The sequence below is a fragment of the Faecalicatena sp. genome (genome assembly GCF_058819085.1).
The window spans coordinates 288,358-346,028 of the sequence record NZ_JBZUUL010000004.1 but is presented as its reverse complement, the minus strand read 5'-3'; the positions used below and the strand labels follow the sequence as shown (position 1 = coordinate 346,028).

Sequence of the window (57,671 nt, the reverse complement as noted above, 5' to 3'; positions counted from 1 at the left end):
CGGATACTGGTGGGAAGTGAGACATCCCCAAGGGAAATTGCAGATAACTGGGAAGAAATCATGAAATATCCGCAGGCGATCGGGGACTTTACCTGGACAGGATGGGATTATCTTGGGGAAGCCGGAGCAGGAAAAACGAAATATGCAGAGGATATCGCTTTGGAGGGAGATGCAGGATTTGCCGGGGAGTATCCCTGGATGATGGGGTATTGTGCCGATCTGGATCTTATGGGAAATCGCAGACCAATCAGTTATTACAGAGAAATTGTGTTTGGCCTGACAGATGTTCCTTATCTCGGAGTGGAGTACCCGGAGAATTTTGATAAAACGTTACAGCCTGGTATGTGGGATTTCATCGATGGCATCGGCAGCTGGAGCTTTAGAGGCTATGAAGGAAAACCAATCCGTGTACATGTGTTTGGAAACGGGGACAGCTATAAATTGTTCCTGAATGGGGAAGAAGCCGGCAGTGGAGAACTGGTAAAAAAACGTGGATGTGCAGAGCTTACATATGAACCTGGGGAGTTGAAGGTAATTACCTATAAAGGGGGTGCAGAGCTTGGCACTTACAGCCTGCATTCTGCGAAGCCTGAACTCCACATTCGGGCAATACCGGACCGGACTGAAATTACAGCATCAGAAACAGATTTGTGCTATGTGGACATTTCTATCTGTGATGAAGACGGAATCGTGGATAATATGGCAGACTGCATGCTCTCTGCATCAGTATCTGGAAATGGAGAACTTATAGCCTTTGGCTCGGCAAATCCAAAAACAGAAGAGACCTTCCATTGTGGCAGGTATACCAGTTTTGATGGGAAGGCTATGGCTATTCTCAGACCAACCTCAGCCGGAAGGATGACGTTAAAAGTTGAGGCAGATGGTTATGAGCCTGTGGAGATAACGATTACGGCAAAGTAAAAAGGAGATAAAAATCAATGAAAAAATATGGAGATGGAAGACATGGGGTGTTACCGATAGCTTTAGGTGGTGCATCCTCAGGAATGAGTTTAGTAGTACTTGGAATGCTGACATACTTTCTCACAACGCAGACAGGACTTTCAGGAACAGTAGTCGGTACAATTTTACTGTGCAGCAGGATATTTGACGGGATCTCAGATCTATTGGTAGGTTATCTGATAGACAGATGTCATTTTAAGCTGGGAAAGGCACGTCCGTTTGATCTGTTTGCAATTCCCATGTGGATTGCATTGGTTCTTTGTTTTGCAGTTCCAGGATTACATACTGCAGGAAAAATCATATATGTTTTTGTCATGTATAACCTGTGTCAGACTGTGTGTTATACGTTTACATCAGTTGCGGGTACTGTACGTCTGAAAAGAACATTTATAGAGGAAAAAAGATCAGGGGCTGTTGCAGCAACTGGTTTACTAACAGCCGTGTTTGCGACCGCTGCGGGTATTATACTGCCCATACTAATTGATAATCTTGAGAATGAACCAAATGGCTGGATTATAATAACGGGAGTATTTGCGATCCCGGGAATCCTTATGTCATTGTGTATGTTCTTTTTTGCGCCGGAAATGAAACCGACAGAAGAACAAGAAAAAGCTGGGAAAGTCTCTTTTAAAGAATTTATTAGTGAATTAGTGAAAAATAAATATCTGCTGATGATTATCATTATTGTTCTGGCCGGCACACTGACAAGTGGGATTAATGGAAATGTAAGTACATTTTTCTTTAAATATGTATTCGGTGACCTGACAATAGCTTCGATGCTTGGAGTAGTATCAATGATTGCATATGTCTTTCTGGCATTGATTCCGGTTATGACTAAAAGGCTGGGCAACAGAGCTGTGATGATGGTTTCTTTTGCATTTATTATTGCCGGGAATCTTGCAAAGTATTTGAACCCGAAAAGCGTCGGATGGCTTGCCTTGTGTACAGTTTTAGCCATGGCCGGGACTACGTTATGCGTAAGTGTCAGCAGTCTTGTTCTTATAGATACCATGAATTACGGAAAATTAAAGACTGGAAGAGAGAATGAAGGAGTATACTCAGCAATTCGGGGATTCGCTGATAAAGTAGCCAATGGCATTGCACCATTTATCGTGGGAAGAGTTCTGGATATGGGTGGCTTTGACGGAACACTGGAAGTGCAGAGTGCAGGAGCCAATGCTGCTATTTTTACAGTATATGCCCTGGTTCCGGCTTTGATTGGTGCGATAGGTTTCATAACCATGTTCTTGTGCAGGATGGAAAAAGAAATGAAACAACTGGAGGGTTAGAAAGATGAAAAGAGAAGAAATAAAAGAAAAAATCAAAGAATTAATGGCGGAAATGACAACAGAAGAAAAGGTTTTACAGCTGACATGTTTGATGCCGGCAGATATGAAACAGCCAGAAACTCTTGGTATAGAAAATGGCATTGGCGCGATGCCGATCCTTGGCGGTGCACCAGATCAGATTGCTGAAGATATTAACAGAATACAGAAATATGTACTGGAACATTCCAGACACAAGATACCGGTTATGTTCCACTGTGAATCACTGACAGGCCCGTTGATCGCAGGCGGTGTTCAGTTTCCGCTGTCGATTGGATTAGGTGCGGCCTTTGAACCAGAAATCGTGGAAGAGATGGCATCAATATGCAGAAAGCAAACAAGTGCAGTGGGAATCCATCATGTTCTTTCACCAGTGGTTGATCTGGTGAGAGACCTTCGCTGGGGACGTTTGGGAGAGACTTATGCCGGGGATCCTGTTCTGTGCGGCGCCATGGGAACCGCATATGTAAAGGGGATGCAAAATAATGAGGACGGCTATGGAAATGCGGCAACACTAAAGCATTTTCTTGGATATTCAGCGACCGCGGGTGGTTTGAATATGGCACAGACTGTTGTAAATGAGCGTGATCTCAGGGAAAATTTCGCCCGTCCCTTTGAGATGGCAATTCGTAATGGACATGTAAGAGGGATTATGAACAGCTACAGCGAATACAATGGAAAGCCGGTATGTGCCAGCAAGGAAATTCTAACAGATCTGCTTCGTGATGACTTGGGATTTAAGGGCGTTGTAGTTAGCGATTATGCGTCTGTTGACCGCCTGCGCAATGTATTTCGTGTAACGGACGATATTACGAAGGCAGGTGAGCTGTGTCTGGAAGCCGGGCTGGATATGGAATTCCCAAGCCGGCTGGGCTATAGCAGGGAAATGGCAAAGGATGCTGATAAGGGAACTTTTGATATGGCATACATTGACCGTGCCGTAGAGCGTGTTCTTACAATGAAATATGAACTAGGCCTTTTTGAGAATCCCTATGCACAGCCGGAACAGATGGCAGCTGCCTATGATAATACGGAGAATAATAAGAAAGCTCATGCAGCAGCACAAAAGACCATGACACTTACAAAAAATAATGGAATTTTACCATTAACAGACCGAACAAAAAAAATCGCTGTCATTGGACCGATGGGTGATTCTGTAAGAGCATTTTATGGATGCTATTCCATTTGCGGAGGGTTTGACATGATGTTCACCGGTAAAAGTGCAATGGCCGGAGTGGAAGCAAATAGTGAGGATGTAACCTCTGGCTTTGATACAGAAAAACTCGATCTTCATATTACAGATGATACCATACGTGCAGTGTACCCGGAGATTCAGACCACATACGAAGCTCTGAAGAGCCGGTTTGACCATGTGACATGGACAGAAGGCTGTGATTATGCAGGTGATGAGAAGAATGACTACGTTTCTGCAATGCAGGCTGCAAAGGAGGCAGATATCGTAATTATGACACTCGGAGGAAGAAATGGCTGGGGTATGCATTGTACGAGTGGAGAAGGCATCGATACCACTGATATCGGACTGCCGGGTAATCAGGAAGAACTGCTTCGTAAGGTCTATGATGTGAATCCGAATATGATCCTGGTTCATACAGATGTCAGACCAGTTGTCAGTGAATGGATTTATGAACATGTACCAGCTATATTAGAAGGCTGGATTCCATGTACTTATGGCGGAATTGCCATTGCTGAAACAATTACGGGAGAATATAATCCGGGCGGCCGTCTGCAGATAGATGTGCCCCGCAGTCTGGCACATGGACCGGTGGGACATTATTTTAACCGGGGAACAGAAAATGAATCTTTCAGGAACGGCGCGATTAATAAACAAGGTTACGTCAATGAAGATATGAGGCCGCAGCTCCCATTTGGCCATGGGCTTAGTTATACTACATTTGCGTATCATGATTTTTCATTACATATGGAGGAAAATGAGCAGATTACTGTTTCGGTAAATGTGACAAATACAGGAAGCATAAAGGGAGATGAGGTAGTACAGCTCTACGGCATTGATAAGGTGGCTTCTGTTATAAGGCCGGCAGAGGAGCTGATCGGTTTCAAACGAATCACACTGGAACCGGGAGAAACAAAAACAGTCAGATTTAGTTTCAATATTGATATTCTGGCATTTTATGATAAGCCAAAGCACTGGATCGTTGAAAAAGGTGACTTTGAATTTTACTTAGGAAAGAACAGTAAAGATGTTATATGCTCTGACACAGTTACGGTTGATAAGACTCATGAGATCGATTATACGAAGAGATGTTTAATAGCTGAAGTATTAGATTAGGTGCAGACATGAGGCAGGGCATTATCACCCATCCGGGTGATAGTGCCCTGTCTTGTCGTAAAGTTCTTTCTCTGCCGACACGCTAATACATGTCTGCTTACTTTTGAAACTCCAATATGGCCCGATACCCCTGCATCGGTCCGCTTTCAATGGTCATCGTCCCATTATGGACTTCCGTGATCTGGCGAACCAGCAGAAGCCCCAGCCCGTGGCGCAGATCGAGCCGCTCATCCATGCTTTCCATGTAATGGGGCCGTTCTTTTAGTTCCTTCATTTTTTCAGGGGTGAGCCCCACGCCATTATCTGCCACGATCAGGGAAATGGTGGTGTCGGTGCAGTCGATGGAGAGCTTGATATCGCATCCCTTGGGATTATGCCCGATACTATTCTGGACCAGGTTATTGACTGCCCGGGAGATGAGCCGGGCATCACAGTTAAGCTCTGCCATTTCTGCATCAGGGGGTACTTCGATGTCAACAGTATAACCATCTGGAATTCCCGAATTTAACAATTCCGCCAGATAGGAGCGGAGAAGCCTGGACAAACGGACAGGTTCCCTATGAAGCGGCTGCATCTCATATTCCAGGTTGGATACGAGATTCAGATCCTGGACCAGCTCTTTGATTTTAGTGCTCTGTTTCTGAATGACAGCGGCCTTCTCCCTGACGGTGCTGCCTGCTGTATTGTCCGCAATGATCCGGCCTGCATAGCCCATGATCACGGATAAAGGGGTACGGATGTCGTGGGAGACCCCGCTGATCCAGTTTGCCCGGGCCTCATTTTGACGGCTTAAGATCAGGGAGGCTTTGTTCACACTGTCAGCCACCTCTGATAATTCGCCCTGGGTGGACAAAGAGGCTGGTTTTCCTTCGGCCAGTGTCTGGATGGAGGCAATAATCGGTCCCGTGCTTTTGATGATCCGGTGTTTGGATAAATAAAAGACGGCGAATAAAAGCAGAAAGTCAAAAATCAGTAATACGGTAAAAAAGACCGGCATTTTCTGAATGGCCTCAATGGAAAAATAGTTGCTCATGAGTTTTGTATAGCTGTCTTTTGGATAACCAAGTACCAGCAGTCCATCACCGTCATCCCAGACAAATACAGGATAATCCTCCAGATAGCCTTTGGAAAAAACCGCGACATCCTGAATGGTGTAGTTTGAGGGAAGTTCCCCGGGTGCGTCTACGGACCATGCTGTTTTCCCATCCGGGCTTAAGAAAACCGCCCATATCCCATTCTCACGGAGCAGTGCTTTTATTTCGTCTGTCGTTCCGTTTATTGTGGAAGCAGCGGCAGCCTTCTTTAGCATATTCTGGGGGGAAGTGTCGCCGTAATCCTTTGCGATCGCACTGTAGAATGTCAGGCCAAAAGACAAAAAGTTGGTAAACAGCAGAAGGATCACAAAGGCAGCGAAAGACATTAAGTATTTTGAAATATATTTTGCAAATGACTTCATTGTATTATTTCCTCATGTTTAGTTTATAGCCAAGTCCCTTGATCGTAATCAGGGAAACCGGTTTTGACGGGTCGCTCTCGATTTTTTCACGGATGCGGCGGATATGGGCATTCAGGCTGTTTTCATATCCAAATGGATTGTCACCCCACAGTGCTTCGCATAACGCATCCACTGTGACGATTTTTCCTTCGTTTCGGGCCAGTGTTTCCAGCAGCAGGTGTTCCTTTGCGGTCAGTGTAAAGATTTCTCCGTTTTTGCTGACCTCCGCCCGGCTAAAATCAATCGTGCACCCATCCAGCTTTATGAGATCGCTGTCGTCCCTGTAACAGCGCCGCAGAACTGCATAGACGCGCAGAAGCAGTTCCTGGGCTAAAAAAGGTTTCACGATATAATCATCTGCACCAAGCCCCAGTCCGGCCAGCTTGTCCACAGCCTCATCCTTAGCGGTCAAAAACATGATCGGGATATCTGTGAATTTTCTCATCTGCCTCATCAATGAAAAGCCGTCCCCGTCAGGGAGCATGACATCCAGAACTGCCAGATCAGGCTTCTCTTCCTTAGCAAGAAGTACACCGTCTTTTACCGTGGACGCCGTTACAACATTGGAAAATCCATCGTCTTCCAAAATACCGGATACCAATTCTAACAGATCTGGTTCGTCATCTACGAGCATGATTTTCTTATTGTTCAAAAATGAATGTTCCATAGCAGTCTCCTCCATATGATGATTATAACACAGCGTTTTTCTTTATAAAGCAGCCCATTCAAAAAGTAAGGTAAAAGTAAGGTGGGGATCACTGGAAAGTCATTTAAGAATCACTAAAAAGTAAGGACACGAGAATGGAGATGTCAGGTAGAAGGTGTACCATAAAGATATCGAAAGGAGATGTTCTTATGGATAATATCATTACCACAAATAAGTTAACAAAGAAGTACAAAAGTTTCACTTCCGTGGACAATGTTTCTCTTCATATTAGTAAGGGAAACATTTATGGTTTTCTTGGCCCCAACGGTGCCGGGAAATCGACCACGATGAAAATGCTGCTGGGTTTGACGGCTCCCACAAGAGGCAGTTTTATTATTGACGGGAAGCGATTTCCCGCTGACCGCCTGGCTATTTTGAAAGAGATCGGTTCTTTTATTGAGCAGCCATCCTTTTATGCCAACCTGACCGGGCGTGAGAACTTAGATGTTATCCGGCGTATCCTGGGACTTCCGAAACGTTCCGTGGAGGATGCGCTGGAACTGGTAGGCTTATCCGAGTTTGGTGACCGCCTTGCAAAGAAATATTCGCTGGGCATGAAGCAGCGTCTGGGACTTGCTGCCGCCCTGATCGGAAGGCCGCCGATTTTGATCCTGGATGAACCTACAAACGGCCTGGATCCCTCCGGAATCCATGAGATCCGTAATCTGATAAGATCCCTGCCTGATCTCTACGACTGCACGGTATTGATCTCATCACATATGCTGTCGGAAATCGAGCTCATCGCAGATGATATCGGGATCCTCAATCATGGCCGCCTGCTCTTTGAGGGCAGTATGGAACAGCTTAGACAAAAGGCCATGCAGTCCGGTTTTGCCGCCGATAATCTGGAGGAGATGTTCCTCTCTATGGTGGAGGAGGACAACGCGGTCAGAAGGGAGAGGGCGAGGCTATGAGAACACTGGTGATTGAACTGCAAAAAGAAAAACGCACCGGCGTGATTCCCGTTCTTCTGGCGGTAGGAGTTTTGGGGGCTGCATACGCTTTTGTAAACTTTCTTGTTCGGAAAGACACACTTTTAAATCTGCCGCTGGACCCGATGGATGTTCTGCTTACCCAGCTTTACGGTATGATCATGGTGCTGAATATGTTTGGTATCGTGGTGGCTGCCTGCATGATCTATAACATGGAATTCAAGGGAAACGCGGTCAAGAAGATCTACATGCTTCCCATGAGTGTTCCGGGAATGTATGCCTGCAAGTTTCTGATCCTGACCGTCCTGCTTTTTGCGGCGATAGCGATCCAGCATCTGGCTCTGGCAGCAATTGGAATGACAGATCTGCCGCAGGGGGCCTTTGAACTTGGTACGCTGCTGAAATTTGCCGGCTACTCCTTTGTTACGTCCATGCCGGTTTTGTCCTTTATGCTGCTGATCTCATCCCGGTTTGAAAATATGTGGGTTCCCCTGGGGGTAGGTGTGGCCGGATTTTTAAGCGGGATGGCACTGGCAAATTCGGATAAGGGCCTTATGATGATCCATCCCTTTGTCCTCATGCTGCGGCCTGCCGTTGCTATGAGCGCCCGGCCCGATGTTACCGTTGTGATTGCTGCCGCGGTGGAAACTGTTCTTTTCCTGCTTGCAGGATTGTGGATGGCAAAAAATCTGCGGTATGAGTAAGGAGGGATCATATGTCATTTTTAGAATTATTGGGGATCGAGTTCACAAAAGTAAAACGTTCAAAGATCATACCATTGATTTTTATTGCACCTTTGTTGGTCGTAGCCTCCGGAATCGCGAATCTAAGCAGTTATTTCACACCGGAGTACACCAATGCCTGGCCTGCCATGTTTATTCAAAGTGCGCTGGTCTACGCTTATTATCTGCTTCCATTTAGCATGATCGTGGTCTGTGTGATGATCGCAGGGCGGGAGACCCAGAATAACGGCATATTGAAAATGCTGGCGCTGCCTGTCAGCCGGCAGGCACTTTCTCTTGCAAAGTTCTGCGTGCTGATGTTCTACCTGCTGATGGAGATCGTCATTTTCATTGCAGTGTTCATCGCTGCCGGATGGATCGCCACAAGCACGATGGGGATCAAGGAAACACTTCCCGTCCTCTATCTTTTGAAATGGTGTGCCGGACTGTTCCTGACTATGCTGCCCTGTGTAGCCGCGATGTGGGCGATCACGGTACTGTTTGAAAAGCCGCTGCTTAGCGTGGGACTGAACCTGCTGCTTGTCATACCCGGCGTCCTTGTAGCAAACACGCCCCTTTGGATCGCATATCCGTACTGCTACAGCGGTTATCTGGTGTCCTGCTCGTTACACGATTTTACAGCCGAAAGCTCCGGTACTGCTTTTTCGGTGATACCATTTCTGCCATGCGCAGTATTGGCTTTTGTGCTGCTGCTTGCCGTTAGTGTTACCCGGTTTGGGAAGAAAGAGATGAGGTGATAGTGTGAAAAATAAGAAGCTTCAAAAATTAAGTATTGCTGCATTGATCGTCAGTTTACTGCCATTGGCGACTTATATTCCGATCTTGTTTAAAATTACGGTAGCTGACAGTGTGAACAGCATATGGGCAGGAGGGAATATCGCCTGTGTGATCTTGGGATTGCTGCTTTCGGTTATCTGCGTAAAAAGCAAAGAAAGCCGAAGCGGCGTAAATATTGCCGCTATGGTGATCGCCTTAGTGTGGTTTCTGATGATGGTCGGGATCGTGGCACTGGCAGTGTTTATGAATTTCCTGCAATAGAGGAAGATAATGGAATTACATATATTAGGTTGAAACGCTCGCCTTTGGGAGGGCGTTTTTTCAAATTGTAACAAATTGTTGGATATGCTAAAATAGCGCATAATAAAGTCACCCTGATACCGAGAGTTAATTATGAATTAAAGATAAAACATAAATATATTAATGTTACAAAACTATAACATTAAGCTTGATGCAGCTTTTTTCGTGCTATAATTATAATAATCGAAGGACATTTCTCATTGCATGACCTTCTTATGAGAGCATTTTATTTAAGCTATGAGAATTGCCAGTCGGTAACTGGCAAATTGAGTTGGACTCATTATAGTATCAACAGTTTTAGAAGTACTCAAAGGATGGTGTAAAAAACATGAAGCAGATATTTTTAGTAGAAGATGATAAAGAGATCGCGAAGAACCTTACGCGCCTGCTCTGTTCGGAAGGATTTAAGGTCACCCATGCCTCCACGCAGGCACAAGCCTTATCCAGGCTTGCAGAAGACAGATATGACCTGGCGCTGGTGGACATCTCCTTACCTGACGGGAACGGTTTTGCGGTCTGTACGGAGATCAGGCAGACTCAGAGCATTCCTGTCATCTTCCTGACTGCCTCGGGGGATGAGGCAAGTGTTGTAACCGGCCTGAACATGGGAGCCGACGATTATATCACAAAGCCTTTCAGGCCGCGGGAGCTGGTAGCCAGGATTGCCAATGCGCTGCGCAAATCCGGGGCCGCCCCCTCTTCTTTTGATATCTGCGGGCTTCATGTGGATGTGGCAAACGGAGTGGTAAAAAAGGATGGCAGGGAGGTCTTCCTGTCCGCATTGGAATACCGCCTGCTCTTAGTGTTTGTCAACAACCCGAAAAGTATTATTACGAGGGACAGACTTCTGGATGAAGTGTGGGATGCGTCCGGCGAATTTGTTAATAATAACACGTTGACGGTATATATCAAGCGGCTGAGGGAAAAGATTGAAGATGATCCTGCCAGTCCGCATATCATTCTGACAGTTCATGGAACCGGATACCGGTTGGGAGGAAGTCATGTTTCGGAATAGAGAAGTTCAGAAATTTACGATCTGGTATATCGTGATTACAGTAGTTTTGGCCGCGGCAGGATTTACAGTCCATTCTGCAGCGGGAATTTTTGCGCTTATTTCTGCCGCTGCTTTCGGGGCGGCATTTTTTATATTTACCAGAGAGCGATATAAGAGGATTGCAGATATCTCAGAGCAGATCGATCTGGTGCTGCACGATCAGGATCATGTATTTATCAGTGGAGAGGAGGAAGGGGAGCTCGCAATTCTGGAAAGCGAAATAACGAAAATGACACTCCGCATCCGAGAACAGAATAAGGCATTGATCAAAGAAAAAACGAATCTTGCAGATTCACTCGCAGATATAGCCCATCAGCTCCGCACCCCTCTGACATCGGCAAATCTGACCCTTTCTCTGCTGAAAGATCATCCGGATGAACGGGAACTGCGAACTCTGCTGCGCGAAGCGGAAGGGCTGTTTGCCCAAATGGACTGGCTGCTTACCTCACTGCTGAAATTGTCCCGTCTGGATGCGGGAGTCGTGGTATTCCAGAAAGAGAAGATAGCAGTTGCAAAGCTGATCAATGACGCAGTGCACTCATTCCAGATCGCGCTGGAGCTGCACAACATCTCCATACATACGGACATTCCTAAGGGCGTTGTCCTGTATGGTGATGAACGCTGGCTTTCTGAGGCCCTTAAGAACATCTTGAAGAATTGCATGGAAAGTGCCGGTGACGACGGGAAGATTGAGATTACCTGTGAAGATAACCTTCTGTTTACGGAGATCCAGATTCATGACAGCGGTCCGGGCTTTTCCAAAGAAGATTTAGCCGGCCTTTTTGATAGATTTTATCGTGGGAAAAATACAGATACGGCAGGATATGGAATTGGACTGGCACTTTCAAAGACCATCATAATCAGACAGGGCGGGACGATCAAGGCCAAAAACCATCCACGGGGAGGCGCCGTTTTCTCTATACGCTTTTCAAAGTAAAAGTGACGGATATCTCACAAAAAAGTCACAAAAATGTAAGCTGAAAATTTTATGATATGGGTAAACAAAGAGCTGCGCTCCACAGTCAGAGGAAAAAACGCAGCACATAACAGTTCACTAAAACCCCGGGGGATTTTCAAACAGATCCCGGGCAGTCATAAAAAGGAGGCTCATAGAATGGAATTTTTACAAGTTGAAGATCTATGCAAGGTGTATGGAAAGGATGAGAGCCAGGTTACAGCTCTGGATCATGTTTCTCTATCGATCGATAAGGGGGATTTTACAGCCATCATCGGCTCATCCGGTTCCGGGAAGTCCACACTTTTACACATCATGGCGGGAGTGGATATTCCCACAAGCGGAAAGGTGTACTTAAACGGTCAGGATGTATATGCGCAGAATAATGAAAGGCTGGCCGTTTTCCGCAGACGTCAGGTGGGGCTGATTTATCAGTTCAACAACCTGATCCCTACGCTGAATGTAGTGGAAAATATTACGCTTCCTATTCTGATGGATAAGAGGAAGGTAAATAAAAAGAGGCTGAATGATCTGCTCGAACTGCTGGGGCTGGAAGAACGAAAGACACACCTTCCGAACCAGCTTTCAGGAGGGCAGCAGCAGCGTGTTGCCATCGGCCGGGCGTTGATGAACGCACCACAGGTCATGCTTGCAGATGAGCCGACGGGTGCGCTGGACAGCCGCAACGGACATGAGATCGTCAAGCTGTTAAAAGAGAGTAACCGGAAGTATGGACAGACCCTGGTTCTGGTTACACATGATGAGAATATTGCGCTGCAGGCTGACCGTATCATAACCATTGCAGACGGAAGAGTCGTGCGGGATGAAAGGCAGGTGGCCCGGTCATGAATATTTTCCATAAGGTTGCTCTGCGCGGTCTCATAAAAAACCGTACCCGGACAATTGTAACCATTATCGGTATTATACTGTCTGCCGGACTGATCACGGCGGCAGTCACATTTGGATTTTCCCTGATGGACTATGCCGCAGCCGGCGCCTCAGTGAAATACGGAAGCTGGCATGTGGAGTTTATGGATGTGGACTCGGCCTTTGTACAGGAACGCTCCAGTGATCCGGAGGCAAAGAGTGAGCTGATTACGGGAAATATCGGATACGCCCGGCTTCAGGACGGAAAAAATCCTGACAAACCATATCTTTATATCACCAGTTTTGGACAGGATGCATTTGAGGCTCTTCCTCAGACCCTGCTTTCCGGGAGGCTGCCGGAGAACAGCGGGGAGGTTATGATCCCGTCACATCTTCAATCAAACGGAGGTGTGGAACTGGCAGTGGGGGATACCATTTCCCTTACCGTCGGGAACCGTATGAATGGGGAGCAGAAACTCAGCCAGCATGATCCTTTTATGGCAGAGGAAACATTTCAGCCTGCAAAAGAACAGGTCTATCAGATCGTTGGTATGTATTCGAGACCGGCATTTGAGGAACAGACAGCACCGGGGTATACTTTGATCACAAAAACAGATGACAACACTCAGGCGGACAGTTTAAATCTCTTTGTTACTCTGGAAAAACCAACAAAAGCCCGTACTTATGCTGAAGACCATGCAGGAAATTATGGGTATACATTTAACAGTAATGTGCTGCGGTTCTTAGGATTTATGTCAGATCCTTCTGACCGGATATTCATGGCTTTTTTGTATGCCATTGCCGGTATTGTGATCGCAATTATTATGGTAGGCTCCGTCTTCCTGATCTATAATTCATTCAGTATCTCCCTGGGGGAGCGCACACAGCAGATCGGAATTCTCGCGTCTGTGGGAGCCACAGGAAAACAGATCCGCAATTCGGTTCTCTTTGAAGGTCTGATGCTCGGTATCATCGCGATCCCACTGGGGATCCTGACAGGATTGGGCGGAATCTGGCTGGTTATCACAGTGGTGGCGCCTAAGTTCAGTGATATTATGTACAGCGATGTGGCTTTGACTCTGCATATATCCGGGATAGGGCTGATCGGGGCAACGGTGATCAGTTTGATCACAATTCTGATCTCCGCTTATATTCCGGCTAAAAAGGCGGCCCGTATACCGGTTATGGACTGTATCAGGCAGACCATTGAGATAAAATTGGATTCAAGATCTGTAAAGACTTCAAAATTCGCACAGCGGACATATGGATTGGAAGGAGTCCTTGCACTAAAAAATTTCAAAAGAAACAAAAAACGGTATAGAAGTATCATATTGTCCCTTGTTTTAAGTGTTGTGCTGTTTGTATCGACCAGTAGTTTTGTAGATAGTCTTAATCAGGCAATGTCGGGATTTTCGACTTTTACCACTTATGATATTGGCTTTGGGACACAGGCTATGGATGACGGCGAGATGCTTAAGCTTTACGAAAAATTAAAAGAAGTTTCCGGTATTACAGGAAGTTCTTATCAGTCAGTCCTGAATTATACCTGTGTGGCCCCTGTTTCAGAATTAGCGGGTGATAATGGAAAAGTAATCGGTACGCCATCCGAAGACGGAACGGTTGAATTTCCAATACAGGTTCAGCTTCTTGATGATAAAACATATCTGGATCTCGTTAAAAAAGCAGGATTGGATCCGGGAGAATATACCGGAGAAAATGCAAAGCTTATGACTGTTGCAAAAATGCAGGAAACGGACAAGGGAAAAGACGGTGAAAAGAAAGCCGGTGATTTTTATGATCTTTTTAAGAATACATCAGCGGAAGTTTCCATCATTCCTATGGCAAACGATGAGCCGTTAAGAGAACAGAGCAGAAAAGCAGAAATTACCTGTGCGGAGGTTGTATCGGAGGACATCCCTCCGACAAAGGATAAGAACAGTTATCTCAGCCAGAGTGATTACTTTTTCAACGTGATGGTTCCGTGGTCATTGAAGGATCAGTTTATTTCCGACGATCTTCCGGCAGATGTATATGTGAAAGGAATGACCTTCTCATCAGAGAATCCTTCCAGATCAACGGCTGAAATGAGGGAGCTTTTAAGAAATGCGAATATTTCATCTGCATATCTGCTCTTTAACGGAGCGGAGGCATTCAAGGAAAATAAGAATTATGTTTTCATTGCCAATATATTCGCCTATACATTTATTGTGATGATCTCACTCATTGCAGTTGCGAACGTATTTAATACCATATCTACGAATATTAAGCTGAGAAGACGTGAGCTTGCCATGCTGAGGTCTGTGGGAATGTCGGATAAGAACTTTAATAAAATGATGCGTTTTGAATGTGCATTTTATGGTATGAGGGCGCTGCTTGTGGGGCTGCCGCTGTCGATTCTGATGTGTATCCTGATCTATATAGGGATGCAGGGAAAAGAAGACGGGCTTGCTTTCAGAATTCCATGGGCCAGCATGGGGATCAGCGTGCTCGGCGTGCTTACCGTCATCTTCATTACCATGATGTATGCCGTGAATAAGATCAAGAAGGAAAATATTATTGATGCATTGAGGGATGATATGACTTAATGAATCAGATTGTGCCAACTGTACGATAAGTAAAGAAAAGCTAAACTTAGAGATATGTGTGCTATTATAAAATGTAGTTATTAATAGGCTGAAAGTACACTAATAGCACACATTACAAAAAAATCTTGAATAAATTTCTAATATCTGTTACGATATAAATACAAAAGGAAACAACCGCCCACAAGTGGTTTGACCTGTAGAAGATGTAGAAAACACCACCCATAACCGGCCAAAGTTTCTGGGTGGTTTTTCTATGCGGTACTAATGACTAATCAAGTAAATGAATGTCAGTAGTGCAATTAAAAATAATCCGAACTGCATCAAGTCTGAGAAACTGAATTTGTTCTTCATGAGCACCACCCCCATTCTATGTAGAATGAGGTCAACGCCACCCTGCAACACGATTGTTCCTTGAAACCAATATAGCATAGTCTACCATAACATTCAATAAATAATAGTAAATTGTTTAACAATCTATTAGTAACATTATTGAATATTATGTTTTTGTGTACTATAATATAGCTGTCAGGGTATGACCTGGGGATTGAAATAATAATGTTACGAATAGAGAAGAGGTTGCAATCAATAAAAAATAGCAATTTCTTCTCTATTTTTTCTTTCTCCACTTCTTACAGATCATCCACCAGCGCGCTGCTCTTTGCATATGCGGTACTGCGTGCCTCGAAGAAGTCTGTCTTGATCATGTTGGCATTAGAATACTGGCTGACCCATTCCATGCTTTCCGGTTCCTTTTCGTGTCCCTCGTAGACCGGTGCAAGGCCGAGTCCCTTACAGCGCAGGTTGCCCAGATACTGGATATAATCTGTGATCATTTCCCGGCTCAGTCCCTGTATCTCATCGCCGATCACATAGTGCCCCCAGCGGATCTCCTGTTCGCATCCCTCATGGATCATCTCCCGATACTTTTCTTTTTTCTCAAAAGTAAAGAGTTCTGGTTCTTCCTTCTCCAATTCTGTCAGGATACTCCGAAACAGCCAGAGGTGTGTGTTCTCGTCTCGGTTGATATAACGGATCTCCTGTACAGAACCGGGCATGCGGCGGTTTCTGCCGAGGTTGTAGAAGAACATAAAACCACTGTAAAAATAGATCCCCTCCAGGATGTAATTGGCGATAAGAGTCTGCACCAGCATTTCCGGGGTCTTTTCCTTTTGGAATTCGTTGTACAGATCTCCGATAAATTCATTCCGCTCCAGTAAATGCGGATCATCCTTCCATTGGTACAATACCTGGTTTCTCTCCTGCGGTTCGCAGATCGTATCCAGCATATAGCTGTAACTCTGGCTGTGCACTGCTTCCTGGAAGGTCTGGATGGAAAGGCAGAGATTGATCTCATTTGCGGTAATGTACTCCCCGATGTTCGGGAGATTAGCTGTCTGGATGCTGTCCAGGAAAATCAGGAAGGACAGGATCTTGTCATAGGCCCTGCGTTCTTCTTTTGGCAGCAGTTTGTAGTCCTTGATATCTACATTCAGATTGATTTCCTCCGGTACCCAGAAGTTATTCATGGCCTGTCGGTACCAGCTGCTGACCCAGTTGTATTTCATATGGTTAAAATCATTCAGGTTTGTGGTGTTGCCTCCGATCATTCTTCTTAACGATGCTTCGGTATCACCGTTGGGATTAAATAAAGGCTTTTTTCTTAATTCTGTCATTATATTATCTCCTGATTCATTATTGTATTTACGAAGAGCAAACCTCACATTCCTCGACTTCCAGGCTTCTGGAGCGGATATAGTAGATCGTCTTCACGCCCTCCTCCCATGCCAGCAGGTACAGATTCAGCACCCCGCGGAAGGTATACTCATTGGTGATATATAGATTCATACTCTGGGCCTGATCGATATGGCGCTGGCGGATGCCGCAGGCGCGCACGGACCAGGTCTGGTCGATCAGATGCGCATTCTTATAGTACCAGAAATTCTCCATGGAAAGCTCCGGGGCAACCCGCGGTACCAGTCCGTTTTTCTTTTCCTCCAGATAATAGCGGTTCATGATCGGATCAAGCCCCGCGGTAGTCCCGGCGATCATACTCGTACTGCTTGTCGGTGCCACAGCCAGCAGATAACCGTTGCGAAGCCCCTGGGATGCGACCTTTGCGGCTAAATCTGCCCATCTTCCCTCTGTCAGGACCCTCTGACGGAAATAGTCTCCGGTCTGCCAGTCACTTCCTTCAAAATAATCATAGCTGCCTTTTTCTTTTGCAATATTACTGCTTGCCTCCACCGCGGCATAATGGATATCAGAAAATACCTTTGCTGCAAAATCCAGGTGCTCCTGGCTCTCCCAGCGGATACCGCGCTTCGCCAGCATATGATGGTAGCCGCTGACTCCAAGCCCGATGGGGCGGTATTTCAGGTTGTTGATCTTCGCATAAGGCACGGGGAAAAAGTTCAGGTCGATCACATTGTCCAGTGCGCGTACTGCACTCTCAGTAAGGTAAGAAAGCTCCTCGAAATCCTCAACTGGAATCTTTCCAAGGCTTAAGCTTGCCAGGTTGCAGACTACGAATTCACCCGGTTTTGTGACTGTGACCACAACCGTCTCGCCATCTACTGTCTGAACTGTCTGCTCCACCATTTCGATCTCACTCATATTCTGGGCGATCTCCGTACACAAATTGCTGCAATAGATCATTCCTTTATGTTTATTTGGATTTGCCAGGTTTACAGAATCCCGGTTAAATGCAAATGGGGTCCCTGTTTCCACGGCGCTGCGGATGATCAGACGAAGAATATCCTTGATGGGAATTACACGCTTTTGAATACGCTCATCCTTCACACAGTCGAGATATTTTTCTTTCCATTCCTCACCAAAAGAATCCTCCAGCGCATATCCTTTCACGGTTAAAATCTCATGTGGGCACATCAGATACCAGTCATCCTCGATATGATCCCGGGCCTGCTCCCAGAAATAATCGGGATAGCATACTGCAGGGAAGACATCGTGGGCCTTCATCCGCTCATCCCCGTTGTTGGTCCGAAGATTCAAAAACTCCGGCAGATCCCTGTGCCACACATCCAGATACACTGCGACGGCACCCTGGCGGACGCCCAGCTGGTCCACTGCAACTGCGGTATCATTTGCCAGACGGATCCAGCGGATGACACCGCCTGCGGCTCCTTCGAAGCCCCGGATCGCACTTCCGCTGGCTCTCACCTTTCCGAAATACATCCCCATGCCGCCGCCGAACTTGCTGACCTTGGCAAAATTGTCGATGCTGCGGTAGATCCCGTCCAGACTGTCCGGCACGGTATCAATAAAACAGGAGGAAAGCTGATGATAAGGCTTTCTTGCATTGGAGAGCGTGGGGGTGGCCATGGTAACCTTCAAGGTGCTCATCATGTCATAGAAACGCCCCACCCAGTTACTTCGGTCATTCGTTTCCTTCATAGCGAGATGCATCGCGATCCCCATGAACATTTCCTGGGGAGTCTCCAAAGGTTCTCCCGTTCTGCTGCAAATTACATAGCGGTCAAGAAGCAGGTCCAGCCCGGAATAGGGGAATAAGTTATTTCTGTCCGGGCAGATTAAGGATTCGAATTGATCGATCTCTTCCTTAGAATAATGATCTAATATATAGTCTCCATATAATCCAAGCTCAGTAAGCCAGCAGATCTTTTCATAAAAACTGTGGATACCTGCATGATCCATTGTGTCTTTCACGGAAAGCTCAAATTGGAGCATCCGAAACCGCGCGGCGATCATTTCCCATTTGGGGGCTTCCTGCGTGGTCAGCTCGATGGCTGCTTTTATGAGGAATTCTAACTTTTCGTTTCTGGAAAGTCCGGGGGTCAGAAAACTTCGGAAACGGGAGTTTAATTTGTCCATGCTGTATTCTTCCTGGGGGAAGTCATTTTGGATCTGTATGAGAACCTCCCGAAGTTCCGGGAAGTCTGGAAATAAAGCTGTCTGTTTGTCTGTCATCATCTAGATACACCTTTCTTATATCATCTTACCATAGGAAGCTCTACTGAATTGGCAGAGACCTGGGATATAACTTGAATATACTATGTATATACTAATTGTAGTACGATGGGAATATATTAGCACAATATGTAGATATATTCAATGCCAAATTTGATAATAGGAATTGGTATTATTATATGTATATTTTGGACTGGCCGGAGTTCATGTAACTTATACCCAGGAGAAATTTAAAACAAGACAGGACATATGCAGTCTTCGCATGGTCTTGGAAGATGTTGACTAAAATTTAAACAAAAAGAATAATCCTTTAACGCATGGATTCATTTCATGTTATACAATAGGCTTAATCACTGACAATACCTTCGGTGGTTAGGCCTGTTTTCTTTAGCAAAGATTAACAGAGGCTTTATTGGTATTAAAAAACAGGGAGCATGAGGCAGTTTATTTAAAATATAAAAGAGGTCAATATCATGAAGGAGTTAAGAGAAAAATTTATTACAACAGAAAGTGAATACAAAGAGGGCGCGGTGTCTGTCTTAAGACAAAAATTTTCTCTGGAAAAAGCAGGCAGCCATGTGGTCAGTGCCGTTTTTACCAGCACGGCCCAGGGAGTATATGAGGCAGAGTTAAACAGGTCTAAGGTGGGGGAGCAGATGTTTGCCCCCGGTTATACCTACTATCCGAGACGGCTTTTATATCAGGAACATGACGTTACTTCACTATTGAAGGCAGACATAAATGAGCTGAGAGTTTATCTCGGCCAGGGTTGGTACTGCGGACGTTTCTTATGCGAGAACAAGACACAGATATATGGAGAAAAGCCGGGAGCAGCCTGGATCTTAACGGTGACTTATGAAGACGGCAGCAGGCAGCAGATCTGTTCCGGTACGGATGTGGAAGAGCTGGAATCTCCGTACGAATATGCGGGTGAATATGACGGAGAAGTCTACCATGCCGCTCTGGAAAACAGTGAAAAAGTGATTGGACATGCCATTTCTTATATGGAAAAAGTGCCGGATAAATTGGAGAAGACACTGATGGAGGTCCGCGTTCAGGAAGAGATGCCCGTACAGGCAGTCAAGTCGCTCAAAGACGGCAGGGTCATCCTGGATTTTGGACAGAATTTTGCAGGTATTGTAGAAATAGATCCGCAGTACTTATCAGGGGAAACCCTGACGATCAGACATGGGGAGATCCTGAATCCTGACGGTAGTGTATATACGAATAATCTGCGTAAGGCAAAGGCGATGATTGTGTATCATTCAGATTCTAAAAGCAGGGCAGGCTCTGCAGACAATAATGTCTGTGAGGCCAATACGGTCTGTGAGGCCAGTATAGTTTCTGAAAGCGGAATGGCTTCGGGAAGAAAAAAATACCGCCCCCGCTTTACCTATATGGGATTCCGCTACATGGAGTTAAGCGGTGCTGCGTATGTACCGGGTCTGATCAGGGCCTATGCGGTCTACTCAGATATGAAACGGACAGGAGAGTTTTACTGTGCACACCCGATGGTACAGAAGCTGTATGAGAACCAGGTGTGGGGACAAAAGTCGAATTATGTCGAAGTCCCAACGGACTGCCCGCAGAGAGATGAGCGGATGGGATACACCGGGGATGGGCATGTCTTTGCACTGACTGGCGCATACAACTTTGATACCCGCGATTTCTGGAAGAATTTCCTGACAGATCTTCGTCTGGGGCAATTGGATAATACGGAAGGATATGTAGGTGCGACAGTTCCGGCGACAGGCCCGGCGGGAATCGGATTCATCAGTATGCTTGGCTGGGGAAATGCAGTAACGATCCTGCCAGAGATGATGTATTGGCAGTTCGGTGACGAGGAAGCACTGCCGGCTCAGTATGAGAGTATGAAGCTTTTCGTGGAAGCCGAAATTCGTAAGATGGGAAGAAAGAACCTGTGGATCGGCGCATCCCTGGGTGACTGGCTGGCTCCGGGAAGGGATATGGCATGGCAGGCAATGCATAATAATCCTGTTTCCAACTCTTTTATCGTGCATGATCTTGAGGTGATCGCAGAGACTGCAGAAAAACTGGGAAAAACTGAGGATGCTTTGAAATACCGGGAACAGCTTGAAAAGACAAGAGCGGTATATATCAAGAAGTTTGTAAAGAAAGACGGAACCGTAGCAAAAGACTATCAGTCAGCCTACATCATGGCTCTGAAGTTTGTGATCCCCAAGGGTGAGCTTCGTGACAAGGTCCTGCAGAAATATGTGGAGAATGTGAAAAAGAATAAAATGGAGACGGGATTCTTCGCCACAGAGCATTTTCTGCCGCTTTTAGTGGAAGCGGGGGCGACCCGGCTGGCATACGATATGCTGCTTTCGGAGAATTGTCCGGGATGGATGTACCAGATCAAAAATGGTGCAACAACGACCTGGGAGCGCTGGGATGCACTCAAACCGGACGGATCTGTGAATGAAGAAAAAGTCCGGACCTCCGGGGAAAATATGGTTTCCTTCAATCATTACGCATTTGGAAGTGTGGGAGAATTTTATTATCAGTATATTCTGGGGATCAAGCCTGCACTGCCCGGATTTGCAAAGGTACATTTTGAGCCTTATCCGGATGAACGCCTGGGAAGTGTCAGCGGTAGTTATCTTTCACGGCATGGAGAAATCCGTTCAGAGTGGAGATATGATCAGGGCGCGCTGCACATCGTGCTGGAGACACCTGTAGAAACAGAAGTTGTCCTCCCGGACGGGCGGAAGGACAACGTGGGACCAGGCAGGTATGAGTATACGGTTATATCTTGAGATTGTGTTTTCGGTATTCTCCCGGTGATTCGCCCGTAATCTTCTGGAACGTATCGGAAAAATAGCTCCGGGAACTAAAGGAAAGCTCATTGCTGATCTCCAGGATGCTCATATTGGTGCTGCATAAAAGCGTCTGGGCTTTCCTTATTTTTTCCCGTTTGATAAACTCGCTGATGCTGTATCCGGTTTCCTGCTTGAATTTACGGGAAAAATAGTATTCGGTATATCCGGCACGCTGTGAAAGGAACTCGATCGAAAGTTTTTCGTTTACATGGACAGAGATATAATCACAGCAGCTTTGTACGGTCCTGGAAATTGCAGAGTCCGCTCTGGCTTGGCGGACGCGCTGCATGTAGTCCTCCAGCATCGTGCGGCTTAAGATTGTCATCTCCGATATGCTTCCGGCATCCTCACACCGCTGGGTGTAATAGTCGCAGAGGGTGTAGGAAATGGAGGGGGAGAGCCCGCCCTCTATGGCAGCTCTGGAGCAAAGGGTAAGCAGCACGATCATGTTATTTTTGGAGTGGCGCAGGGAGTCCCCCGAATTAAATTTCACTCCACTGCTTAAGGTGCTGGATTTTTCCAGGGCGTCCTTATAATTGGGGTTGCCTTCCCGGAACATCTTCACCAGCATCTGTTCTGAAGCCCAGATCCCCGGGTGTTCATCGGAAATATTTTGAATATCCTTCGGCCCCTCTTCTTCACTGAGCATGGCTGGATACTGCAGATCCTGGGAGGAAATTTTCTCCTCCGTGATACAGTAATGGAGCATAATGGCGTACTGGAAAAGCAGGTTTGTTGGAAGGATAGGGATCTCATCGAGCTGTTTGAGCACGGCGATCTTTGCCTGCACAGACAGATTGTGCGCATCCAGTTTTTCCTTTAATTTCTGGTAAGAGTTTCCTCCCGAAAAGGTGGGGCCGATCATATGGATTTTCTGCAGGTCGTCCCCCTCCCATTCAAAATCAGCGATCCACAGGATATTCAGGAAGCTGTCCATGACAAAGGGGCGGTGTCCGTTTTGGGCATACTTAAGAAGCGGTTCAGACTGGTTGATCATGAAAAAACTATTCCCATCGATCATATCCGTGGGGCAGTTGGTGCTGATCAGCGTAAGGTCTGGGGTATAACTCCAAAGATACAGCTTGTGGCTGCAGCTGATCAGCTCCTGGAATAATTTCAGATTATTATGGACATTCATCATTCATCACCTTCATAAAGATATTCTGAGAGGAGTGCATCATCCTCCTCCAGTTCACAACGTACCACTCCGGTATTCCAGTAATGCGGCTGTCTGGCGATCGAGCAGAAGACGTACTGGCTCAGCGCGGAGGAAAGATTCAGAACATCACCCTCTATCGTTTCGTAGTAAACTTCTCCGTGACATTTTTTTATCTGCATTAAGAATTTTGTGATCTCAATATCTGTTCTTAGCCGTTTCACGTTATATTCCCTCCTCTTGGAATTCATTTATGTTTATATTATAGTATAAAAAGAAGATTGAATGTCCATAATTTAGCTTTTTTATGTGAAAAATAGTTTTGAATATAATTGAAAGCTAATTTTAAGATAAAAAAGCCAATTTGATAACACAATGTTGAAATGAAGCAAGTATAATCAAAGTTAGAAATTCATAGAGAAAGGAATCGTCCGCAGACGGTTTATCGATCAGAAGAAAATGGAAGTAAGAGGAGTGGAGGAAGAGTCATGGGAAGGAAAAAGAAAATGACACAGAGTGAGATTGACGGCGTACAGTACCGCCGCGTGAAGACCTGGCGGATCGCGCTTGCGCAGATGAATGCCGGGGCCAGTATGTGCTTCTATGTCCTGATGGGGATGGCGAGCTACGTTGCAAATGCAGGTTACGGTATTGCCGTGGCAGTGGCCGGGATCATTTTAACAGCAACGCGGGTTTTTGACGGGATCACAGATCCCATCATTGCACTGGTGATCGATAAGGTAAATACAAAGTTCGGAAAGCTGAGGATTTTCCTGCTGACCGGATGGCTGATCGAAAGCCTGGCAGTCATGATGATGTTTAACTGGGGAAGCGGGAAGGATCATGGGATCGTGTTTTTTATCCTGACGTATATGGTCTACGTCATTGGATATACGATCAATAGTGTCACCGGAAATATCATTGCACCGGTCATGGTCAATGACCCGAGGCAGCGTCCGATGTTTGGCGTATGGGGAACTGTATATAACTATCTGGTTCCGATGATGATGTCTCTGGTGGTTACCATGGTGATCCTTCCCAAGTTCGGCAATCAGTACAGCGTGCCGATGTTGCGTGTAAATAGTATTTTCTGTGTGGGAGTATCTTTTGTACTGGTGCTTCTGTGCTGTGTGGGAGTGTCCGGCGCAGATAAGCCGGAAAATTTCCGGGGAATCTCTGTAAAAGGGAAAGAAGAGCGTGTAACCGTGCGTGATATGGCAAGACTTTTAAAAGGAAACCGTGCCATGCAGATGTATATCGTCTCAGCGGCTTCCGATAAGCTGGCTCAGCAGACAGGAAGCCAGGCAGTTGTAAGCACGATGCTGTTTGGTATTCTGATCGGCAATATACAGCTGGGAACCTTGATCAGTGTCATTGCGATGCTTCCATCTATTATTTTCGCGATCCTGGGAGCAAAATATGCCGGAAAACACGGAAACAAAGAGTCTATGGTGACATGGACGTGGGTGGCCCTGGTTGTGGCTGTCATCAGTGTTTTATTCTGCAGCTTTGTAGATCTGAAACAGGTGACCGTGGCAGCTGTGCCGACCATTTTGTTTTTCCTCTTAACATTTGCACTAAATGGGTCTAAAATGTGTATTACTACTGCAACAGGAGCCATGTGTGCGGATATCATTGACTATGAATTGGACCGCTCAGGAAAGTTTCTTCCGGCAGCCGTGACTGCCACATACAGCTTTATTGATAAATGTATTTCTTCACTTGGTTCTACGATCGCAGCAGGCTGTGTTGCACTGATCGGTTTCCGGACCGTGATGCCGCAGCCTACGGATCAGGCGACCACACCGATCCTTGTGATGACGATGTTCTTATATTATGGACTGCCGATCATCGGATGGATCTGCACACTGGCGGCAATGAAGTTCAGCCCACTTTCCAAAGAAAAGATGGTGGAAGTGCAGAAGAACATTCAGGAGAAGAAAACTGCGGCGAAGGAAGAATTTATGCAGAAGTATGAGCAGGCATAAGCTTAAGAATATCCTGCAGTAAAAAGGTTTTATACTAAAAATATCGTGATGCCGGGGCAAGGTATTTTGACCCTGCTATCATATCATTCGGAAAGGAAAAATGATGAGAAGAAGTATTTTATTAAATGCCGGCTGGAAGTTTGTGAAGACTGCACCGGATGCAGAGGCAGCGGTCAATGCGTGCGGGGAGGAGATCTGTCTTCCCCATACATGGAATGCTGTGGACGGACAGGACGGCGGAAATGATTATTACCGGGGGACCTGCTGGTACACCCGGAAACTGGAAGTACCGGAATTAAAAGAGGGACAGGAGGCCTGGCTGGAATTTACCGGAGCGGCAATGACTGCACATGTCTGGCTGAACGGAGAATTACTTATGAAGCATGAAGGGGGATATTCTACATTTCGTGTCGATCTCACAGATCATCTTCAGGCAGAAAATATACTGGCCGTGTCTGTGGTCAATTCCGATAATGACAGAGTATATCCGCAGAAAGCAGATTTTACGTTCTACGGCGGATTATACAGGGAGGTCAATCTTCTGATCGTGCCCAAGGCTCATTTTGCTCTGGGATATGCAGGCGGACCGGGGATCAAGGTGACTCCTGAGGTGGATCTTACGTCAGGATGTGCCGAGGTTACTGTGGAGGCATGGACAGAAGGGCCTGCAGAGTCCGCAGTGTTTATGATTGACGGACAGTCTGTGGAGACCTCTGTTGAAGACGGATATGTCAGGGCTGTGCTCACGTTAGAGCAGGTACATCTCTGGGATGGGATCAGAGACCCGTATCTCTACACCGTACAGGCGAAGTTAGACAGTGGGGATGAGATCTCGGCGAGGTTTGGATGCCGTTCGATCCGGTTTGACCCCCAGGAGGGATTTTTCCTGAATGGACGCAGCTATCCTCTGCGCGGCGTATCCCGTCATCAGGACCGGGCGGGCGCGGGAAATGCCCTGACACCGGACATGCACCGGGAGGATATGGAGATCATAAAGGAGATCGGAGCGAATACGATCCGTCTTGCCCATTATCAGCACAGTCAGTATTTCTATGATCTGTGCGATGAGGCGGGGATGATCGTGTGGGCTGAGATTCCATATATCACACTGCATATGGATAACGGGGTGGAAAATACATTGAGTCAGATGAGGGAGCTGGTCATCCAGAATTACAACCATCCGTCGATCGTCTGCTGGGGCCTGTCAAACGAGATCACTGCCAGCGGCGGAGTCACGGAGGCGCTGCTTGAGAATCACCGTCAGCTGAATGATCTGTGCCACTCTTTGGATCAAACGAGACCGACCACGATGGCCCATGTATTTATGCTGGAAACTGACAGTTTGCTGCTGGAAATACCGGATATCGGCAGCTACAATCTGTATTTCGGGTGGTATTTGGGAGAGCTTTCCCAGAATGACAGTTTCTTTGACGAATACCACCAGACATATCCCAACCGCTGCATCGGTTTTTCAGAGTACGGTGCGGATGCCAATCCGTCGTTCCAGTCCGCTCAGCCGGAAAAGGGGGACTACACGGAAAGTTATCAGTGCGTATACCATGAGCATATTCTGGATATGATCGGGCAGCGGCCGTATCTGTGGGCGACCCATGTATGGAACCTGTTTGATTTTGCGGCAGACGGACGGGATGAGGGCGGTAAGCACGGAGTGAATCAGAAGGGGCTTGTGACGATGGACCGTCAGTTGAGGAAGGATGCCTTCTATCTGTATAAAGCACATTGGAGCAGTGAGCCCTTCGTCCATATCTGCGGCAGACGTTATGCGGACAGGGCAGAGGATACAACAGAGGTAAAGGTATATTCGAATCAGCCGGAAGTAACGTTGTATGCAGATGGGAAATTAGTGGAGACGCAGACTGGGAAACATATCTTCAGGTTCCAGCTACCGATCTCCGGGGAGCATTGTGTGGAAGCAAAGACTGGCACAGTTTCAGACAGGATCACGATAAAGAAGGTGGACGAACCGAATCCGGAGTACCGTTTTATCCAGGACGGCGGAATCGTGAACTGGTTTGATAAGGAAGACTTTAAAGAAGGGTATTTCTCCATTAAGGATACGCTTGCAGTTCTAAACAGCAATCCTAAGACGGGGGCGATCGTCGGCCAGATGATAGCGGGAGCTGCGGCAAGCCGTGGAGATGTGGCAGAGAGCGTGAAGGATAATCCGAATCTGCTTAAGATGATGGCCGGTATGACTCTGGAAAGTATGCTGAAACAGGCGCAGGATGCAGTGACCCCGGAACAGATTAAGGGACTCAACCATGCACTGCAGCAGATTAAAAAACCCGAGTAGATATAAAAGATCTGAACAGTATTAACAGGCAGCAGATAGGAGAGGATAACGATGCCGATCAGAGCAGTACAGCAGTTTCAGCTCCGTACCGTAATGGGGACGGAGAAAAAGGCGGAAGAAACGATGAGATTGATGAAGGCCGCCGGATATAATGGAATTGAACTCAATGGGTTTATGATCAAAAAGATGCCGATGATCGTCCGCGTTCTCACACGGATGGCAGGCATGCCCATGGGAAAGAGTGGAAATCTGGACTGGAAGAAGCTGATCGCTGCTTCCGGTCTGGAAGTCATAAGTATTCACGAGGATTTAGGCAGCATTCTCAGAGCACCCGAGGGAATCATAGAAGAAACGAAAACATTTCATACGAAATATATCGTGATCACGGGAATGCACCAGTTCGATTATTCGGATAAAACCGCGGTATTAGAATTGGCCGAAAACCTGAACAAAGCAGGAAAACTTCTAAAAAAGGGCGGAGTTTCCCTGCTGTACCATAATCACAATTGTGAATTTCGGAAGGTAGAACCGGGGAAGACAGCGTATGACCTGATTTTAGAAAAAACGGACCCGGAATATGTGAACTTTGAATTCGATTCCTACTGGCCCACAGAAGCGGGGGTGGATGCCCTGGCACTGATGGAACGGCTGGGGGAAAGGATGAAGCTGTACCATATCAATGACCGGGGATCGAGAGTGAAGGGAAAGACAGGGTCGATCCTAAAGTCAGACAGCATGGAGCTGGGTTACGGTAACATGAACTTAAAAGCCATGGTGGAGACTGCGAAAAAGTATGGTGTGGAGGCAGTCATACTGGAAAGCCATAAGAACTGGATTGAGAAGTCTCCGGTGAAGTCCTTTCAGGTGAGCGCGGAGTTTATGAATAAGTATGTGTAAAGACGCTGTCTATCGTATATGAAGACGTGTGAACTGTAATGTAAAAACAAAGGTGAAAATAATGCCGACGAAAATATATACATTTCGTTGGAAAGGTATGGTATACTTTTTTCATATAAATGGCTGACCGGAAGGAAGTGATAATATGGCATTTAAGCCTCTGCCTATAGGCGTTGATAACTTTCAGGAGATGATAGAAAAAGGCTATTATTATGTGGATAAGACTTTGTTTATAAAAGAACTGCTGGATATGAAGGGAAAGGTAAATCTGTTCACCCGGCCTCGAAGGTTCGGAAAGACCCTCAATGTGAGTATGCTCCAATGTTTTTTTGAAAGAGACTACTGCGATGCGGAGCATATTTTCCACGGATTGAAGATTATGGAGCAAGACGAGGCTTATACGAGGCATATATCACAATATCCGGTGATTAATCTTTCACTTAAGTCTATGAAACAGGCCACCTTTGAATTATCCTATATACAGATGAAGAAAATGATTGCAGAAGAGTTTAGACGGCATGATGTGATCCTTAAGTCAGATAAACTGACGGAATCAGAAAAAAGGCGTTTCCTGGATATACGTGATGTACAGGGATCGGAAGCAGATTATCTGGATGCACTGATGTTCCTCTCGGCATGTCTGTTTAAATATTATGGGCAGAAGTCTGTGATTCTGATCGATGAATATGATGTGCCTTTGGAAAGCTCTTATTTTGGCGGCTTTTATGACAAAATGGTTCCGGTGATCCGCTCTTTGTTTGAGTCTGCATTAAAGACCAATGAAAATCTGGAGTTTGCAGTGATCACAGGCTGCCTGAGGATTTCCAAGGAAAGTATCTTTACCGGATTGAACAACCTTAAGATTATTTCTATAACGAATACAGCGTATGCGGAGCATTTCGGTTTTACGGAAAAAGAGGTACTGGACATGCTGAAATTCTATGACAGGACCTGCTGCACCGATATCGTAAAAAGGTGGTACGACGGCTATCTGTTTGGAGAAACGGAAGTGTACAATCCATGGAGTGTGGTCAATTATGTGGAACAGGCATGGGTGGATATAAAGACATTCCCACAGCCGTTCTGGTCAAATACCAGTTCGAACAGTATCGTACGGACACTAGTAGAGAGAGCTGATATCCAGGTGAAGCAGGAGCTGGAGTCATTAATAGAGGGTGAAAGTATCGAGAAGCCGATATATGAAGATATCACATATGAGGATATCGGTGCAGATAAGATGCAGGAGAACCTGTGGAACTTCTTGTTTTTTACGGGATATTTGAAGAAAACGAAGGAACGGCTGGAAGGAAATGTGCGTTATATTTCTATGGCGATTCCGAATGAGGAGGTAAAGTACATTTATAAAAATACGGTACTTGCCTGGTTTGACAGGAACATCCGACAGAAGGATCTAACACCATTCTATAGAAGTATGATCCGGGGGGATGCGGCCGGAGTCGAGAAAACGATTACTGAGATATTAAGGGAAAGTATCAGTTTCTATGACAGCAAAGAGAACTTTTATCATGGTTTTATACTTGGGCTTTTAAAGGGAATGGAAGACTACTATGTATATTCCAACAGGGAAGCCGGAGACGGCAGATATGATATCTGTCTAAAAAGTCTGGATGTGTCAAAGCCTGCCATGATCCTGGAACTGAAAGCAGCATCCAGTTATGGTGAGATGGAGGGAAAAAGTCTTGAGGCCGTCAGCCAGATTGAAATGAAACATTATGAGCAGGAATTGGTCCGTGACGGATACCAGAGGGTATTTTGTTATGGAATTGCATTTTATAAAAAGAACTGCAGGGCCGCTTTGGCGGAAAAGAGCAGCTTTAGCAGCCTATAAGTTATAAGGGAAAGTAGTATGGGAAAATAGTTTGTAAAATATGTCCCATACTACTTCCTTTTTTGTATAATATTTTGTATAATATAACCACTAATGAAAAATAGGCAATGGGGGTGAGGGTGTGAAAAAGACAGGAGCGGTTCTTGTAGCGGCCGGACTGTCATCCCGGATGGACGGATTCAAGCCGATGCTCCCCTTTGGAGACTCGACAATTGCACTCCATATGGTATCCATGCTTCAGAAGCTTGAAGTGGATCCTATTGTAGTAGTTACAGGATATCGTGCCGAGGAACTGGAGGAGCATCTTTCTCATACGGGCGTACTATTTGTAAAAAACGAACGGTATGAAAAAACGCAAATGTTTGATTCCATTGTTCTTGGGATCCGTGCGATATCAGGAGAATGCGAACGAATCTTAATTATGCCTGCGGACATACCGGCGGTCAAAGCCGAGACCATGAGGCAGGTACTTATGATCGATGCAAAGGTCGTCAGGACAGTTTATCATGAAAGATCAGGTCATCCGATCATTCTGTCCAGTGATACAGCTGATCAGCTTTGTGCTTATCAGGGAGATCAAGGCTTGCGGGGAGCGGTCAGAGAGTCCGGGATCCCGATCACGAATGTGGAGGTGGAGGACGAGGGCGTCTGCCGGGATGTTGATACAAAAGAGGAATACGAGGAATTGATCGAGTGGAATTACCAGCGAGGGGAAGGATATCCGATACGGCCCAAGGTTCAGGTCAAGCTGATCGCAGACAAGGCGTTTTTCGGGCCGGGTGTTTACCAGCTTCTGGGACTGATCGGGCAGACCGGGTCTTTGCAGGAGGCCTGTCTCCAGATGAACCTTTCTTACAGTAAAGGGAGCAGGATGGTAAAAGAGGCGGAACGTAAGCTGGGCTTTCCGCTTGCGCAGCGCTGGGCCGGAGGGGCCGGGGGCGGAGGCTCCCAGCTGACCGAAGAAGGGAAAATGCTGCTTGAGAATTACAGACAGATGCTGGAAGAGGTACAAAAGAGCACCGAAAAGATTTATCAAAAATATTTTGGAAAAGGATTCAGAGCCTAACCTCCCGCCGATAAGCAGTGATGTCTGCTATGAGGCTATGAGGAGGCAGTGAGGCGGATTTTGGAATATTCGCTTTGACGTTAGAAGGAAGGACAAAAAAACACAATGAAATTAGTTAGGACAGAAGATGCGGCAGGACAGATTTTATGCCATGATATCACCCAGATCATCCGAGGTGTGACCAAGGATGCGGTATTTCGGAAAGGCCATGTGGTGACAGAAGAGGATATCCCTGTGCTGCTGTCTGTAGGAAAAGAGCACTTATACATATGGGAAAAGCAGGAAGGCATGCTGCATGAGAACGAGGCTGCCGAGGTTCTGAGGGAGATCTGCCAGGGCGCAAACATGCATCCGACACAGGCAAAGGAAGGAAAGATCGAACTGATCGCGGACTGTGACGGATTATTAAAGGTAGATTCTAAGCGGATGAAAAAGGTGAACAGCTTAGGAGAGATGATGATCGCAAGCAGACATGGGAATTTCCCTGTGAAAAAGGGAGATAAGATCGCGGGGACACGAGTGATCCCTCTTATAATTGAAAAGGAAAAGATGGACAGGGCGAAGGAGACATCAGGGGAGACTCCCATATTCGAAGTTCTTCCATTCAGCCACAAGAAGGTGGGGATCGTGACAACAGGAAGTGAGGTGTACCACCATCGGATCGAGGATACATTTACCCCGGTGATCATGGAAAAACTGGCCGAATATGATACTGAGATCCTGGGGCATGAGATCTGCAATGATGACCATGAGATGATCACAGGGGCCATCATGAAATTATTGGAGATGGGATGTGACATGGTGGTGTGTACAGGCGGGATGAGTGTGGACCCGGATGACCGCACACCGCTGGCGATCAAGAACACGGGAGCGGAGATCATCACCTACGGGGCACCGGTACTGCCGGGAGCGATGTTCCTTTTGTCATATTACGACGGGAAGATCCCGGTCATGGGACTGCCGGGCTGCGTGATGTATGCGAAACGGACGATTTTTGATCTGGTCCTGCCGCGGCTGATGTGCGACGAGAAGTTAAAAGCAGAGGACTTAAGCTGTCTGGGGGAAGGCGGATTATGTCTGTCCTGCCCGGTATGTACATTCCCGAACTGTGGATTTGGAAAAGCGGAGGCATAGAATATGAAGGATCTTTATGGGAGAACGATTGATTATATGAGGATCTCGATCACGGACCGCTGTAACCTGCGCTGCCGGTACTGTATGCCTGACGGGATCGAGTGGATCCCCATGGATGAGATATTGACATATGAGCAGATCGAGACCGTCTGTCGTGTGGCCGTGTCGCTTGGGATCAATAAGTTTAAGATCACCGGTGGCGAGCCGCTTGTGAGGAAAGGCTGCCCGGAGCTTATCGGCAGCATAAAACAGATACCGGGGGTGGAGCAGGTTACGATCACAACGAACGGAATCCTGCTGAAGGAACAGCTGGACAGATTGATCCTTGCAGGAGTGGATGGGGTCAATGTAAGCCTGGATACTCTGGATGCGGAGAAATTCAAACAGATCACAGGCTTTGATCTGTTAGACCGTGTAGAAGCTTCGATCCAAAGCGCAGTTGCCAAGGGTCTTCGTGTGAAGATCAATACCGTTCTCCAAAGTGGTGTGAATGAGGACGAGTGGAAGGGGCTTATGGATCTGGCGAAAGACCAGCGCCTGGATGTGCGTTTTATCGAGATGATGCCGATCGGATACGGCAAAAAGAGCAGAATGATCTCCAACAGTGATCTGCTTAAGCAGATGAAGGAGCGTTATCCACAGATGGAGCCGGATATGGCAAGGCATGGGAATGGCCCGGCAGTATATTATCAGATACCGGGATTCCAGGGCGGGATCGGATTCATCAGTGCGATCCACGGCAAATTCTGCGGAAGCTGTAACCGGATCAGGATGACTTCCACCGGAGAATTAAAGGCATGTCTGTGTTACCAGGAGTCAGTCTCCCTGCGGGATGCGGTGAGACAGGGAGATCTGGAGGAAGTCAAAAGACTTATAGAACTGACGATCAGTAAGAAGCCGGAAATGCACTGCTTTGAGAAGGTGGATTCTATCACAGAAAGCAGGCAGATGGTAAAAATAGGAGGATAGGGACATGGGAAAAGTGTTAGGAATCTGTATCAGTGAGAAGCGTGGTACACAGAAACATGAGGTTCAGGAAGCAAATATTGTAGAGGGATGGGGGATCGAAGGTGATGCACACGGTGGGAACTGGCACCGCCAGATCAGCCTCTTATCGTTCGAGAAAATAGAAGCGTTCCGTCAAAAGGGTGCTGACGTTGATTTTGGGGCATTCGGGGAAAACCTGATCGTAGAAGGGTATGACCTGCGCACACTTCCTCTTGGCAGCAGGTTCAGGATCGGAGACGCGCTGCTGGAGCTGACACAGATCGGGAAGGAGTGCCACAGCCACTGCGAGATCTTCAAAAAAATGGGTGAGTGCATCATGCCGCGGGAAGGCGTGTTCACAAAGGTGCTTCATGGCGGGCATATCAAACCCGGAGATGAAGTGGAACTCATTTCGCCGGAAGAGGCATAATCAGCTCATAGTCCGGGCAGGATGAAGTATTGCCGGAGAATTACAGATCTGTTCATCTGTTTTTCTCTCTGACCGTAATGTTTTTAAAAATATAACGCTCAAAATCGGAGAGGGCAGCAAAGCGGCTGCCGAAATTCCGCTTGAATAAATTAAGAAGGAATCTATGGAAGAAAAACTGTCATAGAAAAGGAGAAAAGCATGAAAAAGAGAGTCTTGGCAGCAATGATGGCGGCGGTGATGGTATTCAGTCTGGCGGGATGCAGTTCATCTGACAAAAAGACAGCTGACAGCAAAAAGGCAGACAATGGCAGGAAGACTGAGGGTACCAAAGACAGCACAAAGGATACGTCAAAAGAGAACACATCGGATCAGAAGGATGCCGCGGGAGAGCAGTTTGGAGAGACGGAGATCCAGGTATTCATCGCGGCCAGCCTGAATACGGTGATGACCGAGCTTGCGGATAAATATCACGCAAAACAGCCCAATGTGAAGATCACCTACAATGCGGACAGCTCTGGCACGCTCCTGACACAGATCGAAGAGGGATATGAGTGCGACCTTTTCTTCTCTGCGGCGCAGAAACAGATGGATACCCTGGAAAAAGACGGACTTGTAAAGGAAGGGACAAGGGCCAATGTGCTGAATAACCAGGTCGTTGTCGTAACCTTAAAGGACAGCGGCACGAAAGTAAAAGGGCTTGAAAATCTAAAGGATGCTAAGAGTATCGCCCTGGCCGGCGGCAGTGTTCCGGTCGGAAAGTATACGAGGCAGGCACTGATAAATCTGGGGATCCTGGAAAAAACAGACGAGCCGGATGCCATCACCACACGGCAGATATCAGAAGCGCTGGGAGGTGTACAGATCAGCGAGCAGGATAATGTAAGCAAGGTGCTGACAGCAGTAACAGAAGGCTCCTGTGAGGTCGGGACCACATATTATTCCGACACATATGGCTATGAAGACGACCTGGACATTCTGGAAACGGTAGGTTATGATCTGACCGGAAATGTGATCTATCCGATCTGCCAGGTGGTCAATGAGGAAGCAGATGAGCTGCAGGCAAAGGCAGCGGCGGATTTCTATGAATTTATTTTATCGGATGAGGCAAAGGATGTTTTCGCTTCCTATTATTTCGATACTGATGTGGAGAGATAAGATCTAAGGGAAATATAATCTGAGGAAAAGGGCATCTAAGATAAATATAATTTGAGCCAAGTATAATCGAAGGAAATGATAACATAAGACAGAGATCACTCAGGGAGGAAAGAAAAATGGAGGAAATACTGCAGATTTTAAAGGAGCTGGACTGGAGTCCCTTATATATTTCATTAAAAACAGGAGTTGTGGCTACCATTTTCTCTTTCTTCCTGGGAATTTTTGCGGCAAGAAAGGTTTTGAAGGCAGGCCCCAGGGTAAAAGCAGTCGTGGACGGGATTCTGACCCTGCCAATGGTACTGCCTCCGACGGTGGCGGGATTTTTTCTCCTGCTTTTATTCAGCAGAAGAAGGCCGCTTGGGATGTTTCTGTTCGATACCTTTGACATCAAGATCGTTCAGACCTGGACAGGATGTGTCATTGCGGCGACCGTCATAGCATTTCCTCTGATGTACCGTAATGCAAGGGCGGCGTTTGAGCAGATGGATGTGAACCTGATCTATGCGGCGCGGACACTTGGGATGAGCGAGAGCAGGATCTTCTGGAAGGTGGCGGTCCCTTCGGCAGGGCCGGGGATCATGTCGGGAACGATCCTCACTTTTGCAAGGGCCATGGGTGAATACGGTGCAACCTCCATGCTTGCGGGAAATATCCCGGGCAGGACGGGAACCATTTCCCAGAGGATCGCCATGGTGATCCAGGATGGAAATTACCTGACCGCAGGGGTATGGGTCGTGATCGTCATACTGATCGCATTTGGCATTATTTTTCTGATGAACCTGTTAAGCGGCAGGAACATGAAGCATGTAAAACGGTGGTAGGAGAAAGTAAGGAATGGCTGTTGATATTAGAGTACAGAAAAGACTGGGGAATTTTACCCTGGATGTATGCCTGAAAAGTGAGAGCAGGCGGATCGGGATACTGGGAGCGTCCGGCTGCGGCAAGAGTATGACCTTAAAAAGCATCGCGGGGATCGAGACGCCGGATCAGGGCAGGATCATGATTGACGGAAAGGTATTATATGATTCTTCCGGAAAAGTAAACCTAAAACCACAGGTCCGCAACGTAGGATATTTGTTTCAGAATTATGCATTGTTTCCGACCATGACAGTAAAGGAGAACATTGCTGCCGGACTGAAAGGAACGAAAGCGCAGAAGGGCCGGCGGGTGGAGGAAATGCTGAAAAAGTTTCAACTGGAAGGGTTTGGTGAACGTCTGCCCGGGGATCTGTCAGGAGGCCAGCAGCAGAGAGTGGCCCTCGCCAGGATCATGGCGTATGAGCCGGATGTCATTCTTCTGGATGAACCCTTTTCGGCTCTGGATGTGTTCCTGAAAGACAGGCTGCAGCAGGAAATGATCGAGATGCTTGCGGATTATGCAGGGACGGTCATTCTTGTTTCCCACAGCAGGGATGAGATCTACCGTTTTAGTGATGAGCTGCTGATCATGGATGCGGGAAATGCAGTCTGCTTCGGGAAGACCAAGGAGATCTTTCAGGATCCCCGGTGGAAGGCTGCGGCAAGACTTACGGGATGCAAGAATATCACGGAAGTAAGGCGGTCAGGAGAACATATGATAGAGGTGCCTGACTGGGGGATTTCAATTGAGATGAACCGGAAGGTTGCAGAGGAGATCCGGTATATCGGTGTCCGTGCCCATGAGTTCGTGCCTGTCTGGGGGGAGAAGGAGGAAAATTGTATCCCCGTGAAGGTGAGAAGTGCGGCAGAGCTGCAGTTTGAGAGGAAATATTTTCTAAAGGGTGCCAGGGAGAATGCGGAAGAAATCTGCTGGTTCGTACAGCGCGGTCAGTGGGAGATACTGGATCAGAAAGGCATGCCGGATTATTTAAAGATCCCGGAGGAGAAGGTACTGCTGCTCAAATGACCCTAAAGTTATGGAGATAGAATAATTTCAAGTTATGTGGTAAAATCAAATGCAAAGATGATAGAACGCTTTAGGAGGAACCACAGGAATGAAGCTGTTGATCGCAGATGATGAGAAGCTGACCAGGGTCGGCCTGTACGAAAGTATCCCCTGGAAAGAACTGCATATTGATGAGGTATATCTGGCAGATGACGGACTGCATGGCCTGGAGCTTGTGAAGCGGCATCAGCCGGAGATCATCCTCTCAGATGTCCGCATGCCCCGTATGGATGGGATCACCATGGCTGAGAAAATACAGGAGCTGTATCCTGACACCTGTATTATTTTTATGAGCGGATATTCTGACAAGGAGTACCTAAAGGCGGCGATCAAGCTGAAAGCGATCAGTTATGTGGAAAAGCCGATCAATCATTTAGAAGTGAAAGAGGCTGTGGAGGAGGCTGTAAAAAATATCGAACAGATCCGGCGCAGCAGGCATTCGGAGCTTCTGCAGTATCAGGAAAAAAGCAGCAGACTGGCAGTCTATATTACGCAGGACGGAAAGTCTCAGGAAGAGGCGGCGCAGATGCTGGCGGAGCTTAAGCTCCCCGTCAGTGAGAATACATATTTTACGACCTGTATCGTAGAATTTATGACGCCGATCTCAGACATGCCGGGGCAGAAGCTGAAAAATGCCCTGGAAGAATTTTCCCGGGCCGCAGAGCTCCACAGACATAAGATTTTGTATGCCTATAAAAACGATTTCTATCTCCTGGTACATTTTTACAGCGGTCATGCGGACTATGAGCAGGGCTTTGACAGGTGTATCGAGATCCTGAGTCAGACAGCAGGAGCCTTCGGTGATTACTTTATTGCTGTCGGGAAGAGAGTTTGTGGGATCAGGAAGGTATTTCTTTCCTACAACAGTGCTGCGGCAGCTCTGCAAAGAGGATTTTTCAATGAGAAAAATACTGTTCTCAGGGAGGGAAAGCCGGAAAAGTTTCAGGCGATCCTGACGGATATGTCTCCAAAGCTGCGTGAGGTGATCTCCTCCAAGGATCGGGAGCAGGCCCTTAAAGTGGCGGACTGTGTCTGGCAAAGTCTTTATGACTGCCGCACCATGCTGCCAGGCCAGGTAAAGGATATTTATTATAAGTATTTTATGCAGCTGGAGAATGCCCTGGACAGAAATCAGATCCTGCCGGAGAATAATGTGCCGGATGTGAATGACACGATCTGGGGCAGAATCTCGAAATGTAAGACGCTTAAGGAGCTTCATGAGATTTTCTGCCGGCAGATCGAGGAATTATTCGATGCGCTGGAAGAGGGGGAACACGAGAATCCCGTGATCTTCCGGATCAAAGATTTTATCCGGAAAAATATTTCCAATGAGGCGCTGTCCGTCAAGGATATCAGTGAATACGCCCACCTTTCCCCAAGCTACGCCTGTACACTGTTCAAAAACGAAACAGGCAAGACGCTGAATCAGTATATTACAGAGTTTAGAATGGAGCTGGCGAAGCAGCTGCTAGAGGACTTACGGTATTCCATCAACGAGATCTCATCCAGGGTGGGGTATAGCGACGGAAATTATTTCAGCAAGACTTTTAAAAAGGCAATGGGGCTGACCCCTTCTGAGTACAGGGAGAAAATGTTAAGATGAGCGGTCCATTCCAAAGAATCATAAAATATTATACGGATGACATGGGGCTGAGGAAAAAGCTGACGATCTCACATTTGGTGGTCGTGATCATTCCTCTGCTTTTGGTGTCCATTTTTTTATATTCCAGCTTTTATGATATGGTCATTAAAAATATGATCGCGTCGGAGCAGACTCTTTCTGTGCAGACCAGCGATACCTTAAAGGCAACGCTCAGCCAGGCCGTCTATGCAGCAAATTCCATTCTGGACAGCCAGGTCACCCGGGAACTGTTCCAGGAAGAGAGGGATTTATCTGCCGTGGAGGAGGTGGATGAACAGAAGATCGCGAATTATTACCAGACCATACTAGCGATGACCGACCAGGAGCTTATTACGGACATTCGGATTTATTATGATGCGCCTTATCACAGGCTCTCCGATTTTAATACGGCAGAGGCGCCTGTTTTCCAGCCCTTGGAGAGAATGACAAGCTCTTATTGGTATGGAATATTAAGCACCACAGAGGAAGAGTCGCTTTTTTGTCCGTCTCTCTACCTGTCACCCACAGAGATCAGGGAAAATGGGGAGCTGGCTTATATGACCCGCGTTCCATACGGAAAAGGGGAGAAAGATGCGGCTTTTATTGCGGTATACTTTTCTAAGGAAAAAATTCAGAACATTTTAAGCCAGAATATCACAGTGAATGACAGTGCCGCGTACCTGCTCAATGAAAAATCCACTCTGATCGCGGCATCCGACGCTGCATTGACAGGAGAATATTTTACAGAGCTGGACAGGATCAAGGAACTGACCCAGACAGAAAATAATTTTGTGACGGCACCTTTTCTGGAGCAGAAGATTTATCTGGGGTATCATGTGATCGATAACAGCGACTGGTATATGATATCAGTGATCCCGTCCAGTACTGTCATGCAAAAAGGAAAGGTACTGATCTTTCAGTTTCTGGGACTGTACCTGTTAGTTGTGATCCTCGCGTTTATCGTGGCATACCGTCTTTCAGGCTCTTTTGTAAAGCGGATCTCTACAGTCGTGAAACAGATGCAGAAGGTCAGGCTCAACAGACCGGAACGGATCCAGAGTGTCAGAGAGACGAAGGATGAGATCGGGAACCTGGTGCATACCTATAACTACATGACAGATGAGATCAATTCTTTGCTGGAGTTAAAGGAAAAAACAGCAAAAGAACTGCGGCTTACAGAATTTTCTGCGCTGCAGGCACAGATCAATCCTCACTTTTTATACAATTCACTGGATATGATCAACTGGCATACCCAGAAAGGCGAAAAAGAAGAGGCCGGAAAAGCCATCCAGGCATTGTCCAAGTTTTACAAGCTGACCCTGAGTAAGAAAAATGCGGCGGTCACGATGGAGACAGAGCTGGAGCATGTGTCGCTCTATGTGGAGCTTCAGAATATGCGCTATGACGATAAGATCGGCCTGTTGATCGATATTCCGCCGGATATGCTGTCCTTAATGATCCCCAGGCTGACATTCCAGCCCATTGTTGAAAATGCGATCCTGCACGGGATCATGAGAAAACCAGAGAAACAGGGGAATATCGTCATTACCGGCTGGCGTGAGGGGACAGATCTGGTCTGCCTCATTTCCGATGATGGAGTGGGGATGGAGCCGGAGGTGCTTAAGCGGATCCTGACGGGGGAGAAGCATGCGGATGAAAGTCGCGCAGGAAAAAGTGGTACAGGAGAAGACCGTGCCGGGGAAGTACAGGGCAGAAGAGGAACAGGGATCGGAGTCTACAATACCCACCGCAGGCTTCAGCTGTTATATGGGGCTTCTTACGGACTTACTTATGAAAGTACGGTGGGTCAGGGAACCGATGTTTATATCAGGATACCGGAAATGGGAGCAGATTATGAGGAATATCATACAGAATATCATATGGAAAAGGCACAGCCTTCACAGGAAAACAGCGGCCTTAGTCTTCATGACAGTGATGCTGACAGGGATGCTGCTGACGGCAGGCTGCAGCAGTAAAGAAGAAGGAAAGACATATGCCATTGTCACAAAGTCTGCACAAAATGAATACAACGACCTGATCGTGCAGGGGTTTTTGGAGGTCATCGAGGAAGAGGGCGGGAGCTGTCTGGTGGAACAGCCAAAATCCGCGACTGCAGAGTCTCAGATCATGATCGTGGAAAACCTGATCCGGCGAAAGGTGGACGCGATCGCGATTGCCGCCAATGATTCTGATGGTTTGGAAAAGGTCCTGGCAGAAGCCATGGAACAGGGAATTCAGGTCTCCACCTTTGATTCTGATTCCAATGCCGGGAGCAGGAAGGTATTTGTCAATCAGGCGCTTGAGGCAGAAGTCGGAAAGGCGCTGACAGAGGCGGTTTATGATATGGCGGGGCAGGAAGGGCAATGGGCCATCCTATCCTCTACCAGCCAGGCAGCAAATCAGAATGTATGGATCAATGCCATGAAATCAGAGCTGGAAAATGCAAAATATCAGGACATGCGCCTGGTGGATATTGTGTACGGAAACGACGATTATGATGTCTCTGTGAAGGCGGCTGAAAAGCTGCTCAAGGAACATCCTGACCTGAAGGTGATCTGTTCTCCAACGGCGGTGGGCATCGAGGCAGCCTGTCAGGTAGTCTCAAAGGCCCCGGACAGACAGGTGAAGGTCACGGGACTGGGCATTCCTTCTGATATAGCCCAATATGTGGGAACGGATAAGCCCTGTCCCTATCTGTATCTGTGGAATCCCAGGGAAATGGGCCGTCTGTCTGCCTATGTGTCCGTAAATCTTGTGGAGGGATACATATCAGGCAGGGTAGGGGAAACCTTTACAACGAAACATGGCAAAGAATTTGAGATCACGCAGGCGGCCAACGGAGGAAGCCAGGTGGTATTGGGGAAACCGCTGTTTATCGGGTCGGACAACATCGCATATTGGAAAGAAAAATTATAGAACGGTGACGAAAAGTATGGTTCTGAAATTTTCATGAGGAAAATATTTTACAGGATATCGAAATATTTTACGGTAGTTCATCTAAAGATCCAATGTTAAGATTTGATTACATCAAAGAACGGACAGAGTAATTTGTAGGTTTTAGTTGTAGATCATAAGAACAAAGGAGAGGGAAGAAAGATGGACTACAGAGCAAAAGCAGCTGCCATACCGGCAGAAGACAGGCCCATAGCTAAGAAAAGATTATCCGGGCTTGGGAATTTCTTCGGCATCTATGGAGGAGAACATATTGCCGCGACAGAATTTGTAATTGGGGCGACCTTAGTAACCTGGGGGGTAAAGGCGACGGATATTTTCATCGGCCTGATCATCGGAAATATACTGGCAACACTGACATATGCGCTGATCTGTGCACCGATCGCAGTCGATACGAGAGTGACACTGTATTCTTATCTGGGGAAGACACTGGGACCATATATCCAGAAGATCTATAATTTCGTCTGGGGACTGGCATCCATAGCCATGGCAGCTTCCATGCTGACCGTATCTGCGTCGGCGGTCAGAGAAATATTCGGGATCGCGATCCAGACCGAGTGGTATCCTACGGATATCAAATTCATCGCAGTTGTGGTGGTACTGGGAATTATCGTAACACTGGTGGCAGCGAACGGATTTGAGGCAGTTGCCAAGTTTTCATCTGTCTGTGCACCATGGATGATCGTTGTCTTTGCAGCAGGTATTTTTGTGGGTATCCCACAGCTGATGGCAGCGACCGGAGGAAGCGGGGTTCACTCTTTTACCGACTTTATGAATCTTTTGAATACCAGCGTATGGAACGGCCAGGTCATGGAAGGCGGCCAGAAGCTTAGTATCCTGCATGTCATCGGATTTGCGTGGATGTGTAACCTGGCCTACCATGGCGGACTGAATGACATGGCACTTTTCCGTTATGCAAAAAGTGCAAAATACGGTTTTGTAACCTCTTATGGGATGTTTGTCGGACACTTTTTCGCATGGGGAAGTGCCGGAGTCATGGGTGCCACAGCGGCGATCCTTTTGAACAAGTCCCTTCTGGTATTAGATTCAGGAGCGATTACCAGCGTTGTGCTGGGTGGAACAGGTCTGCTGGCAGTGATCATCGCCGGATGGACAACTGCTAACCCGAACATTTACCGGGCAAGCCTGGCATTCCAGACAATATTCGGAAAGGTATCCATAAAGAAGCTGACCTATGCGGTAGGTGTGGTTATGACGATCGCAGCCTGCTTCCCTATCACAGCAAATATTATGGCGATCGTAAATATCATCGTGTTAGTGGTTCCGGCAATCGGAGCGATCGTATTTACGGAGCACTGGATCATTCCTAAACTGGGTGGTACCAGATACTGGTCTAAGTTCAAAGGCTGGAAGATGAACTATGCAGCGTTGATCTCATGGGGACTTTCACTGGCATTTGTAGTCTTCGGAACAGTGACCAAGGTGATCCATTCTTACTTTTTGTTCCTGCCGACTTACCTGATCGCAATGATCTCTTATGTCATCCTGGCTAATCTGATGGGAGCACGTGCAGATTATAAAGAGCAGGAGGCGGAAGAAAAGGCAGTACAGATGGAATTGGAGAAGCTGATAGAAGTGGAAGACGAAGAGCCGGAAAGAGTACCGAGATATGCGGCAGCACAGAAGGCTGCGGCAGGAATCTCCTATGTGGTACTGGGAGCCTTAGCAGTATTGACACTGGCAGTATTCTTCACCGGAAGTGTTACCGTTGAGATGTATAAATACTATTCCTTCCCGATCACCCTTGTATACTTTGCACTGGGCGGGATCGCTACTTATCTCAAATACGGGCTTACAGAGGAGACCGGGGAAACGGTAAAGAAGCAGGGTGAGGCAGAAAGTCTCGCAGGCGTAGTCTTACCGGAAGCAGCAGAGTAGATGCAGACAGAGTGAATATAGGATATGAATGAAAAAGGGGTGACCGCAGGAATGCGGCTGCCCCTTTTAAAAATCAATCTCTCTCATAGAGAAAATGGATATGTTCATATACTTCCCGGAAGTCGATGACGCATTCGCCATTCCAGATCTGGACAGGCACTTTGGCATCGAATCCGTAAAGCACCGGGTATTCATCATGTTCAAAATCGTAGACAATGACTTTCTTCCTCATAGGATCAATGATCCAATACTCGCGGACGCCCGCATCAAGGTACTTGTGCAGCTTGACGATGGAGTCCTTTTTCTTGGTGGACTTGGAGACCACCTCGATCACAAAATCCGGGGCGCCGTATACGCAGCGGTTGATGATCTTAACGCGGTCGCACACGATCAGGATATCCGGCTCAACCATGGTCTTGTCATCACAGTCCAGCTGTACATCTACAGGGGAAATCATAGGAAGACAGTCCCCTTTGTGGGCCGCTGCATGGTTAAATAACTGTGCAAATATAAATCCGGTGATCAGCTGATGTGCTGAAGTAGGTGCGGTCATATCGTAGATAACACCGTCGATCAGCTCAGCCCTGGTATCATCGGGAAGCGCATAGTAGTCCTCCAGGGTGTATTCTCCCTGTTTTTTTGTAAGATAGGGGGACTTGGCCTCGTGTACAAAGGAGTCCACAGGTGTGCGCAGTACCTGCTCCAGCGCGCGCAGTGTCTCATACCGGGGAGAAGAAGTGGTCCCGTTAAAAATCTTCTGCACAGTGCCCAGCGGGACACCGGATAATTCGGCAATATGAACATAAGTATAGCCAAGCTCTCTTTTTCGCTCTTTCATCTCATCAATCGTCATGATAATACTCCCTTTCTAAAATAAAGCCAACCGTACCATCCAAAAAAGTTATCATTAAAGAGCATGCTGTGACACATGTACATTAAGTATGATTAGATTATCTTTAATATAGCATATAACTATCCACATATCAACCGTTTATGGAAGATAATATCCATAAATAAACCGAATATTATCCGTGAAGGGAAGCTGAGAGGGAAGCTGAGATATTCAACCAATCTTTAAGTAAAAGCCCGGTAAGTTCCCACGCACACATGATACAAATATTACCGCAGGGCAAAATAGTTAAAAAAATCAGGAAATATATTGACAAAATGGTAAGAATATGATATTTTATAAAAGCTGTCAAAAACAAATAGATTATATGGGGGATTAGCTCAGTTGGGAGAGCGCCTGCCTTGCAAGCAGGAGGTCACGAGTTCGAATCTCGTATTCTCCACTTTATCAGGATGAATTATTTCCTGATATATAAATGAATATATTCCTCGATAGCTCAGTGGTAGAGCATTCGGCTGTTAACCGAAGGGTCGTTGGTTCGAGCCCAACTCGGGGAGCTTAAAGAAGTCCTGTAGATATGATTGTCTGCAGGATTTTTCTTTGCAGTGACGACATATCTAAAGGGAGAGAGGAGATCACTAAAATGCGTGACAGGTTACATAGGACTTTTCAGACATATAAGGAGCTGCTGCTTCTGGGGGTATTGGGTGTCCCGATCGGACTGGTGATCGGAGGGATCGATGCAGTATTCGGGGAGGTCTTATTAGCGATTACGGATTTCCGGGACGGGCATCCGGTACAGCTGATCCCTTTCCTGGCACTGGGAGGGGCCTTTGTGGCATTTTTTTACCTGAAATTCGGCGGGAAGAGCAGCAAAGGGATGAACCTGATTTTCGAGGTCGGACATGGGGAAGAAGAGGCCATTCCTTTGAAGCTCATTCCGTTTATTATCTCAGGTACCTGGATCACACATCTGTTTGGCGGAAGCGCGGGCAGAGAGGGGGTTGCGGTGCAGATCGGAGCTGCCTTTTCGCATTGGGTGGGAAGAAAAGTCCCATTGCGTAACAGTTCTCATATTTTTCTTGTGACGGGTATGGCCGCCGGGTTCGCGGGGCTTTTTCAAACACCCCTGGCCGCGGTTCTTTTTGCGATGGAGGTCCTGGTTGCCGGGGCAATGGAATATCAGGCACTGCTTCCGGCAATTACGGCGGCATTTACAGCCAGTACCACTTCACATTTCTTGGGGCTTGAGAAGTTTTCATTTGGATTGGCTGCAAAGGTGGATCTATCTCTGCCTGTGACTGGCAGACTCGTCCTGCTGGGAATTCTGTTTGGAATTACCGGAGGAGCGTTTGCCTGGTCATTGAAATGGATGAAGACCAAGCTCGCAAAACTCTGGAAGCATCCGGTCGTGCGCATTGCTGTGGCGGGAGCCGTTTTAAGTGTACTGCTGCTCCTGCTTTATAAAGGACGGTATGCCGGATTGGGGACAAATCTGATCCATGCCTGCTTTTATGGAGAAAAGGTGTTCTCCTATGATTGGATCTTAAAGTTCTTACTGACGATCGTAACACTGGCAGCCGGATTCCAGGGTGGGGAGGTTACTCCTTTGTTTTCCATTGGTGCAGCCTTAGGAGTTTCTCTTAGCGGGATAACAGGGATGCCTGCAGAGCTTGCGGCTGCACTGGGGTATGCAGGTGTATTTGGAGGCGCCACGAATACTTTCCTGGCACCTGTGTTTATCGGAGCGGAGGTCTTTGGGTTTGAATACCTCCCGCAGTTTTTTGTGGTGTGCGCATTTGCCTACATATTTAATCTGAATAAGTCTATTTACTCCAAGCAGAAACTTATAGCTGGGCATAAAAGGATAGAGGGTTAAAAAAGGTTAGGTAATGCTCGTGGAAAATCTGTGGATCAGCCTGGATACTGTCCCACGGAAACAACAGTATCCCTGATGCTAATAATGGACGACAACGGGTGTGCCTGTCTCTATCAAATTATATAATGAGGCTGCCTGGTCAAGCGGCATATTGATGCAGCCGTGGGAACCAACATCGGGGATCTGATACCTGGTGCCGCCAAATGCGCTCTGCCAGGTGGCATCATGCAGCCCGATTCCGGTATCCCAGGTGATGCGCATCCAATAGTTTACCCTGGTCTCATAGGAAGGCTTTCCGGTAGAAGGGTTGATACTGCCTACCAAAACCTCCTGTTCCTTCTTATCCTGCAGGGAAAAGACTCCCTCTGGCGTGATTTTTTCGGGGGTAGGTTCTCCTGTAACAACATCCGTCTCAAGGACAACGGCACCGTCTTGTACATACCACATGTGCTGCTCGCTTAAGTCCACGTCCACGTATGTATTCCCCCAGTCGGGCATGGCATGTGAGGCAGCAGTACCTCCGATATAATAGGCGGGTTCTCTTGTAACCACCTCTCCGCTTTTAATGCTGTTTTTCAGGTTTTCGAATTCTGTATCCTCATCAATGGACCATCCGTAGGTTCCGCCGCTCACGGACGCACTCTTTCCGGTCGGGGTGGTGAAAGTCCTTTCAGTTCCTACGGTATCGTATTTGCTGCCAAATTCACTGAGCCATTCTTTGACAGCAGTGTCATTAAAGATCACATTCATCTTGTCGTCTACAGTCAGCCATTGGGAAATAAGTGCCTTATCCACGACTACGGATTCTTTCATCGGATATGTGATGCTGGCCCTGCAATATTGGTTCATCTGCGAGCAGGCCTGTTTTACCTGATCTGACTCAGCGGTAAATGCAGGAACCGCGTAGCATTTTTCCTTTTCCAGGCTGATCTCCTGGTCAAACGTCATGATGGAAGAGATGATCTTTTCTTTCAAAACATCCATATCAACGGCTGTTCCGTATGTCTCCGGTTCAATGACAAACTGGGTTCCGTCGAATTTAGGCTGTGCTGATTTGGGGGCAGTCTGCTCTGCCGTCACTGCCTTAAGTGTGCCGATGGCAGTATCAAGAGCTTCTTTATCATAGGACAGTTCAATGGAAATGCTGGCTGATTTTCTGGAAAAGAGGGACAGAGGCCAGGAAAACGCATTTTGTGTCTTTAGGATATTCTCCAACTGGTCATTTTCTTTGTATACAAGGGAAATATCACTGCCTTTGATCGTATCTGTCTGGTTTCCCATTTCCTGGATGGTCAGAACATAGTCTTGTACCTGCTTTTTCAGATAGTCTTCTGCATCCGCAGCTGTCTTCGCGGAAAAATCCTCTCCGTTAATCTCTGTGTGAAGAAGATAATGCCTGGTAAAAAACAAAGAGACACCTATGTATACCAGTACAAGCAGGCAGAGGATGCCGCCAGTGATGAGAAAAGCCATTCTGGGGCGGCGTGCCTTGGTCTGTGTTTTGTTTGGGTGCGGTGTCTTAGAGCGGCTCCTGCTATGTTGTGATCTCTGTGGATGTTTCTCTTTGGAATGAGTTCTTTTCTTTTGTTCTGCCATCTTGTATCCTCCTGTTTTATGAATTTAGATAGAGCACAGCATGGATCTGGTGGTTCCAATTTCCTCCCCATACGTTGTTCGGTATGATTTTAAGTTAAGAGGGATCAGACTTTTTACAAAATATATTTATATTTATTAGACAATATTTTTTGTGATTTTGCTACATAAATATGAAAAATAATTTGGATTTATGAACTGGCCTGCCTGATTTTGAAATAACTGGCTGTTTTCACAACTCCACTGTCGTAGTAATATAGAGTTCATCTAAGGGAAAGGAAGTTATTGTAATGGAAAGGAAAAATCAGACGGTTTTAAAGTTAGCGCAGACCGCAATCCTGGCGGCTTTGTGTTATGTGACGTTTACCTATCTTCAGATAAAAATCCCGATGCCGGGAGGGGATGCAACTTCGATTCACATCGGAAACGCATTTTGTGTGCTGGGAGCACTTTTACTGGGCGGATGGTATGGAGGGCTGGCAGGAGCGATCGGCATGACCTTTGCTGACCTTATGGATCCGATCTATTTTACGGGGGCACCGAAGACGTTTGTTTTGAAGCTCTGTATCGGCCTGATCGTGGGATTGGCTGCACATAGGGTGGCAAAGATCAATGAGAGCAGTGATAAGAAATATGTGCTAAAGTGGAGCGTGATCGCATCCGTTGCCGGTCTTGGATTTAATGTGATCGCAGATCCGATTGTGGGATATTTCTATAAACAGTACATCTTAGGACAGCCGCAGCAGATGGCCGAGGTGCTCGCAAAATGGAGCACAGCGACTACATTTGTCAATGCGGTCGTATCTACGGTACTGGTTGCATTTTTGTATAACGCAGTAAGACCTGTACTTTTACGCTCGGGCCTGCTTATAAAGTCTGAAAAGATGGTTTAGAATATCTATATTAAGAAAAGACAGCTTATGTCCTTAAACTTTTCGCTTAAGTTTTTAGGTCATGAGCTGTTTTTTTCTTTTTCTTTAAAAATGGGTTCCGTAATTTTATCAGTTAAACCCGTATTATTTTTCTGTTTTTTTAAATAAGCATAAAAAAGTATGGCTGATACGAAAAAAAATCCTCACGCAATCGTAGAAGAAAGTATTAAACTTCCAAATATGAGAAAGATGAATATAGGAGAGGAGAAGAAATTTTACAGAGAACATTAGGTGGAAACAGCAACAAAAAGAGGTGAACTATGAATCTGGAGAATTATGAAAAGAAGAAAGAATTTTTGATCTGCGTGGATTCAGACGGCTGTGCGATGGATACGATGGATTTAAAGCACACCCGGTGTTTTGGACCATGCCTCACGGCGGAATGGGGGCTTGATGAATGGAGAGGTCCCATTTTAGAAAGATGGAATGAGATCAATCTGTACAGCATGACCAGAGGCATCAACCGGTTTAAAGGGCTTGCGAAAATGCTTGGGGAGGTTGATGAAAAGTATACGAAGATTGAAGGTCTGGATTCACTGGAAAAATGGGTGGAAGAAAGCCCGGAGTTATCGAATGCAGCTCTGGCGCAGGCGATCCGGGATGGCGGAGGTATCTGTCTTCAAAAAGCACTTTCCTGGTCTGTGAGAGTGAATGAAAAGATCGACAACCTTCCGTTTGATGTGAAAAAGCCCTTTGAAGGGGTCTGCAGGGCACTGGAGTATGCACATACAAAAGCGGATATAGCTGTTGTCTCTTCGGCGAACCAGCAGGCCGTGCAGGAAGAGTGGGACATGTATGGCTTGTCCAGGCATGTAGATATCCTGCTCTCACAGGAAGCCGGAAGTAAGGCGTTTTGTATTGCAGAACTGATCAAGAAGGGCTATGCTGCCGCGAATGTACTTATGACAGGAGATGCGCCGGGAGATTATGATGCTGCAATAAAGAATAAGGTACTTTTTTACCCGATCTATGTGCGTCATGAGAAGGAAGCGTGGGAAGAATTCTCAAACGATGCGGTCCCCAGATTTTTGGATGGGACTTATCAGGGCGCATATCAGGAAGAAAAAGTTGGAGAATTCTGGGAAAACCTGAAAGATGCATAGAATAAAGCTGTGAAAATAAGATTCGCTCCATAGAGGAATTATGTAGGAGAACCCCATAGGAGTGAGGCTTGACAGGAAAAAGAGATCAGGCAGGAGACAAGGGTTTAGATGGGCTGTATGCGGCACATCAGAGAGGAGAAAAAATGGTAGATTTAAAAGCAAATCCGTATTTTTTATCAGAGGATGATATCAAATGGGTGGAAGAGACGATCAATGGGATGAGTGATGAGGAGAAGGTGGGACAATTGTTTTTCCAGCTGACTGCATCCCACGATGAGGAATATCTGAAGGAATTAATGGAGAAATACCACCTGGGCGGCTGCCGCTATAATCCGGCACCGGGAGCGGCGATCCAGGAACAGAACAGGAAACTGCAGAAGTATGCAAAGGTTCCGCTGTTTATCGCCTGTAACACAGAGGCGGGCGGGGACGGTGCCTGCGCGGACGGGACGATGATCGGCTCTGGAGTGAAGATTGCTGCCACAGATAAGGATGAGTATGCATATGCACTGGGAAAAATGTCAAACGAAGAGGCAGCAGCGATCGGCTGCAACATGGCATTTGCTCCGGTCAGCGATATTCTTTATAATTGGGAAAATACAGAGGTCGTATCCCGTGCATTCGGCCGGGACGCAGAGCGTGTGGCACGTATGAGTGCGGCATATCTGGATGGTGCACATACGATTGACGGTTTTGCCTGCGCGGCAAAGCATTTCCCGGGGAACGGACAGGATTTCAGGGATGCCCATCTTTCCAATAATGTGAATTATTTTGGTGTAAAGGAGTGGGATGAAACCTATGGCATGGTCTATAAGACACTGATCGAACACGGCCTTGACGCGATCATGGGAGGACATATCATGCTTCCTGAGTATGCCAAGTCTATAAATCCAGAATTGAAGGACGAGGATATGATGCCGGCTACCTTAAGCCCGGAGATCATGACAGTTCTGCTTAGAGATAAGCTGGGCTTCAATGGCATGGTAGTGACAGATGCTTCTCATATGGTGGCGATGACAGACCGAATGTCACGGAAAGAGATGCTTCCGAAGTCTATCAATGCAGGCTGCGACATGTTCCTGTTTTTCAATGACCCGGATGAGGATTTTGCGACGATGCTGGAGGCCTATCAAAAAGGTGTGATCAGTGAGGAGAGAATGAAAGAAGCACTGACACGTATTCTGGGTCTCAAGGCACATCTGGGACTTCATAAAAAGGCAAAGGAGGAGCTGGTGCCTGCACCGGAAGTTCTGGAACAGGTTCTGGGTGCTGAGGCGCACAAGGAAATGCAGAAAGCGATCAGCCGGGACTGTATCACTCTTGTGAAATATAAGGATAAAGAGGTTCTTCCGATGACACCGCAGCGCTATAAGAGGATCATGATCGTACACGTGAAAGGCGCGGAAAGCGGAATGTCGGCCCTTATGAAGCTGATGGGAATGGGCGGCGGAAATCCTGCAGAGCTTTTGAAACAAAAACTCTGTGATAAGGGATTTGATGCATTTATCTATGAAAGCCCTCTGGATCAGATGAAGAAACAGATAGAGGCAGGGGAAAAACCGGATGTGAACCTGTATTTTGCAGGAAAAAATGCAATTGCAGACTTTGTGAAGGAAATGGATCTTGTCATCACCCTGTGTGATGTTTCCGGCGGAAGGCCAAGCTTCGGCCTGTCCAAAGGCGGCGGGGAGATCCCGTGGTATGTATTCGAGGTTCCTGTGATCGCTGTCGGATGCGGACAGCCGACCATGCTCGCCGATATCCCTCAGGTGCGTACCTATATCAATACCTATGACTCCAAGGACAGCACCTTTGATGCGCTGGTAGAGGACCTGATGGAAGGGGAAAGTGCCTTTAAGGGGACGGATCCGATCGACAGCTTCTGCGGGCTGTTTGATACACGGCTGTAGTCATTGACTTTGCATAATATCTGTGATGTAATGAAAAGATAGTAACTATTCATATGAGGCTGCTCCATATAAAATCGATCCATTTATGATCCCAGGTATGCGAAGATGAAAAATAGGAAAAAAGCGGAAAGTAAAAATACAATTGAAAAGAGAATGCTGGCAGGCTGCGTCCTGCTGGCAGCAAGCTTAGTCCTGACGCTTATGGCAGCGAAGATCCCGGGGATGGCGGAATGGTATGCCACACATATTTATCCGTTGAGCGTATCGACCCTGGGGCGGTTTTCCGGGCTGTTCCCCTGGTCCCTATCAGAACTGTGCCTGTATGCGGGGATCATTCTGCTGCTTGGGACACTGGTCCATGCTATTGCTGCGGCGGCCAGGTCGAAAGCGGGAGGGGCGGTTATGTTAAGGTGGGCGTCGGGATTATTCTTGACGGCATCAGTGCTTTTGTTTCTGTATGTTGCAAATTGCGGCATAAACTACCGCCGGGTTTCCTTTTCGGAGAAATCTGGCATACAGACATCCGGTTATACAGCACAAGATCTAAAAAATGTCTGTATCTGGCTGACAGAAGAGGTGAATGCCAGGGCAGGGAAGGTTCGGCGTGATGATTCAGGCGTCATGCAGCTGTCCGGACCTGAGGGAAAGACTGCAGTCCATGCCATGGAACAGCTGGGCACGCGATATCCCGCAATGGAGGGATATTATCCCCGGCCCAAGCGATTGCTGCTTTCCCAGATCTTATCCTGCCAATCCCTGACTGGGATCTATCTGCCTTTTACTGTGGAGGCAAATTATAATAAAGATATGCCGGATTACAATATTCCTTTCACGGCCTGCCACGAATTGTCGCATTTAAGAGGATTTATGCAGGAAGAGGAGGCTAATTTTATTGCATTTTTAGCCTGTAAGGATGAAGAACGGGTGGATTTCCAGTACAGCGGATATCTGATGGGATGGATCTACAGCATGAATGCATTGTATAAGGCGGACTATCATGCATGGCAGGAGGTGCGCTCTCTGCTTGATAACAGTGTAGAGCCGGATCTTGAGAAGAACAGCCGTTTTTGGGCGAAGTATGAAGGGGTCCTGTCGGAGGTTTCCAACAAGGTGAATGATACATATCTCAAAGTAAACGGGCAGGCTGACGGAGTGCAAAGCTATGACCGGATGGTAGACCTGATCGCTGCATACTACCAGAAAGGGGAAGGTGTGGCTGGCAGGTAGTTAAAACTCTGCAGAGATGAAAAGCTTAGAGTAAGAACATAGATTAAAAAACGGTTGAGTGAAAAACTTGAAAAAAGGGCTTGCAATTTCTGCAGGGTTATGATAATATTAACAACGGTCACTGCGAAAGCAGTACCGATGAAATAGTATATGGCTCCGTGGTCAAGCGGTTAAGACATCGCCCTTTCACGGCGGTAACACGGGTTCGATTCCCGTCGGAGTCATGATGGCGCAGTAGCCAAGCGGTAAGGCGTGGGTCTGCAACACCCTGATCACCGGTTCAAATCCGGTCTGTGCCTCTTTAAGAATAGCTCTAAATGCCTGGAAACAGGCGTTTAGAGCCTTTTTATTATCAAGGAAAAGCTGTACAAAGCCTGTACAGTAAATTACCAGTGGATTTATTTACGGATATGCATTATAATGAAGGACAGATACGCGAAGTTTGTCAGATGATTGGGAGGAAGAAAGAATGCTAAAGAATATCGTGCTGGCGATAGCACTGGTCTGTTCCTGCATCTATTTGGTGCTGTTTTTCGTGAATAATCCAAAGCTGAATGTAATCTCAAATAAGATTCAGAAGCCGTTCATGGCGGTCAGCTTTCTTTTATTGGTGATATACATGATACTGTGATGTGTCAGGGACTAGCACATATAAGGAAGGACAACAGGCGGCAGATGGGGATGCCGTTATAAAAAGCTCCGGGGATCTTTTGGATTCCCGGAGCTTTTGTACTTAAAAGACAAAAATAAAGGTGACTGGATCAAGGTTTAAGGCCAGATCCCACGCATATTTTTGGCATCAACTACGCGCTTCACTGCGATCAGATAAGCTCCGGTACGCAGGGAGACCTCTTTTTCCTTTGCGATATCCCAGACTGCCTTAAATGCCTGGTCCAGTATTTCTTCAAGCTGTGCGTTGACATGATCCTCACTCCAATAGATGGACTGGATATTCTGTACCCACTCGAAATAGGAGACTACAACACCGCCGGCATTGGAGAGAATGTCTGGCACAACGATGATCCCTCTCTGATCCAGTATCTTGTCTGCATCGATCGAGGTGGGCCCGTTTGCGGCCTCAACGACCACTTTTGCTTTGATCTTATCGGCGTTGGAGCTATTGATCTGATTTTCGAGTGCTGCGGGGATGAGAACGTCAACATCTAATTCAAGAAGCCCGGCATTGCTGATTTGTTTTGCGTCTTTTGTATGGTAACCCTCCAGAAGGTTTCCTCTCTTTTGCCCGAGGTAGTTAAGGATATCCGGGATGTCCAGCCCTTCCGGGTTATAAAGTGCGCCTGATACGTCACTGACTGCCACGATTTTCAATCCCTTTTCGTGGAGAAGCTTTGCAGATACGCTTCCGACATTTCCCATACCCTGTATAGCCACTTTGGCACCAGACGGATCCATGCCCGCTGCTTTTAATGTATTTAACGTTGTGATCATGACTCCCCGTCCGGTAGCTTCGTTTCTTCCAAGAGCACCGCCCAATTCGATCGGTTTTCCGGTAACTACCCCGGGGACACAGTGTCCTTTTAGCATACTGTAAGTGTCCATGATCCATCCCATTACGTCAGCGTTTGTTCCGACATCTGGTGCCGGGATATCCTGATCCGGTCCGATGATAGGAGCGATCATGGCGGTAAAACGCCTGGTCAGTCCCCGAAGCTCTGATTCAGAAAGCTTGGCCGGATCACAGATGATACCGCCCTTGCCGCCGCCGTAAGGGATATTTACTACGGCACATTTGAAGGTCATCCAGGCAGCCAGTGCCTTTACCTCATCCAGGTCTACGTTCTGGTGATAGCGGATGCCCCCTTTCGCTGGGCCGCGGGAGGTGGAGTGCTGCACACGGTATCCTTCAAAAACCTTTACGGAACCATCATCCATTCGTACGGGGATGGCAACCTTTAATTCTCGTTCGGGATATTTGATCGCCTCGTAATCGCTTGGGGCATAGCCGAGGATTTCTGCTGCTTTACTTACAACCAAGAGCATGTTTTCATATGGATTATATTTCTGGCTCATTTTTTTACCTTCCTTTTTAAGTGAACATAATGAATTTTTGATACATGCGGAAGTATCCGCTTATCGCTTATATAAAATGCGGCACAAAATAAATGTCTGTTAATATACAGAGGTTTTCATTTAGAATTTCAGCAGCCTTGTGATATCTGCAAGCTGGCAGCCTGGATTTAAGTCGCGTGCGCGCATCAGGAAATTCAGCTTATCGATCCTTTCGCCGGAACGGGGAGCGCCGTTCTTGATAAAACCTACCTGCAGCCCGACTGCAAGGTCCATTACAATGTCACCGATAACTCCTCCGGCTCTTCCTGACGGGATGGCCAGCAGATCGTGCTCCATGGCATAGTCATATGCCGCGAGGGCTTCTGTGATTGTGCCCACCTGATTCGGTTTTAAGATAAATCCATCCAGGGCATTCAGTTCACAGGCACGTCTGAGGCGGCCGGGGTTAGTAACAATGAAATCATCCCCGATGATATTGGTGCGGGTGATCTGTTTGTGTGCCTTTGGATAAGAATCCCAATCCTCCTCGTCCAGAAGATCTTCAATAAATACAAAGTTAAATTTTTCGGTCAGATACCGGGCATAGTCGATCAGCTGTCTTGAGTTTACTCTCTGTCCTTTTAACAGATAGGTATCATCGTGGCGGTCATACATTTCGCTGGAAGCACAGTCGAATGCGAACCCGATCCGTCCTGTATAGCCGCAGTGGTCGATCGCTTCAGAGATCAGATTCAGGATCACTTCCGGGTCGTCGGAAGGAGCGGCATACCCATAGGAAGGAGCAACCTCTGGTTTTCTGCCCAGGAATTTTGTGATCACGGTCTCCAGCTCCTGGAAGGTATTGATTCCCATTTCTACGGCCTCGTCTATGGTATCTGCACCATAGGGCATGATGATAAATTCGTTAAAAGGCTGTGTCAGTGAGGCATAGCGGCCGCCGTTAACGACATTAAAGCTTGGTACAGGAACCGTTTTGACGGGTCCCTTTGCAATATAATTGTAAAGCGGCTGGTGCGCGGTCTCGGCAGCGGCGCGGAAGGCTGCGATGGAGGTGGAGTAAATGGCATTTCCGCCCAGGTTTTTCTTCTCTGGTGTCCCGTCCAGTAAGATCATGGTCTCATCGATCCCTTTCTGGTCGGTGATATCCATGCCGGTCAGCGCCGGAGCGATGATGCTGTTCACGTTGTCGACTGCCTTATGTACGCTCATCCCGTGGTATTCCTTTGGATCATTGTCTCTGAGGACACAGGACTCGAACATTCCCACAGAAGAACCGGTGGGAGCACAGCCCCTTCCCAGGTACCCATCACTGGTAACCACGTCGACCTCCACCATGGGACGGCATTTGCAGTCTACGATCTGGCGTGCGTGTACGGATTTAATAGTTGATTTCATGCTTTTCCTCCTATTCCTCTATTTCCGGTATGTATAAAATGTTGAAGTCGCAAAGGTTGGTTCCGGTGTTTCCTGTAAATACAGCGTCCCCCATCTCAGAGAGTGCTTCATAGCATGCATGGCCTCTGAGTGCGGCGTGCACATCAATATCCTTAGAAACTGCTGTGCTGCAGCTTGTGGAATCACAGATCCCGCCTGCAACCGGAGTGGTTCCGTCAGTGCCTTCGGAATCGATCGAAAGCATACAGGCTCCTTTTGTTTTCTGCGCTGCGATGGCGAAGCTTAAGGTCAGCTCCTGTCCGGGCCCGCCGTGTCCGGTGATCTCTTTATTATCCAGGATTTTTGTGGTGGTCTCCCCGGAGCTTAAGATCACGCATGGCGGCTGGACCGGATTGCCGTAGGCCTGTGATTCCCTTGCAATAGAGGCGAAAAATGTACCTGCATCCTTACTTTCCCCTTCCAGGAAGGAGGTCAGGATAATGGCGGGAATCCCCATTTCCTCTGCGATCTCTTTTGCATAAATACAGGAGTCAGGCAGTGTGTTTAACAGGAAATAGGTATTATCCGGGAATGCCTTTGGGGTTTCTCCCTCGGGTCCTGCGTTCATCAGATAATCCACAACATTTTTTGGAAGTTTGTCTGCTACATCATATTCGCGGATCACACGCCTTGCATCCTCTAGGGTCGTCTTATCAGGCCCCATTGGAGTGCTGGCGTATTTCTCATATGGAATTCCGATATCTCCTGTTGCAGGTGTGCCGACGGCATCGCTGATACCAAATCCGATCAGCTCTGCGCCGACAGACTGGATACGTTTGGCCAGCATTCCGCCATTCAATGCAGAGATATGGCGGCGGATCGCGTTGATCTCGTAGATCCCGGCTCCTGATTTCAACATGATATCGGTTGTTTTGATTTCATCCTCCAGAGTGATCCCTTCTCTTGGACAGCTCATCAGAGCAGAGCTTCCGCCGCTGATCACAACGATAAATAAGTCGTCCGGTCCGGCCTGGTCCACCAAGTCCAGGATTTTTAAGCAGGCCTCATATCCGGCCTGATTGGGCAGAGGGTGTCCGCCTACATATACATCTGTGTTCTGGAAACGGTCGGTCTCCTCTTTGATCTTTACGATCGCAATTCCTTTTGTGAGTCTGTCACCCAGGATCTCATCCACGGCCATAGCCATGTGGTTGCAGGCCTTTCCCGCACCGAGCAGGTACACATGTTTCTTTTTGGACAGATCCCAGGTTTTAGTTCCTATATGGAGTATATCTTTGTCCAGATGCATGATGCTTTTGATACGCTCATAGGAATCCAGCCTTTGAAGCGTGCGCTCTGTGATATCCAGTACAATTTTTCTGGATAGTGTGTCACCGTGTGAGGTGAGCTCTTCGTAATTTCTGATCTTTTTCATAGAAATCCTCCTTTATATAAGTTTGAGCTGGTTTGTTCTATAGAAGCAGCATGTTGATACATTTGTGGATACATTGAAAATGTACCAAACGATACAATAAATATATTGCGATATATTTCAAAAGTCAATATGGTAAACTAGAAATAGCATAATTTACAAAAAATAGTACTA

General features: G+C 47.0%; 44 protein-coding genes and 4 tRNA genes (1 of these 48 running past the window's edge). 37 read left to right on the top strand and 11 right to left on the bottom strand.

Going from position 1 to position 57,671, the window contains the following annotated elements; translation table 11 throughout:
• The 3 genes in view from AC4OGX_RS03640 to AC4OGX_RS03630 are tightly spaced (at most 17 nt apart) and all read left to right on the top strand, a layout consistent with a single transcriptional unit that may run on beyond the window.
• Positions 1 to 921, top strand: the 3' end of a protein-coding gene (locus AC4OGX_RS03640; RefSeq protein ID WP_493328502.1) for a glycoside hydrolase family 2 TIM barrel-domain containing protein. Its footprint begins 1,512 nt before the window's first position; only the last 921 of its 2,433 coding nucleotides appear in the window; the start codon falls outside the window, past its left edge; its stop codon occupies positions 919 to 921.
• Between the two features lie 17 nt (positions 922 to 938).
• On the top strand, positions 939 to 2,249 hold the full coding sequence (locus tag AC4OGX_RS03635) for an MFS transporter (RefSeq protein WP_493328500.1): 1,311 nt from the start codon (positions 939 to 941) through the stop codon (positions 2,247 to 2,249).
• Between the two features lie 4 nt (positions 2,250 to 2,253).
• Entirely contained in the window at positions 2,254 to 4,593 is a 2,340-nt protein-coding gene (locus AC4OGX_RS03630; RefSeq protein WP_493328498.1) for a glycoside hydrolase family 3 N-terminal domain-containing protein, read from the top strand.
• A gap of 97 nt (positions 4,594 to 4,690) precedes the next feature.
• On the opposite strand, the gene AC4OGX_RS03625 is transcribed toward AC4OGX_RS03630, so the two are convergent.
• Together AC4OGX_RS03625 and AC4OGX_RS03620 are read right to left on the bottom strand one after the other, a co-directional pair.
• On the bottom strand, positions 4,691 to 6,049 hold the full coding sequence (locus tag AC4OGX_RS03625) for a sensor histidine kinase (RefSeq protein WP_493328497.1): 1,359 nt from the start codon (positions 6,047 to 6,049) through the stop codon (positions 4,691 to 4,693).
• Positions 6,050 to 6,053: 4 nt separating this feature from the next.
• A complete protein-coding gene (locus tag AC4OGX_RS03620; protein WP_493328495.1) occupies positions 6,054 to 6,755 on the bottom strand; it encodes a response regulator transcription factor in 702 nt (233 codons plus the stop codon).
• Between the two features lie 188 nt (positions 6,756 to 6,943).
• On the opposite strand from AC4OGX_RS03620, the gene AC4OGX_RS03615 reads away from it, so the two are divergent.
• The 8 genes from AC4OGX_RS03615 to AC4OGX_RS03580 all read left to right on the top strand — a co-directional run bounded on the left by AC4OGX_RS03615 (position 6,944) and on the right by AC4OGX_RS03580 (position 15,007).
• The gene (locus tag AC4OGX_RS03615) at positions 6,944 to 7,708 is read left to right on the top strand and encodes an ABC transporter ATP-binding protein (protein WP_493328494.1); all 765 of its coding nucleotides are present in this window, start codon (positions 6,944 to 6,946) and stop codon (positions 7,706 to 7,708) included.
• Positions 7,705 to 8,430 (top strand): ABC transporter permease, encoded by a 726-nt coding sequence (locus AC4OGX_RS03610; RefSeq protein ID WP_493328493.1) that lies wholly within the window; start codon positions 7,705 to 7,707, stop codon positions 8,428 to 8,430. The genes AC4OGX_RS03615 and AC4OGX_RS03610 overlap by 4 nt, the downstream gene beginning before the upstream one ends.
• A gap of 11 nt (positions 8,431 to 8,441) precedes the next feature.
• Positions 8,442 to 9,206 (top strand): ABC transporter permease, encoded by a 765-nt coding sequence (locus AC4OGX_RS03605; RefSeq protein ID WP_493328492.1) that lies wholly within the window; start codon positions 8,442 to 8,444, stop codon positions 9,204 to 9,206.
• 4 nt (positions 9,207 to 9,210) lie between these two features.
• A complete protein-coding gene (locus AC4OGX_RS03600) occupies positions 9,211 to 9,507 on the top strand; it encodes a hypothetical protein (protein WP_493328491.1) in 297 nt (98 codons plus the stop codon).
• A gap of 367 nt (positions 9,508 to 9,874) precedes the next feature.
• Positions 9,875 to 10,561, top strand: coding sequence for a response regulator transcription factor (locus tag AC4OGX_RS03595; RefSeq protein WP_493328490.1), 687 nt, complete (start codon positions 9,875 to 9,877; stop codon positions 10,559 to 10,561).
• Positions 10,548 to 11,537: a sensor histidine kinase gene (locus AC4OGX_RS03590; protein ID WP_493328489.1), complete on the top strand. Its 990-nt coding sequence runs from the start codon at positions 10,548 to 10,550 to the stop codon at positions 11,535 to 11,537. Before AC4OGX_RS03595 ends, AC4OGX_RS03590 begins: the two co-directional genes overlap by 14 nt.
• Positions 11,538 to 11,714: 177 nt before the next feature.
• A complete protein-coding gene (locus tag AC4OGX_RS03585) occupies positions 11,715 to 12,404 on the top strand; it encodes an ABC transporter ATP-binding protein (protein WP_493328487.1) in 690 nt (229 codons plus the stop codon).
• The gene (locus tag AC4OGX_RS03580) at positions 12,401 to 15,007 is read left to right on the top strand and encodes an ABC transporter permease (protein WP_493328485.1); all 2,607 of its coding nucleotides are present in this window, start codon (positions 12,401 to 12,403) and stop codon (positions 15,005 to 15,007) included. The genes AC4OGX_RS03585 and AC4OGX_RS03580 overlap by 4 nt, the downstream gene beginning before the upstream one ends.
• Positions 15,008 to 15,636: 629 nt before the next feature.
• Here AC4OGX_RS03580 and AC4OGX_RS03575 read toward each other — a convergent pair.
• Together AC4OGX_RS03575 and AC4OGX_RS03570 are read right to left on the bottom strand one after the other, a co-directional pair.
• Entirely contained in the window at positions 15,637 to 16,680 is a 1,044-nt protein-coding gene (locus AC4OGX_RS03575; RefSeq protein ID WP_493328484.1) for a ribonucleotide-diphosphate reductase subunit beta, read from the bottom strand.
• A 28-nt stretch (positions 16,681 to 16,708) separates the two neighbouring features.
• Complete coding sequence (locus AC4OGX_RS03570) at positions 16,709 to 18,955, bottom strand: ribonucleoside-diphosphate reductase subunit alpha (RefSeq protein WP_493328483.1); 2,247 nt, start codon at positions 18,953 to 18,955, stop codon at positions 16,709 to 16,711.
• Positions 18,956 to 19,425: 470 nt separating this feature from the next.
• On the opposite strand from AC4OGX_RS03570, the gene AC4OGX_RS03565 reads away from it, so the two are divergent.
• Positions 19,426 to 21,732, top strand: coding sequence for a family 78 glycoside hydrolase catalytic domain (locus AC4OGX_RS03565; RefSeq protein WP_493328482.1), 2,307 nt, complete (start codon positions 19,426 to 19,428; stop codon positions 21,730 to 21,732).
• On the opposite strand, the gene AC4OGX_RS03560 is transcribed toward AC4OGX_RS03565, so the two are convergent.
• Complete coding sequence (locus tag AC4OGX_RS03560) at positions 21,722 to 22,936, bottom strand: helix-turn-helix domain-containing protein (protein WP_493328481.1); 1,215 nt, start codon at positions 22,934 to 22,936, stop codon at positions 21,722 to 21,724. The genes AC4OGX_RS03565 and AC4OGX_RS03560 overlap by 11 nt on opposite strands.
• The gene (locus AC4OGX_RS03555) at positions 22,933 to 23,175 is read right to left on the bottom strand and encodes a hypothetical protein (protein WP_493328480.1); all 243 of its coding nucleotides are present in this window, start codon (positions 23,173 to 23,175) and stop codon (positions 22,933 to 22,935) included. The genes AC4OGX_RS03560 and AC4OGX_RS03555 overlap by 4 nt, the downstream gene beginning before the upstream one ends.
• 264 nt (positions 23,176 to 23,439) lie before the next feature.
• On the opposite strand from AC4OGX_RS03555, the gene AC4OGX_RS03550 reads away from it, so the two are divergent.
• From AC4OGX_RS03550 to AC4OGX_RS03480, 15 genes are all read left to right on the top strand, one after another.
• Positions 23,440 to 24,939 carry an MFS transporter gene (locus AC4OGX_RS03550; protein ID WP_493328479.1) on the top strand — a complete coding sequence of 500 codons (1,500 nt, stop codon included), beginning with the start codon at positions 23,440 to 23,442 and terminating at the stop codon, positions 24,937 to 24,939.
• Between the two features lie 103 nt (positions 24,940 to 25,042).
• Positions 25,043 to 27,253 carry a glycoside hydrolase family 2 protein gene (locus AC4OGX_RS03545; protein ID WP_493328538.1) on the top strand — a complete coding sequence of 737 codons (2,211 nt, stop codon included), beginning with the start codon at positions 25,043 to 25,045 and terminating at the stop codon, positions 27,251 to 27,253.
• 51 nt (positions 27,254 to 27,304) lie between these two features.
• Positions 27,305 to 28,150 carry a sugar phosphate isomerase/epimerase family protein gene (locus tag AC4OGX_RS03540; RefSeq protein WP_493328478.1) on the top strand — a complete coding sequence of 282 codons (846 nt, stop codon included), beginning with the start codon at positions 27,305 to 27,307 and terminating at the stop codon, positions 28,148 to 28,150.
• 145 nt (positions 28,151 to 28,295) lie between these two features.
• Complete coding sequence (locus AC4OGX_RS03535; RefSeq protein ID WP_493328476.1) at positions 28,296 to 29,999, top strand: AAA family ATPase; 1,704 nt, start codon at positions 28,296 to 28,298, stop codon at positions 29,997 to 29,999.
• A 121-nt stretch (positions 30,000 to 30,120) separates the two neighbouring features.
• Positions 30,121 to 31,065, top strand: coding sequence for an NTP transferase domain-containing protein (locus AC4OGX_RS03530; RefSeq protein ID WP_493328474.1), 945 nt, complete (start codon positions 30,121 to 30,123; stop codon positions 31,063 to 31,065).
• A gap of 105 nt (positions 31,066 to 31,170) precedes the next feature.
• On the top strand, positions 31,171 to 32,199 hold the full coding sequence (locus AC4OGX_RS03525; protein WP_493328473.1) for a molybdopterin-binding protein: 1,029 nt from the start codon (positions 31,171 to 31,173) through the stop codon (positions 32,197 to 32,199).
• 3 nt (positions 32,200 to 32,202) lie between these two features.
• On the top strand, positions 32,203 to 33,168 hold the full coding sequence (gene moaA / locus AC4OGX_RS03520; protein WP_493328472.1) for a GTP 3',8-cyclase MoaA: 966 nt from the start codon (positions 32,203 to 32,205) through the stop codon (positions 33,166 to 33,168).
• Positions 33,169 to 33,172: 4 nt separating this feature from the next.
• A complete protein-coding gene (locus AC4OGX_RS03515; protein ID WP_493328471.1) occupies positions 33,173 to 33,616 on the top strand; it encodes an MOSC domain-containing protein in 444 nt (147 codons plus the stop codon).
• A 198-nt stretch (positions 33,617 to 33,814) separates the two neighbouring features.
• The gene (gene modA, locus AC4OGX_RS03510) at positions 33,815 to 34,771 is read left to right on the top strand and encodes a molybdate ABC transporter substrate-binding protein (protein WP_493328470.1); all 957 of its coding nucleotides are present in this window, start codon (positions 33,815 to 33,817) and stop codon (positions 34,769 to 34,771) included.
• A 116-nt stretch (positions 34,772 to 34,887) separates the two neighbouring features.
• On the top strand, positions 34,888 to 35,592 hold the full coding sequence (gene modB / locus AC4OGX_RS03505; protein WP_493328469.1) for a molybdate ABC transporter permease subunit: 705 nt from the start codon (positions 34,888 to 34,890) through the stop codon (positions 35,590 to 35,592).
• Between the two features lie 13 nt (positions 35,593 to 35,605).
• Positions 35,606 to 36,655 (top strand): sulfate/molybdate ABC transporter ATP-binding protein, encoded by a 1,050-nt coding sequence (locus tag AC4OGX_RS03500; RefSeq protein WP_493328468.1) that lies wholly within the window; start codon positions 35,606 to 35,608, stop codon positions 36,653 to 36,655.
• Positions 36,656 to 36,743: 88 nt separating this feature from the next.
• The gene (locus tag AC4OGX_RS03495; RefSeq protein ID WP_493328467.1) at positions 36,744 to 38,297 is read left to right on the top strand and encodes a response regulator; all 1,554 of its coding nucleotides are present in this window, start codon (positions 36,744 to 36,746) and stop codon (positions 38,295 to 38,297) included.
• Entirely contained in the window at positions 38,294 to 40,291 is a 1,998-nt protein-coding gene (locus tag AC4OGX_RS03490; RefSeq protein ID WP_493328466.1) for a sensor histidine kinase, read from the top strand. Before AC4OGX_RS03495 ends, AC4OGX_RS03490 begins: the two co-directional genes overlap by 4 nt.
• A complete protein-coding gene (locus AC4OGX_RS03485; protein ID WP_493328465.1) occupies positions 40,242 to 41,231 on the top strand; it encodes a substrate-binding domain-containing protein in 990 nt (329 codons plus the stop codon). The genes AC4OGX_RS03490 and AC4OGX_RS03485 overlap by 50 nt, the downstream gene beginning before the upstream one ends.
• Before the next feature lie 180 nt (positions 41,232 to 41,411).
• Complete coding sequence (locus tag AC4OGX_RS03480) at positions 41,412 to 43,166, top strand: purine-cytosine permease family protein (RefSeq protein ID WP_493328464.1); 1,755 nt, start codon at positions 41,412 to 41,414, stop codon at positions 43,164 to 43,166.
• A 73-nt stretch (positions 43,167 to 43,239) separates the two neighbouring features.
• Here the strand turns inward: AC4OGX_RS03480 and AC4OGX_RS03475 are convergent, their stop codons facing one another.
• Positions 43,240 to 44,019 (bottom strand): Uma2 family endonuclease, encoded by a 780-nt coding sequence (locus AC4OGX_RS03475; protein ID WP_493328462.1) that lies wholly within the window; start codon positions 44,017 to 44,019, stop codon positions 43,240 to 43,242.
• A 366-nt stretch (positions 44,020 to 44,385) separates the two neighbouring features.
• Between AC4OGX_RS03475 and AC4OGX_RS03470 the strand changes: the two genes are divergently transcribed.
• From AC4OGX_RS03470 to AC4OGX_RS03460, 3 genes are all read left to right on the top strand, one after another.
• Positions 44,386 to 44,458 (top strand) — tRNA-Ala (locus AC4OGX_RS03470).
• Between the two features lie 43 nt (positions 44,459 to 44,501).
• Positions 44,502 to 44,573, top strand: a tRNA-Asn gene (locus tag AC4OGX_RS03465).
• An 86-nt stretch (positions 44,574 to 44,659) separates the two neighbouring features.
• Positions 44,660 to 45,895, top strand: coding sequence for a chloride channel protein (locus AC4OGX_RS03460; RefSeq protein ID WP_493328461.1), 1,236 nt, complete (start codon positions 44,660 to 44,662; stop codon positions 45,893 to 45,895).
• Positions 45,896 to 45,973: 78 nt separating this feature from the next.
• On the opposite strand, the gene AC4OGX_RS03455 is transcribed toward AC4OGX_RS03460, so the two are convergent.
• Positions 45,974 to 47,491 carry a L,D-transpeptidase family protein gene (locus AC4OGX_RS03455; protein WP_493328460.1) on the bottom strand — a complete coding sequence of 506 codons (1,518 nt, stop codon included), beginning with the start codon at positions 47,489 to 47,491 and terminating at the stop codon, positions 45,974 to 45,976.
• 287 nt (positions 47,492 to 47,778) lie between these two features.
• Between AC4OGX_RS03455 and AC4OGX_RS03450 the strand changes: the two genes are divergently transcribed.
• From AC4OGX_RS03450 to AC4OGX_RS03420, 7 genes are all read left to right on the top strand, one after another.
• On the top strand, positions 47,779 to 48,381 hold the full coding sequence (locus AC4OGX_RS03450) for an ECF transporter S component (protein ID WP_493328459.1): 603 nt from the start codon (positions 47,779 to 47,781) through the stop codon (positions 48,379 to 48,381).
• Positions 48,382 to 48,680: 299 nt separating this feature from the next.
• Positions 48,681 to 49,523, top strand: a complete 843-nt coding sequence (locus AC4OGX_RS03445) for an HAD family hydrolase (RefSeq protein ID WP_493328458.1) — start codon at positions 48,681 to 48,683, stop codon at positions 49,521 to 49,523.
• A gap of 143 nt (positions 49,524 to 49,666) precedes the next feature.
• Positions 49,667 to 51,433, top strand: coding sequence for a glycoside hydrolase family 3 protein (locus AC4OGX_RS03440; protein ID WP_493328536.1), 1,767 nt, complete (start codon positions 49,667 to 49,669; stop codon positions 51,431 to 51,433).
• 105 nt (positions 51,434 to 51,538) lie between these two features.
• Positions 51,539 to 52,660, top strand: coding sequence for a DUF3810 domain-containing protein (locus AC4OGX_RS03435; RefSeq protein ID WP_493328457.1), 1,122 nt, complete (start codon positions 51,539 to 51,541; stop codon positions 52,658 to 52,660).
• A 152-nt stretch (positions 52,661 to 52,812) separates the two neighbouring features.
• Positions 52,813 to 52,884 (top strand) — tRNA-Glu (locus tag AC4OGX_RS03430).
• 4 nt (positions 52,885 to 52,888) lie between these two features.
• Positions 52,889 to 52,959, top strand: a tRNA-Cys gene (locus AC4OGX_RS03425).
• 170 nt (positions 52,960 to 53,129) lie between these two features.
• Positions 53,130 to 53,291, top strand: a complete 162-nt coding sequence (locus AC4OGX_RS03420) for a hypothetical protein (RefSeq protein ID WP_493328455.1) — start codon at positions 53,130 to 53,132, stop codon at positions 53,289 to 53,291.
• Between the two features lie 137 nt (positions 53,292 to 53,428).
• On the opposite strand, the gene AC4OGX_RS03415 is transcribed toward AC4OGX_RS03420, so the two are convergent.
• From AC4OGX_RS03415 to AC4OGX_RS03405, 3 genes are all read right to left on the bottom strand, one after another.
• Positions 53,429 to 54,691 (bottom strand): Glu/Leu/Phe/Val family dehydrogenase, encoded by a 1,263-nt coding sequence (locus tag AC4OGX_RS03415; RefSeq protein WP_493328454.1) that lies wholly within the window; start codon positions 54,689 to 54,691, stop codon positions 53,429 to 53,431.
• A gap of 120 nt (positions 54,692 to 54,811) precedes the next feature.
• Positions 54,812 to 56,086, bottom strand: a complete 1,275-nt coding sequence (gene eno, locus AC4OGX_RS03410) for a phosphopyruvate hydratase (protein WP_493328453.1) — start codon at positions 56,084 to 56,086, stop codon at positions 54,812 to 54,814.
• Positions 56,087 to 56,096: 10 nt separating this feature from the next.
• On the bottom strand, positions 56,097 to 57,500 hold the full coding sequence (locus tag AC4OGX_RS03405; protein WP_493328452.1) for a glycerate kinase type-2 family protein: 1,404 nt from the start codon (positions 57,498 to 57,500) through the stop codon (positions 56,097 to 56,099).
• Positions 57,501 to 57,671 lie beyond the last annotated feature (171 nt).

Excerpts from the sequence above, each read along its gene's own strand:
- AC4OGX_RS03635 (WP_493328500.1), top strand. The coding sequence starts at position 939 with ATGAAAAAATATGGAGATGGAAGACATGGGGTGTTACCGATAGCTTTA.
- AC4OGX_RS03630 (WP_493328498.1), top strand. The coding sequence starts at position 2,254 with ATGAAAAGAGAAGAAATAAAAGAAAAAATCAAAGAATTAATGGCGGAA.
- AC4OGX_RS03625 (WP_493328497.1), bottom strand. The coding sequence starts at position 6,049 with ATGAAGTCATTTGCAAAATATATTTCAAAATACTTAATGTCTTTCGCT.
- AC4OGX_RS03620 (WP_493328495.1), bottom strand. The coding sequence starts at position 6,755 with ATGGAACATTCATTTTTGAACAATAAGAAAATCATGCTCGTAGATGAC.
- AC4OGX_RS03615 (WP_493328494.1), top strand. The coding sequence starts at position 6,944 with ATGGATAATATCATTACCACAAATAAGTTAACAAAGAAGTACAAAAGT.
- AC4OGX_RS03610 (WP_493328493.1), top strand. The coding sequence starts at position 7,705 with ATGAGAACACTGGTGATTGAACTGCAAAAAGAAAAACGCACCGGCGTG.
- AC4OGX_RS03605 (WP_493328492.1), top strand. The coding sequence starts at position 8,442 with ATGTCATTTTTAGAATTATTGGGGATCGAGTTCACAAAAGTAAAACGT.
- AC4OGX_RS03595 (WP_493328490.1), top strand. The coding sequence starts at position 9,875 with ATGAAGCAGATATTTTTAGTAGAAGATGATAAAGAGATCGCGAAGAAC.
- AC4OGX_RS03590 (WP_493328489.1), top strand. The coding sequence starts at position 10,548 with ATGTTTCGGAATAGAGAAGTTCAGAAATTTACGATCTGGTATATCGTG.
- AC4OGX_RS03585 (WP_493328487.1), top strand. The coding sequence starts at position 11,715 with ATGGAATTTTTACAAGTTGAAGATCTATGCAAGGTGTATGGAAAGGAT.
- AC4OGX_RS03580 (WP_493328485.1), top strand. The coding sequence starts at position 12,401 with ATGAATATTTTCCATAAGGTTGCTCTGCGCGGTCTCATAAAAAACCGT.
- AC4OGX_RS03575 (WP_493328484.1), bottom strand. The coding sequence starts at position 16,680 with ATGACAGAATTAAGAAAAAAGCCTTTATTTAATCCCAACGGTGATACC.
- AC4OGX_RS03570 (WP_493328483.1), bottom strand. The coding sequence starts at position 18,955 with ATGATGACAGACAAACAGACAGCTTTATTTCCAGACTTCCCGGAACTT.
- AC4OGX_RS03565 (WP_493328482.1), top strand. The coding sequence starts at position 19,426 with ATGAAGGAGTTAAGAGAAAAATTTATTACAACAGAAAGTGAATACAAA.
- AC4OGX_RS03560 (WP_493328481.1), bottom strand. The coding sequence starts at position 22,936 with ATGATGAATGTCCATAATAATCTGAAATTATTCCAGGAGCTGATCAGC.
- AC4OGX_RS03550 (WP_493328479.1), top strand. The coding sequence starts at position 23,440 with ATGGGAAGGAAAAAGAAAATGACACAGAGTGAGATTGACGGCGTACAG.
- AC4OGX_RS03545 (WP_493328538.1), top strand. The coding sequence starts at position 25,043 with ATGAGAAGAAGTATTTTATTAAATGCCGGCTGGAAGTTTGTGAAGACT.
- AC4OGX_RS03540 (WP_493328478.1), top strand. The coding sequence starts at position 27,305 with ATGCCGATCAGAGCAGTACAGCAGTTTCAGCTCCGTACCGTAATGGGG.
- AC4OGX_RS03535 (WP_493328476.1), top strand. The coding sequence starts at position 28,296 with ATGGCATTTAAGCCTCTGCCTATAGGCGTTGATAACTTTCAGGAGATG.
- AC4OGX_RS03525 (WP_493328473.1), top strand. The coding sequence starts at position 31,171 with ATGAAATTAGTTAGGACAGAAGATGCGGCAGGACAGATTTTATGCCAT.
- moaA (WP_493328472.1), top strand. The coding sequence starts at position 32,203 with ATGAAGGATCTTTATGGGAGAACGATTGATTATATGAGGATCTCGATC.
- AC4OGX_RS03515 (WP_493328471.1), top strand. The coding sequence starts at position 33,173 with ATGGGAAAAGTGTTAGGAATCTGTATCAGTGAGAAGCGTGGTACACAG.
- modA (WP_493328470.1), top strand. The coding sequence starts at position 33,815 with ATGAAAAAGAGAGTCTTGGCAGCAATGATGGCGGCGGTGATGGTATTC.
- modB (WP_493328469.1), top strand. The coding sequence starts at position 34,888 with ATGGAGGAAATACTGCAGATTTTAAAGGAGCTGGACTGGAGTCCCTTA.
- AC4OGX_RS03500 (WP_493328468.1), top strand. The coding sequence starts at position 35,606 with ATGGCTGTTGATATTAGAGTACAGAAAAGACTGGGGAATTTTACCCTG.
- AC4OGX_RS03495 (WP_493328467.1), top strand. The coding sequence starts at position 36,744 with ATGAAGCTGTTGATCGCAGATGATGAGAAGCTGACCAGGGTCGGCCTG.
- AC4OGX_RS03490 (WP_493328466.1), top strand. The coding sequence starts at position 38,294 with ATGAGCGGTCCATTCCAAAGAATCATAAAATATTATACGGATGACATG.
- AC4OGX_RS03485 (WP_493328465.1), top strand. The coding sequence starts at position 40,242 with ATGACAGTGATGCTGACAGGGATGCTGCTGACGGCAGGCTGCAGCAGT.
- AC4OGX_RS03480 (WP_493328464.1), top strand. The coding sequence starts at position 41,412 with ATGGACTACAGAGCAAAAGCAGCTGCCATACCGGCAGAAGACAGGCCC.
- AC4OGX_RS03475 (WP_493328462.1), bottom strand. The coding sequence starts at position 44,019 with ATGACGATTGATGAGATGAAAGAGCGAAAAAGAGAGCTTGGCTATACT.
- AC4OGX_RS03460 (WP_493328461.1), top strand. The coding sequence starts at position 44,660 with ATGCGTGACAGGTTACATAGGACTTTTCAGACATATAAGGAGCTGCTG.
- AC4OGX_RS03455 (WP_493328460.1), bottom strand. The coding sequence starts at position 47,491 with ATGGCAGAACAAAAGAAAAGAACTCATTCCAAAGAGAAACATCCACAG.
- AC4OGX_RS03450 (WP_493328459.1), top strand. The coding sequence starts at position 47,779 with ATGGAAAGGAAAAATCAGACGGTTTTAAAGTTAGCGCAGACCGCAATC.
- AC4OGX_RS03445 (WP_493328458.1), top strand. The coding sequence starts at position 48,681 with ATGAATCTGGAGAATTATGAAAAGAAGAAAGAATTTTTGATCTGCGTG.
- AC4OGX_RS03440 (WP_493328536.1), top strand. The coding sequence starts at position 49,667 with ATGGTAGATTTAAAAGCAAATCCGTATTTTTTATCAGAGGATGATATC.
- AC4OGX_RS03435 (WP_493328457.1), top strand. The coding sequence starts at position 51,539 with ATGAAAAATAGGAAAAAAGCGGAAAGTAAAAATACAATTGAAAAGAGA.
- AC4OGX_RS03420 (WP_493328455.1), top strand. The coding sequence starts at position 53,130 with ATGCTAAAGAATATCGTGCTGGCGATAGCACTGGTCTGTTCCTGCATC.
- AC4OGX_RS03415 (WP_493328454.1), bottom strand. The coding sequence starts at position 54,691 with ATGAGCCAGAAATATAATCCATATGAAAACATGCTCTTGGTTGTAAGT.
- eno (WP_493328453.1), bottom strand. The coding sequence starts at position 56,086 with ATGAAATCAACTATTAAATCCGTACACGCACGCCAGATCGTAGACTGC.
- AC4OGX_RS03405 (WP_493328452.1), bottom strand. The coding sequence starts at position 57,500 with ATGAAAAAGATCAGAAATTACGAAGAGCTCACCTCACACGGTGACACA.